At 49.8% G+C, this 48,933-nt stretch carries 46 protein-coding genes and 2 pseudogenes; 44 read left to right on the forward strand and 4 right to left on the reverse strand.

The window, feature by feature from the left end; all coding sequences use genetic code 11:
• A pseudogene (locus tag HMPREF0980_RS19935) lies at positions 1-159 on the forward strand (UDP-glucose--hexose-1-phosphate uridylyltransferase); the annotation flags it as partial.
• A 620-nt stretch (positions 160-779) separates the two neighbouring features.
• Here HMPREF0980_RS19935 and HMPREF0980_RS11110 read toward each other — a convergent pair.
• Entirely contained in the window at positions 780-1,640 is an 861-nt protein-coding gene (locus HMPREF0980_RS11110; RefSeq protein WP_049729105.1) for an Rpn family recombination-promoting nuclease/putative transposase, read from the reverse strand.
• A gap of 444 nt (positions 1,641-2,084) precedes the next feature.
• Between HMPREF0980_RS11110 and HMPREF0980_RS11115 the strand changes: the two genes are divergently transcribed.
• The 20 genes from HMPREF0980_RS11115 (at position 2,085) to HMPREF0980_RS11205 (ending at position 23,219) form a co-directional block, all read left to right on the forward strand.
• Complete coding sequence (locus tag HMPREF0980_RS11115) at positions 2,085-3,167, forward strand: MGDG synthase family glycosyltransferase (RefSeq protein WP_049729106.1); 1,083 nt, start codon at positions 2,085-2,087, stop codon at positions 3,165-3,167.
• Entirely contained in the window at positions 3,167-3,850 is a 684-nt protein-coding gene (locus HMPREF0980_RS11120) for a polysaccharide deacetylase family protein (protein ID WP_049729107.1), read from the forward strand. Before HMPREF0980_RS11115 ends, HMPREF0980_RS11120 begins: the two co-directional genes overlap by 1 nt.
• A 4-nt stretch (positions 3,851-3,854) precedes the next feature.
• On the forward strand, positions 3,855-4,877 hold the full coding sequence (locus tag HMPREF0980_RS11125) for a lysylphosphatidylglycerol synthase transmembrane domain-containing protein (RefSeq protein WP_242847384.1): 1,023 nt from the start codon (positions 3,855-3,857) through the stop codon (positions 4,875-4,877).
• A 410-nt stretch (positions 4,878-5,287) separates the two neighbouring features.
• Positions 5,288-6,409, forward strand: a complete 1,122-nt coding sequence (locus HMPREF0980_RS11130; RefSeq protein ID WP_049729109.1) for a DUF362 domain-containing protein — start codon at positions 5,288-5,290, stop codon at positions 6,407-6,409.
• Positions 6,410-6,533: 124 nt separating this feature from the next.
• On the forward strand, positions 6,534-7,946 hold the full coding sequence (locus HMPREF0980_RS11135) for an amidophosphoribosyltransferase (protein ID WP_049729110.1): 1,413 nt from the start codon (positions 6,534-6,536) through the stop codon (positions 7,944-7,946).
• A gap of 334 nt (positions 7,947-8,280) precedes the next feature.
• Entirely contained in the window at positions 8,281-8,622 is a 342-nt protein-coding gene (locus tag HMPREF0980_RS11140) for a sporulation initiation factor Spo0A C-terminal domain-containing protein (RefSeq protein ID WP_049729111.1), read from the forward strand.
• A gap of 114 nt (positions 8,623-8,736) precedes the next feature.
• Positions 8,737-9,735, forward strand: coding sequence for an ABC transporter ATP-binding protein (locus HMPREF0980_RS11145; RefSeq protein ID WP_198146232.1), 999 nt, complete (start codon positions 8,737-8,739; stop codon positions 9,733-9,735).
• Positions 9,719-10,585, forward strand: a complete 867-nt coding sequence (locus tag HMPREF0980_RS11150; protein WP_049729112.1) for an ABC transporter permease subunit — start codon at positions 9,719-9,721, stop codon at positions 10,583-10,585. Before HMPREF0980_RS11145 ends, HMPREF0980_RS11150 begins: the two co-directional genes overlap by 17 nt.
• Positions 10,586-10,594: 9 nt before the next feature.
• Complete coding sequence (locus tag HMPREF0980_RS11155; RefSeq protein WP_049729113.1) at positions 10,595-11,989, forward strand: GldG family protein; 1,395 nt, start codon at positions 10,595-10,597, stop codon at positions 11,987-11,989.
• 11 nt (positions 11,990-12,000) lie between these two features.
• Positions 12,001-12,909, forward strand: coding sequence for a DUF4340 domain-containing protein (locus HMPREF0980_RS11160; protein ID WP_049729114.1), 909 nt, complete (start codon positions 12,001-12,003; stop codon positions 12,907-12,909).
• 93 nt (positions 12,910-13,002) lie between these two features.
• On the forward strand, positions 13,003-14,565 hold the full coding sequence (locus HMPREF0980_RS11165; RefSeq protein WP_049729115.1) for a ClC family H(+)/Cl(-) exchange transporter: 1,563 nt from the start codon (positions 13,003-13,005) through the stop codon (positions 14,563-14,565).
• 77 nt (positions 14,566-14,642) lie between these two features.
• Positions 14,643-14,945 carry a type II toxin-antitoxin system RelB/DinJ family antitoxin gene (locus tag HMPREF0980_RS11170; RefSeq protein WP_049729116.1) on the forward strand — a complete coding sequence of 101 codons (303 nt, stop codon included), beginning with the start codon at positions 14,643-14,645 and terminating at the stop codon, positions 14,943-14,945.
• Between the two features lie 46 nt (positions 14,946-14,991).
• The gene (locus HMPREF0980_RS11175; RefSeq protein WP_242847385.1) at positions 14,992-15,261 is read left to right on the forward strand and encodes a type II toxin-antitoxin system RelE/ParE family toxin; all 270 of its coding nucleotides are present in this window, start codon (positions 14,992-14,994) and stop codon (positions 15,259-15,261) included.
• A gap of 366 nt (positions 15,262-15,627) precedes the next feature.
• A complete protein-coding gene (gene aspS, locus HMPREF0980_RS11180) occupies positions 15,628-16,959 on the forward strand; it encodes an aspartate--tRNA(Asn) ligase (protein WP_049729208.1) in 1,332 nt (443 codons plus the stop codon).
• A 30-nt stretch (positions 16,960-16,989) separates the two neighbouring features.
• Positions 16,990-18,099 carry a hypothetical protein gene (locus HMPREF0980_RS11185; protein WP_049729117.1) on the forward strand — a complete coding sequence of 370 codons (1,110 nt, stop codon included), beginning with the start codon at positions 16,990-16,992 and terminating at the stop codon, positions 18,097-18,099.
• Between the two features lie 11 nt (positions 18,100-18,110).
• Entirely contained in the window at positions 18,111-18,404 is a 294-nt protein-coding gene (gene gatC, locus HMPREF0980_RS11190; protein ID WP_049729118.1) for an Asp-tRNA(Asn)/Glu-tRNA(Gln) amidotransferase subunit GatC, read from the forward strand.
• 15 nt (positions 18,405-18,419) lie between these two features.
• A complete protein-coding gene (gatA, locus tag HMPREF0980_RS11195; RefSeq protein WP_049729209.1) occupies positions 18,420-19,919 on the forward strand; it encodes an Asp-tRNA(Asn)/Glu-tRNA(Gln) amidotransferase subunit GatA in 1,500 nt (499 codons plus the stop codon).
• A 2-nt stretch (positions 19,920-19,921) separates the two neighbouring features.
• Positions 19,922-21,352 (forward strand): Asp-tRNA(Asn)/Glu-tRNA(Gln) amidotransferase subunit GatB, encoded by a 1,431-nt coding sequence (gene gatB / locus HMPREF0980_RS11200; protein WP_049729119.1) that lies wholly within the window; start codon positions 19,922-19,924, stop codon positions 21,350-21,352.
• Between the two features lie 32 nt (positions 21,353-21,384).
• Positions 21,385-21,825: a hypothetical protein gene (locus tag HMPREF0980_RS19485; protein ID WP_242847386.1), complete on the forward strand. Its 441-nt coding sequence runs from the start codon at positions 21,385-21,387 to the stop codon at positions 21,823-21,825.
• 20 nt (positions 21,826-21,845) lie between these two features.
• Entirely contained in the window at positions 21,846-23,219 is a 1,374-nt protein-coding gene (locus tag HMPREF0980_RS11205) for a DUF975 family protein (RefSeq protein WP_242847387.1), read from the forward strand.
• Positions 23,220-23,270: 51 nt separating this feature from the next.
• Here the strand turns inward: HMPREF0980_RS11205 and HMPREF0980_RS11210 are convergent, their stop codons facing one another.
• Positions 23,271-23,927 carry a GntR family transcriptional regulator gene (locus HMPREF0980_RS11210; RefSeq protein ID WP_049729120.1) on the reverse strand — a complete coding sequence of 219 codons (657 nt, stop codon included), beginning with the start codon at positions 23,925-23,927 and terminating at the stop codon, positions 23,271-23,273.
• A gap of 288 nt (positions 23,928-24,215) precedes the next feature.
• Between HMPREF0980_RS11210 and HMPREF0980_RS11215 the strand changes: the two genes are divergently transcribed.
• The 18 genes from HMPREF0980_RS11215 to HMPREF0980_RS11300 all read left to right on the forward strand — a co-directional run bounded on the left by HMPREF0980_RS11215 (position 24,216) and on the right by HMPREF0980_RS11300 (position 44,311).
• Positions 24,216-25,052, forward strand: a complete 837-nt coding sequence (locus tag HMPREF0980_RS11215) for a sugar phosphate isomerase/epimerase family protein (RefSeq protein WP_049729121.1) — start codon at positions 24,216-24,218, stop codon at positions 25,050-25,052.
• 12 nt (positions 25,053-25,064) lie between these two features.
• Entirely contained in the window at positions 25,065-26,129 is a 1,065-nt protein-coding gene (locus HMPREF0980_RS11220; protein WP_049729122.1) for a transaldolase family protein, read from the forward strand.
• Positions 26,130-26,151: 22 nt separating this feature from the next.
• Entirely contained in the window at positions 26,152-27,270 is a 1,119-nt protein-coding gene (iolN, locus tag HMPREF0980_RS11225) for a 3-dehydro-scyllo-inosose hydrolase (RefSeq protein ID WP_049729123.1), read from the forward strand.
• Between the two features lie 23 nt (positions 27,271-27,293).
• On the forward strand, positions 27,294-28,088 hold the full coding sequence (locus HMPREF0980_RS11230) for an enoyl-CoA hydratase-related protein (RefSeq protein WP_049729124.1): 795 nt from the start codon (positions 27,294-27,296) through the stop codon (positions 28,086-28,088).
• Positions 28,089-28,111: 23 nt separating this feature from the next.
• Positions 28,112-29,326 carry a CaiB/BaiF CoA transferase family protein gene (locus HMPREF0980_RS11235; RefSeq protein WP_049729210.1) on the forward strand — a complete coding sequence of 405 codons (1,215 nt, stop codon included), beginning with the start codon at positions 28,112-28,114 and terminating at the stop codon, positions 29,324-29,326.
• Positions 29,327-29,345: 19 nt separating this feature from the next.
• Positions 29,346-30,494 carry an acryloyl-CoA reductase gene (acrC, locus tag HMPREF0980_RS11240; protein WP_049729125.1) on the forward strand — a complete coding sequence of 383 codons (1,149 nt, stop codon included), beginning with the start codon at positions 29,346-29,348 and terminating at the stop codon, positions 30,492-30,494.
• Between the two features lie 12 nt (positions 30,495-30,506).
• Positions 30,507-31,298 carry an electron transfer flavoprotein subunit beta/FixA family protein gene (locus HMPREF0980_RS11245; protein WP_049729126.1) on the forward strand — a complete coding sequence of 264 codons (792 nt, stop codon included), beginning with the start codon at positions 30,507-30,509 and terminating at the stop codon, positions 31,296-31,298.
• 13 nt (positions 31,299-31,311) lie between these two features.
• Complete coding sequence (locus HMPREF0980_RS11250) at positions 31,312-32,352, forward strand: electron transfer flavoprotein subunit alpha/FixB family protein (RefSeq protein ID WP_049729127.1); 1,041 nt, start codon at positions 31,312-31,314, stop codon at positions 32,350-32,352.
• Between the two features lie 74 nt (positions 32,353-32,426).
• Positions 32,427-33,290 carry an NAD(P)-dependent oxidoreductase gene (locus HMPREF0980_RS11255; RefSeq protein ID WP_049729128.1) on the forward strand — a complete coding sequence of 288 codons (864 nt, stop codon included), beginning with the start codon at positions 32,427-32,429 and terminating at the stop codon, positions 33,288-33,290.
• An 82-nt stretch (positions 33,291-33,372) separates the two neighbouring features.
• The gene (locus tag HMPREF0980_RS11260) at positions 33,373-34,425 is read left to right on the forward strand and encodes a sugar ABC transporter substrate-binding protein (protein WP_198146234.1); all 1,053 of its coding nucleotides are present in this window, start codon (positions 33,373-33,375) and stop codon (positions 34,423-34,425) included.
• 101 nt (positions 34,426-34,526) lie between these two features.
• A complete protein-coding gene (locus HMPREF0980_RS11265; protein ID WP_049729129.1) occupies positions 34,527-36,098 on the forward strand; it encodes a sugar ABC transporter ATP-binding protein in 1,572 nt (523 codons plus the stop codon).
• Entirely contained in the window at positions 36,095-37,240 is a 1,146-nt protein-coding gene (locus tag HMPREF0980_RS11270) for a sugar ABC transporter permease (RefSeq protein ID WP_049729130.1), read from the forward strand. Before HMPREF0980_RS11265 ends, HMPREF0980_RS11270 begins: the two co-directional genes overlap by 4 nt.
• 25 nt (positions 37,241-37,265) lie before the next feature.
• Positions 37,266-37,742: a VOC family protein gene (locus HMPREF0980_RS11275; RefSeq protein ID WP_049729131.1), complete on the forward strand. Its 477-nt coding sequence runs from the start codon at positions 37,266-37,268 to the stop codon at positions 37,740-37,742.
• 5 nt (positions 37,743-37,747) lie between these two features.
• Positions 37,748-38,791 carry an inositol 2-dehydrogenase gene (gene iolG / locus HMPREF0980_RS11280; RefSeq protein WP_198146235.1) on the forward strand — a complete coding sequence of 348 codons (1,044 nt, stop codon included), beginning with the start codon at positions 37,748-37,750 and terminating at the stop codon, positions 38,789-38,791.
• Positions 38,792-38,820: 29 nt separating this feature from the next.
• A complete protein-coding gene (locus tag HMPREF0980_RS11285; RefSeq protein WP_049729132.1) occupies positions 38,821-40,806 on the forward strand; it encodes an oxidoreductase in 1,986 nt (661 codons plus the stop codon).
• A gap of 57 nt (positions 40,807-40,863) precedes the next feature.
• A complete protein-coding gene (locus HMPREF0980_RS11290) occupies positions 40,864-42,045 on the forward strand; it encodes an alcohol dehydrogenase catalytic domain-containing protein (RefSeq protein ID WP_049729133.1) in 1,182 nt (393 codons plus the stop codon).
• A gap of 5 nt (positions 42,046-42,050) precedes the next feature.
• On the forward strand, positions 42,051-43,232 hold the full coding sequence (locus tag HMPREF0980_RS11295) for an MFS transporter (RefSeq protein ID WP_198146236.1): 1,182 nt from the start codon (positions 42,051-42,053) through the stop codon (positions 43,230-43,232).
• Positions 43,233-43,252: 20 nt separating this feature from the next.
• Complete coding sequence (locus tag HMPREF0980_RS11300) at positions 43,253-44,311, forward strand: zinc-dependent alcohol dehydrogenase (protein ID WP_049729135.1); 1,059 nt, start codon at positions 43,253-43,255, stop codon at positions 44,309-44,311.
• A gap of 27 nt (positions 44,312-44,338) precedes the next feature.
• Here HMPREF0980_RS11300 and HMPREF0980_RS11305 read toward each other — a convergent pair whose 3' ends face one another.
• Entirely contained in the window at positions 44,339-44,995 is a 657-nt protein-coding gene (locus tag HMPREF0980_RS11305; RefSeq protein ID WP_207643609.1) for a GntR family transcriptional regulator, read from the reverse strand.
• 195 nt (positions 44,996-45,190) lie between these two features.
• The gene (locus HMPREF0980_RS11310) at positions 45,191-46,069 is read right to left on the reverse strand and encodes a helix-turn-helix transcriptional regulator (protein ID WP_049729137.1); all 879 of its coding nucleotides are present in this window, start codon (positions 46,067-46,069) and stop codon (positions 45,191-45,193) included.
• Positions 46,070-46,220: 151 nt separating this feature from the next.
• On the opposite strand from HMPREF0980_RS11310, the gene HMPREF0980_RS11315 reads away from it, so the two are divergent.
• The 5 genes and pseudogenes from HMPREF0980_RS11315 to HMPREF0980_RS19250 all read left to right on the forward strand — a co-directional run.
• A complete protein-coding gene (locus tag HMPREF0980_RS11315; protein WP_049729138.1) occupies positions 46,221-46,796 on the forward strand; it encodes a TlpA family protein disulfide reductase in 576 nt (191 codons plus the stop codon).
• Positions 46,797-46,798: 2 nt separating this feature from the next.
• On the forward strand, positions 46,799-46,945 hold the full coding sequence (locus HMPREF0980_RS19160; RefSeq protein WP_198146242.1) for a CD1871A family CXXC motif-containing protein: 147 nt from the start codon (positions 46,799-46,801) through the stop codon (positions 46,943-46,945).
• A 1-nt stretch (position 46,946) separates the two neighbouring features.
• Positions 46,947-47,822 (forward strand): 4Fe-4S binding protein, encoded by an 876-nt coding sequence (locus tag HMPREF0980_RS11320; RefSeq protein WP_049729139.1) that lies wholly within the window; start codon positions 46,947-46,949, stop codon positions 47,820-47,822.
• A 188-nt stretch (positions 47,823-48,010) separates the two neighbouring features.
• Entirely contained in the window at positions 48,011-48,433 is a 423-nt protein-coding gene (locus tag HMPREF0980_RS11325; RefSeq protein WP_049729212.1) for an RrF2 family transcriptional regulator, read from the forward strand.
• Between the two features lie 257 nt (positions 48,434-48,690).
• Positions 48,691-48,933 (forward strand): annotated as a pseudogene (locus HMPREF0980_RS19250) (IS4 family transposase); the annotation flags it as partial.

Genomic DNA, 48,933 nt, shown 5'->3' on the forward strand with positions numbered 1-48,933 from the left:
TCCTTTAAAGGCAGGTACCAGATTACGAAAGAGAATGTGATGGATGTTTTAAAAGAAGAAGTTGGGATAACCTTCACTAAGGTATTGGAAGATGCAGGAGTATATAAATGTACGGAAGAAGGGAGAAAAGCCTTCCTCAGATTTATCCAGGCTTTATAAATGGGGGGTTAGGTAAAGTGGGCGGCGTGCGGGGAGCCGGGTGGCAGATGCTTCGATGCGTCCGAGGCTCCGACTATTTCACGTATCCCTAACCCTGCGGAATGCGCGCCGATAGCGGCTTGCATCCCGCAGGATAAGGGCTACGGAAAGGATTCTCCGCCTCTCCCGCTTATACCTGCGCATCTCCCACCCGGCTCCCCGCCCGCTATCTACTTCACTTAACAAGGGCGAGAGCGGTCGTATAACGTTACTGGACAGCGGATGACCGATGGCTGCGTCAGTTAGATGGAAAATGATAGCAAGCTTAATGTATACAGCACATACAGTTTAGAACGTTGACTATTATCGCAGTCAAACTCTTGCAGCGAGGCGTGTACGCCGTTGCTGCAAGAAGAGCCGGGATCAGGCGGGAATGTTATCTCACATAACAGACCTGTACCTGATACCGGCTCTTCCTCATTATAATTATAATTCCATTTCGCCGAAGGTTTTCACTCGCTCAGCCTTTTTATTTATATACCGGCACAGATAAATTCCTTCCGACCGCCAGTAACGTTACACAGCCCCCCCGCCCGTGCCAGTAAAGTAGATGCCCCCTGCCTCCCCAGCGGCGCCCTAATTTACTTAACCCCCATTCCCTTGATCAGCTCCTGAATGACTTCTTCGGTTTCTTCCAGGGCATCGGCGATTTCTTCAACAGATTTCCCTTTTTCAAGCTTCTTTTTGACTAGGTCTTTTAACTTATTCCGGGCACCTTCAGTGCGCCCTTCCTGCATTCCTTCTTTTCTTGCCTCTTCTTTCTCGTAATATTTCTCTTCCCATGCCTGCATATACTTCACCCCGACTTCTTCACTGTTCCGTACCTTCCGGACCCGGTCGTGGATACGGCGGATGCGTTCGCTCCCGGCATGCTCCGCCGCCTCGTCCGTCGTATGCTCCACGTAGTGCAGGAATTCCGCCAGCTCCTGTGAGACCTCATCGTCATTCGTTCCACGGGTGTTCAGGAAAATCCGGGTTGCCCCATCTTCGAGGATGCATCCCGGCGCTTCCTCACACACGGCCCGGAAGGTGTACCGGTACTTCCCGCGGCCGAACAGGTCGAAAGGCGTGATCATGATGAGGTACGACTCGTTCAGCTGGCTGTAGTCCGGAATCCCGGGCTCCAGCAGGGAGATGTCCACGAGCGACTGGTAATAGCGGCTCCGCCTGGACAGGTCTGCCCTGCGCTGCTTCTGCATCTCCGTATTATAGACGGCCCTGTCCTCGTCCATGGAGAAGATGTCCAGACGGATAGAGCGTGCCTCCGGCGAGATCCGAAGCTCCTTCTCCGCCTCGTTCTGCGTAAGGAGCGGAACATCCCTGCCTAAGATGATTCCGAGCGCCTCCTGGTGGGCCAGCGGATCCTCCATCACTTCCTCGAATAGGAAACGGTCCGTAAGGTTCAGTTTGTTTAATGGTATCAGCTTTTGTCTTCTGTTCATATGGTTCTCCTTCATTTTATCATATCTTATCCACGGTTAACAGACGGAAAACAAAAGAACGGCCCCCATAGGCATCCCTCCTTGCATGAAAGATTTGTTACAAACATCGGATAGGTACGGCGATCTGCCGTAGATGAACTAGATAAATCAGAATGTTTGATTTGTGCTCATATGATATCACACATCGCCGTTTTGTTCAATGGGGGTTTAGTAAACTGGGACGCCACTGGGGAGGCAGGGGGCATCTGCTCCGATGCGTCCGGGAACTGCGACGCTCACACAGATTCCTAAGCTTGTGGAATGTTGGCCGATTGCGGCTCCCTGTCCGCAGCTCCTATACTTAAGGAAAACTACATCCATTCTTTCCTTTATATTTAGAAATCTATTTAGGAGTTCTTTAGATTTGCAGATTAAGATATAAGTAATCGGAAAGGGGATGGAGATATGAACGTATTGATATTAAGCAGCCAGTTTGGGATGGGTCATCAGATGGCGGCGAGGGCAATCGGTGAAGAGATTAAGAAGCAGGATAAGGAGGCCAGGGTTACGGAACTGGATCTGCTCACATACTTTTATCCACGGGCAAGCCGATATATTTTTAAATTATTCCAAATGCTCGTTGAGCACTGTTATGGGATATATAACATGGTATACAAATTTTCGGGAAAGTTGAAGGTTGACATCAAGCCGACAGGAATCACAGCCTACAAGAAGCTGCAGAGATTGATAGATGAGCATGAACCGGACATGATTGTATGTACGCTTCCGCTTTGTGCCAAGTCGATTGCTTCTTATATCGAGAAGACGGGATGCCACATTCCGCTTGTCACCTGTATCACTGACATCAGCATACATCCGGAGTGGATTACTGCACAGACAGACGTCTATCTTGTGCCGACGCAGGAGGTGAAGGATAATCTCGTACAGAGAGGTACAGGACCTGACAATATATTTGTGACAGGAATACCAGTCAGACAGCAGTTTCTAAGAGCGACAGAAAACAAGAGCGATAAGGTGAAGAAGGTGCTGATTATGGGAGGCGGACTCGGCATCATTCCGAATCTGGGTGAGCTTATCGATATGCTGCATCGCGCCCCGGGCGTATCAGCGACAATCATAACAGGAAAGAACCATAAGGCATATGAAGAGTGGCACGGAAGATACGAAGACATAGAGGTGCTCGGATATACGGAACATATCAGCACCTATGTAAAAGCGGCAGACCTGGTTATCACGAAAGCTGGAGGGATTACATTATTTGAGCTTATCCACTGTGAAGTACCGCTATTTGTCATCCACCCGTTTCTGGAGCAGGAAGTGAACAATGCAAAATACGCAGAGGAGCATGGAATTGCCAGGGTCATCTGGGATAAGTCTGCGGATTTTACAAATGTATTGAAAGAGTTCCTCTCTGACAGCTGGCAGTGGCAACAGATGAAAGGCAATATGCACATGGTAAAGCAGGAAATTATGAAGTGCAGCGTGGAAGAAGCGATGCAGACTGTAAAAGAAAGGATGATAGCGTGATGTGGATACTGGCGGCAGCAGCCTTGCTCATCGTTCTCTGTTACAGCGTGGTTCCATCGTTTGCACTTAGATATCTGCAGACGGCAAAGAGGAAAAAGGCAGGGAGAGAGAAGGTCCTTTATCTGACTTTTGATGACGGGCCGGGCGGCAAAGACACAGAAGACCTTCTGGACCTTCTGAAGGAATATGGCATCAAGGCTTCTTTCTTCACAGTAGCCGCGTTTGCAAAGCAATATCCCGAACTTATCGTGCGGATGAAGGAAGAAGGGCATCTTATAGGAATACATTCGGTGCACCATAATAATGCATTGTTTCGGGGAAATAAGTTTACGTATTCGGATATGGCAGAATCAATGTTCACATTAAAAAAGCTCGGCTGCGATGTGGCATATTACCGTCCGCCGTGGGGACATCTCAACCTGTTTACGATCGGCTGGATAAAAAGGCTGAACCTTCACCTTCTTTTCTGGGATGTCATGGCCCGGGACTGGTCGGATAAGGAGACGCCGGACACAATCTGTTCCAAACTTATGCACAGGGTATTTCCGGGGGCGGTCATCTGCCTGCATGACGGAAGGGGGGCTGCAGGGGCTCCCGCCAGGACGGTTGAGGCGCTGAAGATGACGATACCGATGCTGATGGAAAAAGGATATCGATTTAAGAGGGTGGACGAGGATGAATAATACGATGACAATTCAAAAAACGGGAAAGCAGATACTGGTATTTCTTTTGTTTCTCTTCCTTCTCTTTTTCTGCCTGATGAAAGGAAAGGATGTCGGACAGATAGTAGAGATAGCCGTGTCAGCTTCCTTCCCATCTATTGTACTGGGGCTTTTGATGGCCGGAACCTTCCACGTTTCCGAGGGGCTGAATCTGAGGATACTGCTTCGGGCGATGGGACACCCTGTGTCTTTAGCCCAGGGGATGAAGTACGCTTATACCGGCTTCTTTTTCAGTTCGATTACACCATCCTCCACGGGAGGGCAGCCGATGCAGCTGTATATGATGAAGAAGGATAACATTGAACTGTCCCACGGTTCACTTGCGCTGCTTATGGAACTGGCAGGGTTCCAGGCGGTCGTGTTTATATTTGAAATACTGGCGGCCATACTTGTTCCCGCCATGGGAATCGAGATGCCGTTATCGGTAAAGGTTCTCGCCGTCGCCGGCTTCCTGATGAACGCAGTTTTTGTTCTGTTCCTCCTTACGGTCATATTTTCTGAGAAGATGGGGAAGAAACTGTCAGGGCTGGCGGAGCGGCTCATACCGAAGATTCCTTTCATAAAGGAAGAGAAAAAGCAGGAATGGATTGTAAAGACGGAAGCAGGCTTTGAAGAGTTCCATGCATGCGCCCACATGATGAAACGGCATAAAAAGGACATCGTAAAGATGCTTATGATCAGCACGGTTCAGATTGTGTGCTGGTTTGGTGTCCCGTATATGGTATATCTGGCGCTTGGATACCATGGCGTCCCGTTCCTCCACCTCTTTCTCCTGCAGGTGCTCGTCTATATGGCTGGAGCATTGCTGCCGCTTCCGGGAGCGATGGGGATAAGCGAGTTTGCTTTCATTCAGCTCTTCGGAGGCATATACAGCGGCAGCTCGATGACAGCAGCCGTGCTGCTGAGCCGTGGCATCAGCTTCTACTTCCTGCTTGCATGGAGCGGGCTGATGCTCATACTAATCTACGCGGTGAAAAAGAGAAGATGATACGATAAAGCAAGACCTTCCGGTTTTCTTAAGAAAATTTATAAACATTTCCACCTTTCGACACATTCGATTCACAATCCTCTGGTATAATAAATACATCAAATAAAGAAGACGGCGGTTGTACTGATGAAGCAGTATGGCTGCCGGACTTCGCCTAACAATAATATCAAGTTCATAATATCTTTTTACATAAAACGGGGAAAGGCTCATGTGTAGATGAGCGTTCCCCGTTATTTTCCGGTTGTTTAATTCATTCATTACGGTGAGAGAGTCAGCTGGAAGATAACAAGGCTGTCCATAGAGACTTGAAATGGGGAAAGCGGCACTTCTTTACATCTAATTCAGATTCATGTAAAATGGAAATATCAGACAGGAACGACAGTCCAGATGGGATATCGAAGGAGGAAAAAATGGAAAAATCAAAAGTATTTTATACGGACTTTAAGGCCACGGCTAATGAAAACCTGCTCCAGAAGCTGAGGCGTCTTTGTATTACCGCAGGAATGAAAGAGATAGATTTTGAGGATAAGTACGCGGCAATCAAGATACACTTCGGAGAATATGGCAATCTCGCATTCCTGCGTCCGAACTATGCAAAAGTGGTGGCAGATATCGTTAAGGAACAGGGGGGCAAGCCATTTCTGACCGACTGCAATACGCTCTATGTCGGCAGCAGAAAGAATGCCCTGGACCACATAGATACGGCATATGCCAACGGATTTTCACCGTTTTCCACCGGATGCCATGTTCTGATCGCTGATGGGCTGAAAGGCACCGACGAGGCACTCGTGCCGATAGACGGGGAATATGTCAGGGAGGCGAAGATTGGGCAGGCAGTTATGGATGCGGACATCTTTATCACGCTGACCCATTTCAAGGGCCATGAGAGTACCGGGTTTGGGGGAGCACTGAAGAACATAGGCATGGGCTGCGGCTCACGTGCGGGGAAGATGGAGATGCACAATCAGGGCAAGCCTGCCGTGGATCAGGAGCGCTGCATCGGCTGCAGGGCCTGCCAGAAGATCTGCGCCCACGACGCGCCGGTTATCACGGAAGGCAAAGCATACATAGATATGGACAAGTGTGTCGGGTGCGGACGCTGCATCGGTGCCTGCCCAAAGGATGCCGTACATCCTACCGAGAGCAATTCCAATGATGTTCTGAACTGCAAGATAGCAGAGTACAGCAAGGCAGTCTGTCAGGGCAGGCCATGTTTCCACATCTCACTTATCTGCGATGTGTCGCCAAACTGCGACTGCCACTCGGAGAATGATGTGCCTATTATCCCAAACGTGGGGATGCTGGCCTCTTATGATCCGGTGGCGCTTGATGTGGCCTGTGCCGACTTGTGCAACAGCCAGCCTGTGCTCCAGAACGGCAGCGTGCTTCATGAGAACTGCAAAGGATGCCGGGAGGAAGGCCACCAGGATCATTTCCATATGACACACCCTGATACGAACTGGAAGACGGGAGTGGCCCATGCCGTAAAGATTGGGCTTGGCCGGGAAGAATACGAATTGATAGAGATATAAGCTCCCAGTGAATTTGAAATCATAGAAAGCCGAAAGGCAGTTGCTATTTTTTTAGTGTTCATGCTACACTATAGAAGGTTGAACAGGAGTATTTATTTCGTTTAGAGAAAAGGAGAATTATATAATGGGTGGTTTTTTTGGCGTGGCATCCAAGACTGATTGTACATTGGAGCTTTTTTATGGTGTAGATTACCATTCCCATCTCGGTACGAGAAGAGGCGGGATGGCGACATATGGGGAGAGCGGATTCAACCGTGCGATACATAACATAGAGAATTCCCCGTTCCGTACGAAGTTTGAACGGGATGTGGATGAGATGGAAGGAAACCTTGGAATCGGCTGTATCTCCGATTTTGAGCCTCAGCCGCTCTTGATACAGTCTCATCTGGGCAGTTTTGCGATTACAACGGTAGGTAAGATCAACAATCTGGACAGGCTTCTTAAGCTGGTGTACGAGGACGGGCATACGCATTTCCAGGAGATGAGCGGAGGCAAGGTCAATGCTACAGAGCTGATAGCATCGCTGATCTGCAAGAAATCTTCCATCGTGGAGGGCATCCGGTATGTGCAGGAGATTATAGACGGGTCCATGACGCTGCTCCTGATGACAAAGGACGGCCTGTATGCCGCCAGGGACCGGTTTGGAAGGACGCCTCTTGTAGTAGGTCATAAGACGGACGCGTTCTGCGTATCATTTGAAAGCTTCGCGTATATCAACCTGGGCTATACAGATTATAAAGAACTGGGACCGGCGGAAATCGTATTCATTACTCCGGAGGGGGTGGAGACGGTAGGGGCACCCCAGGAGGAGATGAAGATCTGTTCCTTCCTCTGGGTATACTACGGATATCCGACTTCGGCTTACGAAGGGGTAAATGTCGAGGAAATGCGTTATAAATGCGGCAGCATGCTAGCTAAGCGTGACGGCGGGTCGGTTCACCCGGATGTGGTGGCGGGTGTGCCGGACTCAGGCATCGCGCATGCAATCGGTTATGCCAATGAATCTGGAATACCGTATGCCAGACCATTTATCAAATATACGCCTACGTGGCCGAGGTCTTTCATGCCGCAGAATCAGAGCCAGCGCAATCTGATTGCGAGGATGAAGCTCATACCGGTTCAGGCTTTGATTGAGAACAAGAAGCTGCTCCTCATCGATGATTCGATAGTGAGAGGAACGCAGCTGCGGGAAACGACGGAGTTCCTGTACCACAGCGGAGCCAGGGAAGTACATGTCCGTCCTGCATGCCCTCCGCTGCTATACGGCTGCAAGTATCTGAACTTTTCACGTTCAAAGACAGAGATGGAGCTGATTACAAGAAGAGTAATCAAGGAGAGGGAAGGAGAAGACTGCCCGCAGGATGTGCTGGATGAATACGCCAATCCATGCAGCTGCAGATATGCAGAGATGGTAGAGGCCATCCGCAGGCAGCAGAACTTTACCACGCTGCGCTACCACAGGCTTGACGACCTGACGGCTTCTATCGGCATAGAGCCTTGCAAGCTGTGTACTTACTGCTTTGACGGAAAGGAGTAGCCGGGTTCTGAGAATGACAAGCTGTTTAGAGTCACCATTTATGAATTTGCAGACAGACTGTTGAAAAAAGAATACCTTTTATTTAAAATGATTGTGATGTCAAATATTGAGGGACGTTTCCTTGAAAGAAGGTAGCATTATTGAAGGGGCACAGACAGGAAAATAATAAATATTTTCCTGTCTTTTTTTTGGATTTTCGAATATAGGTACATAAATACAAAGTAACTTATTCGTTTGCCCGGATATTACAATTTGTGACAAATTTTGTCGTGTCAATTTTCTTGATGGGTATATTTACCAGTGATAATATTAGGAAGTAAAGGTGGTGTAGTAAATGGTGCAGTTGCAGGAAAAAATCAAGTACATTTTATATCAGTTGGGGGTGAACAGTACATATTTAGGATATTATTATCTGACACTGGCTATCGCGATAGCAATTGAGGAAGAGGAAAATCTATTATACATATCTAAGAACATCTACCCCAGAATAGCGGAACAATATCATACGTCTATATCCTGTGTGGAACGTAATATACGGACAGCCGCTGATGTTATGTTCAGGCACGGGAGCCCGGAGCTTCTCGCCGAGATATTTATCGACAACAAGAACAGGCCGAAGAACTCCAGGCTCATATCATGTCTGGCATTGTATGTAAAAAAACAGTTATCCGAGTAAGTATGACAGTACCGGTATGTCGGCGGAGCGCCACATGTGCTCCTATGATATACCGGTATTGTTTTTTCACAGAAAAACCATATATTCTCCACAGAGATTTCAAGAAGATACTTTATGATAGAGAAAAATTTATTGCCGGGAGGGAAGACATTGATAGAAGTAAAAAATCTTGTGAAGAGATACGGGAGCCATCTGGCGGTAGACGGCCTGAGCTTCCGTGTGGAGAAGGGACAGATATACGGGTTCCTTGGGCCGAACGGGGCCGGTAAATCGACCACTATGAATATCATGACAGGTTACATCGGTGCCACAGAAGGTGAGGTGCTGATTGATGGACATGATATCCTCAAAGAGCCCGAGGAGGCGAAGAAGCATATCGGCTATCTGCCGGAGCAGCCCCCCCTTTATATGGAGATGACCGTCAGAGAATATCTCTGCTTTGCAGGAGAGCTAAAGAAGATACCGAAGGATAAGCTGGAGGAGCAGATTGCGGAAGCAGCAGGGCTTACTAAGCTCAAAGAGGTAGAAAACAGGCTTATCCACAACTTGTCCAAAGGATACAGGCAGAGAGTGGGGCTTGCGCAGGCGATACTTGGTTTCCCCGAGATTATCATACTGGATGAGCCGACGGTAGGCCTCGACCCGAAGCAGATTATTGAGATTAGAGAACTGATCCGCAGCCTTGCCAAAAGACATACGGTAATCCTGAGTTCCCACATACTGGCTGAAATCCGTGAGGTTTGCGATTATATCATGATTATTTCCAAAGGGCGGCTCGTAGCCAGCGATACGCCGGCTCACCTGGAAAATCTGATGAATAAGACCGCGTATATCCAGATTCAGGCACGGGAACCGCAAGACAGGATAAAGAATATTCTTGGAAGCCTGGAGTGTATTGAGACTGCAGAATACAGCGTAAAAGACGAGGGTGCTACCACTGTACGCATCCAGGGCAGGGATAAGGAAGATATCAGGGAAAAGCTGTTTCTTGCATTTGCAGAAGAAAAGGTCCCTCTTCAGGAACTGAGCCTCGTCAAGTCTACACTTGAAGAAGTATTCCTTGAACTGACGGAGGAAGGAAAGGAGGCTGAGACCGATGAAGGCAATATATAGAAGAGAGCTGCAGTCCTATTTCCACACGATGGTCGGCTATGTGTTCATAGCATTTTTGGTTGCGTTTACGGGTGTCTATTTCATGGCATTCAACCTGAATTACGGATATCCGTATTTCTCTTATGTGCTGTCCAGCATTCATTTCGTATTCATGATTGCGGTTCCGATACTGACGATGAGAAGCTTTGCGGAAGATAAGAAGAATAAGACGGACCAGATGCTGCTCACTGCTCCTGTCAGCCTGTGGAAGATTGTGATTGGAAAATATCTGGCTATGGTATCTATCTTTGCGGTGCCGTGCGTGATATATCTTATATTCCCTCTGATTATCATGACCCAGGGCACAGCGTATCTCATGGCGGATTATCTGTCTATCCTTGTATTTTTCCTCATAGGATGCGTATACATCGCAGTCGGGATGTTCCTTTCATCGTTGACGGAAAGCCCGATTATCGCGGCAATATCTACCTTCGGCGTACTGCTGCTTTCCTACCTGTGGAGCGGTATCATAGATTTCCTGCCAGGTGGCGCGGCGGGCAATGCAGCGGGCTTTATCCTCCTGGCTACCGTCCTTACGCTCGGCATCTATAAGATGACAAAGAACTGGCTGATTGCTGCGGTGTTTGAGGCAGCCACGATCATTACGTGCGTTGTTATCGGGATTGTGAAGGCCTCCATCCTTGAAGGGGCGCTCTCCAATCTGCTCGGCAGATTTTCGCTGACGGATGCGCTGGCAGATATCGCGTCAAACAGCCTTCTGGATGTAGGCAGCCTGATTTTTGACGTGTCACTTGCGGGCCTTTTTATATTTTTGACGATGCAGATGATACAGAAAAGACGCTGGAGTTAGGAGGAGCATATGCAAGACAGAATGAAGAGATTATTTCAGAGCGCAGCGTCCCGTAATGGAAGTTACAGCGTCGGAGCCATCGTGCTTGTAGTCGCCATAGTAATCGTAGTGAACCTTGTTGCCGGACAGCTGCCTGAGAAAGTGAAACGTATAGATATCAGTGACAACAGAATATATGAAATATCTGATAAAAGTAAGAAAATACTGAAGAAGCTTGATACGGAACTCACAGTTCAAGTATTCGCGGAGAAAGATAAAGCAGATGACAGAATCAAGACATTCATCAGCAAATATGCATCCCTCTCCGATAAGATTACCGTAGAATGGATAGACCCTGTGCTCCATCCGTCCGAACTGTCCGCCAACAATGTGGAGTCAGACACGGTCCTTATATCGTGCAAAGATACGCAGAAGAGCACGTCGGTGGCATTCAGCGATATCATCGTGTCAGACGAGTCTGCCTACTATATGACCGGAAGTGCTTCTGAAACCCAGTTCGACGGAGAAGGGCAGTTTACGTCTGCGGTCAATTATGTAACTAACGATGCGGACAGAAAAGTCTATTATACGGCAGGACATGGGGAAAATACCTTTTCTTCTTCTGTCTCAGACGTGCTTGACAAGAACAATATGGAGGAAGAAGAGCTGAATCTTATCATGACGAATAAGATTCCGGATGACTGCAGCCTGCTCATGCTGAACGGCCCTGTATCAGACATAACGGAGGAGGAAAAAGAGACGATAGCGGCCTATCTTGCCTCTGGCGGAAACGTGTTCCTGCTGCTCGGCGACTCCCAGGAAGATACGCCGAATCTGGACGGACTTATGAAAGACTATGGCATGGAACGTGAAGACGGTTATATTGCAGATATGCAGCGCAGCTATCAGGGGAACTATTATTATATATTCCCGGAGCTGGACGATTCCTCCGGATTGACGGACGGAATGTCCTCCGACATGGTGATGCTTGTCAATGCACACGGCTTGAATATGACAGACCCGGCACGTGATACGATAACCACATCTCCGTTCATGACTACGTCCTCAGATGGATATGCAGTGACGCAGGATGACCAGAAGCAGGGCACGTACACGCTCGGAGCGGTTGCCACAGAGACGGTGAATGATGAGGAGGCTCGGTTTACCGTTATATCTGCAGACACGCTTATAGATGCTCAGGTGACAGACGCCTTCTCGACGCTGGAGAATCTGACGCTATTCTCCAATGCAGTGGCTGCTAATTACGATGATATGGAAAATGTGGCGATAGAGCCAAAGAGCCTGGAAGTGACGTACAATACAACGCAGCATGCGGGCGTGATAAGCATTGCCGTCATATTCGGCATCCCGCTCGTTATACTCATATACGGCTTCCTGCGCTGGATAAAAAGACGGAAGGCTTAGGGAGGTGGAAGATGAAGCAGAAAAAGTCAATACTTGTACTGGCCGGTATTCTTGCAGTGCTTTGTATGCTGTATGCAGGACTTCATCTATACAATGAGAGCATGGAGAAGAAAGAAGCAGAAGAGGCTGAGAAGGCAAAGGTTTATGTCACTGACGAAGAGGATGTGTCAGAAATTTCTTATACAGGGGCGTCAGGGGATGGAACGATGGAGTTTGTTAAGGATGGTGAAGAATGGTACTATGTGCCGGACAGGGAGATACCATTGAACGAGAGCACTGTACAGAACATGGCGGATACACTTGCGGCGTGCCAGGCCGTAAGGGAACTTGAAGAGCCGGACGACTGGTCTGATTATGGTCTGGACAATCCGCAATACACGATAATGCTCACGAATCAAGAAGGAGCAGAGACAACGCTCTATATCGGCCAGACGGCAGGAGAAGATTATTATGCCGCTGCCAAAGGGAGCGAAAAGGTATATACGGTAGACAGCTCGATTGTGTCCTCCCTTTCCTTCGATCTCTCACAGTATGTACAGACGGATACGGTGCCGGCAATCAGCAGCGGGAATCTGAAGAAGGTGGAAGTGTCGGAAGGCGGGAATACCATCACTTATGATTCAGAGGATGATATCGCAGAGCTGGCTGGCGGATTTGGAGCACTGTCTCTTACGACATGCGCCGATTACCACGCAGAAGGCAGGAAGCTTAAGGAGTATGGCCTTGATGAAGAGACCCGCATCGCGGTGACAGCAGTCTATGAAGATTCCGCTTCAGGGGAGGAAAAAGAGTATACCATCTACATCGGCAATATGGATGATACAGGGTCCGGCAGGTACGTCGGGACGGACGGGTCGGACATCGTATATCTCGTATCCGCGGACACGGTGAATAATACGTATACGCCGGCTGAACAATAAAAGATTGCCGTTGATTGGAAAAAAATAATGAGCCTCCGGATAACTTGGTGTATAATAGGGGAAGATGAAAACACCATTTTCGGAGGAAGCATTATGAAAAAAGATACGACATCTATGATAAAGCGTGCGGAGCGTTTTCAGATAATACTTATTGGAGAAGGTATACTTGTCGGAGGAATCGCAGGTCTTGTCGTTCTCCTGTACCGTATGTGCCTGGAAGGCGCAGGCAAAGGGCTGGACGTCATGCTTGCATACGCCAGCCAGTCTCCGCTGCGTATGGCCGGCTGGTTTCTCATACTCATGCTGATGGCAGTCCTTACGGCAAAGCTCTTGACATATGAACCGATGATATCGGGGAGCGGCATCCCTCAATTGGAGGGAGAGATGGTGGGCAAGCTGGAACAGAGATGGTGGAGGGTACTGCCTGCGAAATTTGCGGGCGGTTTCTTATGTATGCTGGGAGGGCTGGCGCTTGGGAGGGAAGGCCCGTCCATCCAGATAGGAGCCATGGCGGGAAAAGGCGTATCGAAGGGGCTGGACCGGGGCAAGACGGAAGAGAAGTTCTTGCTGACCTGCGGCGCGAGTGCAGGGCTGGCAGCGGCATTCCACGCACCTCTTGCCGGGGTCATGTTTTCTCTGGAAGAGGTGCACAAGAACTTTTCCGTATCAGTCCTCCTGTCGGTCATGACAGCATCCCTCACTGCAGATTTCCTGAGTTCGAGCGTACTTGGAGTTGACTCCGTATTCCAGTTCGATATCGTGCACGCGCTGCCACAGGAGTATTATGGCCTCATTCTGCTGCTCGGTGCCGTGCTCGGCGTCATGGGAGCATTCTACAACTGGTTTACGTTGAAAGTGCAGGCGCTTTATGGCAAAGCAAAGCACCTCAATACGACAGGAAAAGTGATGGTTCCGTTTCTCTGTGCAGGAATACTCGGCTTTACCGCGCCGGAGCTGCTGGGGAGCGGTCATTCTCTTATCGAATATCTGACCCACGAAGATGTCATGCTCGGGGCGCTTCTTCTCATCCTCGCCGGAAGGTTTATCTTCTCGGCAGTCAGCTTCGGTTCAGGCGCTCCGGGAGGGATCTTCTTTCCGCTGCTCGTATTGGGCGGCTATATCGGGGGAGCATTTGCGACGGCAGGCGTACAGTTCTTTGGACTGGAGCCGATGTATATCAATAATTTCGTGCTGCTTGCGATGGCCGGCTACTTTGCCGCTATCGTGCGAGCCCCCCTGACAGGAATCATATTGATTTTTGAGATGACAGGATCATTGAGCCAGATGATGTCGCTTTCCATGGTCTCGATTGTAGCCTATATCACAGCCACTTTACTTCGGTCAAAACCTATCTATGAAAGTCTGCTTGAGAACCTCCTCAGAAGGCAGGGGGAGAAGGTGCCTGCAGATAAAGGACATAAGATACTCGTGAACTATGTGGTAAGACAGGGATCCAGGCTGGAGGATGCTCTGATCAGCGAAATCAGCTGGCCGGAGAACTGTCTGCTTGTCTCAATACAGAGAGGGACGCAGGAGATTATTCCAAAGGGAAGGACAATGCTTCTTACAGGCGACACGATTGTGACAATGACCGATGAAAGAGACAGGGCCGTCGTCCATGACAAGATGGAACGGCTGTGCAGCGATATGTTTTGAACAAAAGGATGGAAATTATTAGAGTTTGATTTGTAACGATAAAAGCGTTACAATATAAGAAATAAGGAGGTGTTATCATGGAAAAAACAGCAACATTGAACTTAAGAGTAAATCCAATTGTCAAGGAACGTGCAGAGAAAGTATTGTCTCAGTTAGGCGTTCCTATGTCAACAGCGATTGATATGTACTTGAATCAGATTTCATTAACAGGAGGGATTCCATTTTCTGTTTCTTTACCAAAAGCACCAGTATCAATCCATGCGGATGTTATGGCAACGGAAGAAATCCACCAGAAACTGGAAAAAGGATATCATGATATAGCGGCAGGAAGAGTACAAAACGCAGCGGAGGCATTTGCAAAATTCAGGGAGAACCATTGATATGAAACGATATACGGTTGAGATTACAAATTAAGCGTTGGCTGATATGGAGCAGTTATACAATCATATTGCTTATGTACTTCAGGCACCGGAAAACGCAATGAATCAATATAACCGGATTGCGGATGTCATTTTGACACTGGATACGCTGGCCGAGCGAAACCATATTATGGAATCAGAACCGGAACGACGTAGAGAGATGAGAAGGTTGCTAGTGGATAATTATTCTGTCTTTTACGTCATAAGGGGAGATAAAGTGATTGTAACAGATGTATTGTATAATGCATCAGATATTGAGAGCCAATTAAGAAAATAATTCATTATTTCTTGCAAAACGGCAATACTTATGGTAGTATAATTAACAATTTAGTAATGAAAAGCGATGATAGAGACTCTGTTCTCTGGAACTTGACAGAAATGCGGCGTCACCGGCTGAGAGCGCTGCTTGAGGAATGAGGACAATAGGGAACGCTCTGGAGCAGACCGCCTGAACCTAAGTAGGACGGTACGTGGGCACGCGTTATGTGCAGTTGAGTGGAATCCTGCCGTGTGACAAAGGCGTCGGACGGAGAAGGGCTCAATGCGGGTGGTACCGCGGATTGATTATATCCGCCCCGGAATATATTGCATATTCCGGGGCGTTTTTTTCGTCCCGCAGACAGACAAGAAGGAGGTATTGCATATGGAATTTTTAACAGGTATGAAACAGAAGGATACGCTGGAACTGAGCAGTCTTCTCAGGGCTTGCGCGGGGGAGTTCGTAAAAGCAAATGGCGCGGTTCATACGATAAGGAAGATGGGTACGGTAGCTTTCGTCATTCTCAGGAAAAGAGAAGGGCTTCTGCAGGGCGTATATGAAGAGGGGACGGCACAATTTGACTTGAAGGACTTGAAGGAAGCAGATACAATTGAGATAGAAGGAATACTGGAGAGAAATGGCAAAGCGCCAGGAGGTATAGAGATCAAGATGACAGGCCTCAGGGTGCTGAGCCGGTCCGCGCAAGAGATGATGCCCCTTGCCATATCAAAATGGAAGCTGGATACTTCTCTGGAAGCGAAGCTCAACTACCGTTCCATATCTTTAAGGAATATCAGGGAGCGGGCGAAGTTCCGCCTCCAGGAAGGGCTTACAAGGGCGTTCAGGGATTTTCTGTACGGCCAGGGGTTTACGGAGATTCATACGCCGAAGATTGGCGCAAAAAGCGCAGAAGGGGGCGCCAACCTTTTCCGCCTGGAATATTTCCACAGGCCGGCGGTTCTCCAGCAGAGCCCGCAGCTCTATAAGCAGATGATGGTCGGAGTGTTTGACCGGGTGTTTGAGACAGCTCCTGTGTTCCGTGCTGAAAAGCACAATACGAAGCGCCATCTCAACGAATACACGAGCCTTGACTTTGAGATGGGATATATCGATGGTTTTGAAGATATCATGGCTATGGAGACAGGGTATCTCCAGTATGCAATGGCTCTGCTCGCGGAAGCATATGCTGCGGAGCTAGAGCTGCTGGATATCAGGCTTCCGGATGCTGCAAAGATTCCGGCAGTCCGATTTGATGTGATCAAGGAAAAGACGGCGGAAAAATACGGCCACAAGATAAAGAACCTGTACGACCTGGAACCGGAGGAAGAACAGCTTATCGGACGGTACGCGAGGGAAGAATGGGGCAGTGATTTTGTGTTCGTCACACACTACCCATCGAGGAAAAGGCCGTTCTATGCCATGGACGATCCAGAGGATCCAAGATATACGTTGAGCTTCGATCTGCTGTTTGGCGGTATGGAGATAACGACGGGCGGACAGCGTATCCATGATTACAGGATGCTGAAGGATAAGCTTGCATCCAGAGGAATGACGGAAGACGGGCTGGAGCAGTATCTCGGTACGTTCAGACATGGCATGCCGCCTCATGGAGGTATAGGAATCGGCCTTGAACGTTTTACGATGATGCTTACAGGAGAAGACAATGTGAGGGAAACGACTCTGTTTCCTAGAGATTTGAGCAGGCTGGAACCATAGGAACAAGTCTGAGAGGTGAAGGAGGACCATATGTTTGGAAGAAAATGTACATTATGTGGGGGCAAGCTGGACAGCAGGGGAATATGTGAAGAATGTGGACTGGACAGCAGCAAGTCGGAAAAGAGATATAAAATCAATCAGAGCAGCTGTGACGGGGAACCGTTGACCCATGTCCACAGAGCGGACTATCACGTCCCGGAACAGAAAGAACAGAAGCAGAAAAAAGAGCAGAATACGAGGGACAGACAGGGGCCGGAAAAGGGACAGCCGGAGTACAGGTATCACGATGATACTGCGCAGAGGAGAATGAGCAAAAGAGAATGGGAGAAAGACCGGAAGAAGTCTGTGGCGGGAAGAGTTGTAGCAGTCATCACCATCGTACTGACCGTAGCCGGCATCGTAGTATCTGTGATAGAAGATCATGGCCCGGAAATCAGCAGCTGGGTGGATACTGAATTCGGGGAAGGTGAGGGCGCCGCCGTGTCAGAAGAGTATCAATATGATCCCTATGAGTATGTGGAAACATCGATTCCAAAGACAGGGGAATCTGCAGAGTATGTACTTTCAACCGGACATTATATCGTGGGTACCCATATACCGGAAGGTAATTATGCCGCTGAGACGCAAGATACTTTTGACACCGTGCAGGTGCATGACAATGTAAATGGGATATATCTGTTTGAGTATGAGGACAAAGAGGAGAATTGTCTGGATGACCTTCGTATGTATCAGGGCGCAATTGTAACAGTTGGATGCGAGGATACGGTGACGTTAAAGACGGACAATGGGCAGACCGGACTTATGGAGCAGGGAATTCCGAATCCCCTTACCGAGACCGTTGCGATTGGCTCCGGGGAGGAAAAGACGGCAGGGATAGATTTTGAACCGGGAATCTATGACATTGTAGCTTCGGGTGAGATTGGTATAGTAGATATTACTGTCTATGATGAAGTGGGGGAAAAGATAAAGACTTTCAGCGTATATCTTGGTGAGGATAGCGGTAATGGCAAGGAGTACAAATATATGGTGCTTCCGGAGAAGACGACAATTGCCTGCAATGATGGAGTGGCACTGTCCCTTACGCCGGCTGAGACGATAGCATCCGAAGATTATCTCGGGTTTTACGAGAACTTATATTAAAGGAGGAGCATATGGCAGACAGAATATCGGATGAGACAATCGAATATATAGGAATTCTCTCCAAGCTGGAACTCGATGGCTCGGAGAAGGAAGCTGCAAAAGCAGATATGGAAAAGATGATTGCATATATTGACAGGCTGAATGAACTGGACACGGAAGGGATTGAACCGATGCCCCATGTATTTCCCATCTATAATGCGTTCCGGAGCGACGAAGTGGAGAACGGTGACGAAAGCGTTCGTACGCTTGCCAATGCTCCTGTTCAGAAGGAAGGCAGCTTTGTAGTACCGAAAACGATAGGATAGGAGGCATAAATCATGATGGACATCATGGATATGACAGCGGTTGAACTGGGAAAGAAGATAAAGGCACGGGAACTGTCGGCGGTCGAGGCGGTCGAAGCAGCACTTGCGAGGATCGAAGAAAAAGAGCGGGAGATACACAGCTTTCTGTCCATAGACGGAGAAGGCGCCCTGAAGCGTGCAGGAGAAGTACAGAAGCGGATAGAGGACGGCACGCTCACAGAACCTCTTGCAGGGGTTCCGGCAGGTATCAAAGATAATATATGCACGCGTGGGATGAAGACGACATGCGCATCAAAGATACTGGAACACTATATTCCGTCCTATACGGCGGAAGCGGTGCAGAAGCTGGAAAAAAGCGGGGCTGTCGTAATAGGGAAGACGAATATGGATGAGTTTGCGATGGGAAGTACGACAGAGACTTCGTACTTTGGAGTGACACGCAATCCATGGAATCTGGACCATGTACCAGGCGGGTCCTCCGGCGGCTCCTGCGCGGCGGTAGCTGCAGGAGAATGTAGCTTTGCCCTTGGATCTGACACTGGCGGCTCTATCCGCCAGCCCAGTTCTTACTGCGGCGTGACAGGAATCAAGCCGACCTACGGGACCGTCTCACGTTATGGCCTGATTGCCTATGGCTCATCGCTGGACCAGATTGGTCCGGTGGCCAAGGATGTGACAGACTGTGCGGCTATCCTTGATGCCATCGCGGGATATGACAGAAAGGACAGCACCTCTGTGGCAAGAGGCAGTTATGATTTTACCGGTGCCTTGATTGATGATGTCAAGGATATGAAGATAGGCATACCGAGAGATTACTTTGGCAGCGGCCTGGGCCCAGAGGTGAAGGATGCGATAATGAGGGCGGTAAAGGTACTGGAAGAGAAGGGGGCGTATGTGGAGGAATTTGACCTGGGACTGGTAGACTATGCAATTCCGGCATATTATGTCATCGCTTCGGCGGAAGCGAGTTCAAACCTTTCTCGTTTTGACGGCGTGAAGTACGGATACCGGGCAGAAGATTATGACGGCCTTCACGGCATGTACAAGAAGACACGTACGGAAGGATTCGGGGCGGAGGTAAAGCGCAGGATTATGCTCGGTTCTTTCGTCCTCAGTTCCGGATATTATGATGCATATTATCTCAAGGCTTTGAAGGTGAAGGCGTTAATCAAGCAGGCTTTTGACAGGGCATTTGAGCGGTATGATCTCATCCTGGGCCCGGTGGCACCTGCTACTGCCCCAAAGCTTTCAAGCAGCCTGGACAATCCCATGAACATGTATCTTGGCGATATCTATACGATATCCGTAAACCTTGCAGGGCTTCCAGGCATGAGCGTGCCTGCCGGCTATGACAGCAGGGGGCTGCCGATAGGTATGCAGCTTATCGGGGGATGCTACAAAGAGAAAGACATCCTCCGTGCTGCATATGCGTTTGAATGTGCGACAGATAAAATGTATGTAAAGACTGCGCCGCCTGACAGGGGGACTGCAGATGAGGGAGAGGAGGGAAGATAGAGATGGCAAAACAGTACGAGACGGTTATCGGGCTGGAAGTGCATGTAGAACTTGCGACAAAGACGAAAATCTTCTGTTCCTGCAGCACGGCATTTGGTGGTGCGCCTAATTCACATACGTGTCCGGTCTGCACGGGGATGCCGGGGGCACTTCCGGTTTTAAATAAACAGGTGGTCGAGTATGCCGTGGCTATCGGTCTGGCGATAAACTGTACGATTGCCCGGGAAAGCAAGTTTGACAGAAAGAATTACTTCTACCCGGATAATCCGCAGAACTACCAGATATCTCAGCTTTATCTCCCCATCGCGAGGGACGGCTATGTGGAGATAGAGACGGGTGGAAGGAGAAAGAAAATACGGATTCATGAGATGCACATGGAAGAGGATGCAGGGAAGCTGGTGCACGATGAATGGGACGACACGTCCCTTGTCGACTACAACAGAAGCGGTGTGCCTCTCGTTGAGATTGTATCTGAGCCTGATATGCGCTCCGCAGAAGAAGTCATCGCCTATCTGGAGACGCTGCGGACAATCATACAGTATCTCGGAGCTTCGGACTGCAAACTTCAGGAAGGCTCGATGCGCGCGGATGTGAATCTGTCAGTGCGGGAGGCCGGAACGGATAAGTTTGGAACGAGGACAGAGATGAAAAACCTGAATTCGTTCAAAGCAATCACAAGGGCAATTGAAGCAGAACGTCTGCGCCAGATAGAATTGCTGGAAGAAGGAAAGCTGGTCATTCAGGAGACGCGGCGCTGGGATGATAACAAAGAAACGTCCCGCGCCATGCGTTCAAAGGAAGATGCCAGGGATTACCGGTATTTTCCAGATCCTGACCTCGTGCCGGTTGTGATTGATGACGTATGGCTGGAAAGGATCAAGGCAGACCAGCCGGAATTCAGAAGTGAGAAGCTTGCGCGTTATAAAGAGGAGTTCGATATCCCGATGTCTGATGCTGAAATCATTACATCGTCCAAACGGATGGCAGATATATTTGAGGAGACGGCCGGCCTGTGCGGCAATCCGAAGAAGGCCGCCAACTGGCTCATGGTTGAGACGATGCGTCTGCTGAAAGAGCATGACATGGAACCGGAGGACATCGCATTTTCCCCTGCCGGCCTGGCGAAGCTTATCGGTCTGGCCGATGCGGGAATAATCAACAGTTCGGTTGCTAAGGATGTGTTTGAAAAGGTATTTACAGAAGATATCGACCCGGAACAGTATGTCGAAGAGAGAGGCCTGAGGACAGTCAGCGATGAGGATGCACTACGCCGGGTTATTGCCAAAGTTATAGAGGATACCCCCCATGCGGTTTCTGACTACAGGGGCGGGAAGGAAAAAGCACTTGGCGCGCTGATAGGCCGTACGATGAAGGCGATGGAAGGGAAAGCGGATCCCGCCCTCGTTGGCAAGATACTGAAAGATATGCTGTAAGGCGTAGAATCAACCAAGGAAGGTATGTACGAATGATGACAAGAAAAGAGATGAAAAAAGCGGCAAAAAGAAACTTAAAGAGACATTATATTCTGCTGGTTGCAGTATGCCTCATTGCCGCTTTTCTCAATTCCGAGTTTTCCGGTTCCCTTAACTCGCTGGAGGTAAATGTACAGGAATCCTCCGTCGGCAGCCCGGCGGATACAGGCAAAGTTGCCGGGCAGCAGGCGGGGGCGATGGATGTAGCCAGGAATCTGCTGGAAGGACGGGAAAAGGAAGGAAAGGAACTATCCAGGAATATTGAAAAGCAGCAGATCGAGCAGTCGAAAAGGGAGAGCCCTGTACTTGGAAGAAGCAGGGGAGTGCTGGCCCAGGCGGTGAATGCTGTCACGTCCGGATCGGTGTTTGTGACAGTCATCGCTGCCGTCAATTCCATGGTCAAGTCCCATGAGATTACGCTGTTTATCTTATAATATTAGGAATGCTTTTCCTCATGGCGTTCTGGTTTTTTGTGAAAAATATGTATATTGTCATATCCAGACGTATCTTCATGGAAGGACGCTGCTACGACGCAGTACCGATTCAGCGTTTTCTCTTCCTGCTGCGGCTGAAGAAATGGACGAGGACGGCGTGGATCATGTTTGTGGAATTCATGTATAAGTTTTTCTGGATGCTTACAATCGTAGGAGGCATCGTAAAGACATTTTCTTATTTTCTTGTTCCTTATATCGTGGCAGAGAATCCAGATATGACCGCACGGGAAGCTATCACTCTGTCAAGGAGGATGATGAAAGGTCATAAATGGGAATGTTTTTTGTTCCATCTGTCCTTTGCCGGCTGGTATATCCTTGGCATATTGACATTTGGGCTCACTTCCGTGTTCTATTCCAATCCGTATGAGATTGCTTCGTTTACGGAGTATTATATCCAGCTCCGCAGACTTGCCAAAGAGAAGGGAATTACGGGAGCAGATATGCTCTGTGACACCTATCTTTTTGAGAAGGCGGGAGAAGTTGAGATACGGGCGGCTTATGCAGACGCGATAGCTGTTCTCGAAAAACCGGCAGAAGAGATGAAGGAACTGAGCGGGATCCGCAGATTTTTTGCGGAATATCTTGGAATCCTTTTCTTTCCGAGCGAAGAAGAACGGGCATATGAGGAAGACCAGGCCGAACGTATCAGGATATATACTCTACGGGGAGCTGTGGAACGGAAATGTTATCCGGGGCGTCTGTCACCGGTACCGGAAGTCGATAAGCGCCAAAAAGTAGAGACGATACACTACATGCGCCATTATTCTGTCTGGTCCCTGGTCATGATGTTCTTTGTGTTTTCCTTCATCGGATGGCTCTGGGAAGTGAGCCTTCACCTTGTCGAGGACGGGACGTTTGTCAACCGGGGCGTGCTGCATGGGCCATGGCTTCCTATCTACGGGAGCGGCGGGGTGCTCATTCTCATACTGCTCAAGAAGCTAAGAGCCAGGCCGGTGGCAGAATTTACAGGAATCGTTATTCTGTGTGGAATGGTGGAATATTTTACTTCCTATTATCTTGAACTGACACATAACGGCCAGAAGTGGTGGGATTACAGCGGATACTTTCTGAACCTTCACGGAAGAATATGTGCGGAAGGGCTGCTCGTATTTGGTGTGGGGGGCATGGTATTTGCATATGTGCTGGCGCCCCTGCTCGACAATCTGATTCGAAGGATACGGATGAAGCTGCTCATACCGGTCTGTCTGCTGCTCCTCTGTGTGTATGCGGCGGATACCGTATATTCTTCGGGACATCCGAACACCGGAAAGGGCATTACGGACTATGAGAGCAGAGAGAGGATTCCTATACACAGAGATATCTCTGTAACATAAAACATAAGACAGCAATCCATAGTACAGGGGTGGAATGAAAACGTTCAGTTTTTATTCCACCCCTAAATAATACCTGTTAAAATGATACCGCTTTGAATTGGCTATGTGCTGGCGCATGATATTTTCCGCCTTATTTTCATTTAAAGATTCGATTGCATCGTAGAGCTGCTGATGTTCCCTGATTGATCTGGTGGCGACGGCGCGGTCAGCTTTGACGAACGCCCGGCTGCTTAACTCGACCAATGTGTTGACCGTATTCTTGAGTCTGTTGTTTCTGGAGGCAGATATGATGCATTGGTGAAATTTCATATCATAGACCATTGCTTTTGGTATATCTTCTCTGTCAAAATTTTCAATACATTTTTCCATCAGATAATGAAGTTCCGACAATGTACTTTCTGAGGCGCGCATGGTACAGAGCTTTGCAGCCATACCTTCAAGTGCCTCTCTCATCTCGTAAATCTGGAGCAGGTCCTCCAGCCCCATGTCTGCAATAAAGAATCCTTTGTCTTTTTGGAATGTGACAAATCCCTCGCTTCTGAGACGCTGCAGGGCTTCCCGCACCGGGGTGCGGCTTAAATCATATTTGCCGCAGAGCATATGCTCGGTTAAAACTGTATCAGAAGTCAGTTCATTATTGATGATTGCATCTTTTATGCTGAGATAGGCATATTCTTTTTTGGATAATTTCCCGCTAGAGAGTTCCAAATTCTAATTCCCCCTTTATACTATCTGTCTAAAGAATATCACATAAATATATATTGTGCAATAATTAAATACTTAATGTATACAATAATTTGATATTTAAGAAGAAAAATATACAATATAAGAATTCATATATTGTGAAAATATTACAATAATCAAATGAGTAGATAAAAACAACAATGCAATGTATTGACAAAATGAAAATGCAAAAGTATACTTATTGCATACATATTAAATACAATAATAAAATAAGAAGATACGAAATGTATACAATTGAGAGGAGGGAGATATATGAAAACAGGACGGCAATTCTGCCTAAGCGTGGCCAGCGCTGTCAGACCGGGAGAAAAAGAGCCGGTATTGCTGACGGAAGATTTCGTGGAGAACATCAAGGAGGCGGCAGCGATGGGATATGAAGGTATTGAAATCCACGTACAGGACCCTGAAGCTGTAGATATCGAACAGATACGGCTTGCGTGCCAAGAGAATCATATTGACATATCGGGCATTGCTACCGGCCTCGCTTATGCAAATGAGGGCCTGTGTCTTATCCACGAGGATGAGAGGATTAGAAAGAAAGCGGTCGAACGCCTGAAGAGGTTCGTCGACATGGCCGCGTGTCTCAGGACTGTGCTTCTCATCGGAAGGCTGAAAGGGGATATCCCTCATATGGAGAATTATACATATTATGAGCAGATGCTGGCCGGAGGGCTTTCGGAGGCTGCACGGTACGCGTCCTCCAAAGGAGTCTGTATCATGCTGGAGGCAATCAACCGTTATGAGAGCAATTATATGAACCGGGCGGGTGAGATAGCAGACTTTATCAGGCGGTATCAGATCCCTTCGGTAAAAGTGCTCATGGATGTCTTCCACATGAATATCGAGGAAGTGTCTGTCACAGAGAGCATCCGTGAGAACTTTGCAGCGCTTGGCTACTTTCATATCGCAGACAGCAACAGGATGTATCCGGGGGCAGGTCATGCTCCTCTGGAGGAAGTCCTCAGGGCGCTTCTGGAACTAGGATATTGTGGTTATGTGAGTCTTGAATGTATGAGAATTCCGGACGGCAGGACTGCCGCCCTGGAAGGGATAAAGTATGTAACTGATAAGATACAAGCATTAAATTAAGGAGGACGTATCATGGAGAAAACACGGATGCAGCAGACTGCTGAGACGGGAATGACGGATGTGTGGAACGATTCCTGTTCCCTGTCGGAGCTTGAATATGCCATTGCCAATGGAGCGGTGGGGGCTACGACCAATCCGGTCATCGTACTGAATGTGCTGAAAAAGGAAATGAATCTCTGGGAAGAACGAATCTGTCAGATGGTGGAGGAGATGCAGGAGGCGACAGAGGACGATATTGCGTGGAAACTGATTGAGGAGATGGGCCTGAGAGGAGCAGAAAAGCTGATGCTCGTTTTTGAGCGGGAAAAGGGCATGAAGGGACGCCTGTCCATGCAGACGAATGCCAAGTACTACCGCAGCTGCGACAGCATCGTCAGACAGGCAGTACACTTTGCGGGTCTGGCACCGAATATCCAGGTAAAGATACCGGTCACAAAGGCGGGAATTCAGGCGATTGAAGAAGCAACCTACAGAGGGGTCAATATAAACGCCACCGTTAGCTTTACGGTTCCACAGGCAATCGCCGTGGCTGAGGCAGTGGAGCGCGGTCTTAGAAGGCGGGAGACGGAAGGGATGGATACGAAGCAGATGACGCCGGTGTGTACGATTATGGTCGGACGTACCGATGACTGGATCAAAGAGGCGGGGAAGGAAGCAGGTTTCCTCATTGATCCCGAGTGCTATGAGTGGGCCGGGGTCGCCGTGGCGAAGAAGGCTTACCGGCTGTACCGGGAAAGAAAGTACCGCACGCGGCTACTGTTCGGAGCTCTGCGGAATCATTACCACTGGAGCGAACTTACAGGCGGTGATGTGGTACTGACCATTCCCCACGGCTGGCAGGTGAGAATCAATGAAAGTGATATCGAAGTGAAAGAGCGTATGGAGGATCCTGTGAATGAAAGGTACATAAAGACGCTGCTGGAGAAGATTCCGGACTTTGGCAAGGCATATGACGAAGACGGGATGGGCATTGATGAGTTCGACGGCTACGGCGCCACGAAGAAGACGCTGCGTTCTTTCCTGGAAGGCTATGCAGAGCTTGTCAGCGTCATCCGTGGATTCATGATAAAAAAATAAAATTCAAGAAAGAAGGGAAATTATGATGCAGGAGACAAAATGGTACACCGTCAAAGAGACAACTTCTATCGTATTCGAGGATACGAAAGTAGGAAGAATGAAAAAGGAACTATGGGAAGCAAGTGAGGAAGAGATTGACGCGATTCTGGAAGAATATGAGATTCCGTCACCGTCAGAGCTTGGCAAGCCAGGCTGCTATATCCAGACGACGCCAAGGTGCCAGCAGGTGGAGAAGCGCAGGAAGAATGACATCGTGCTCGTCCCTATCGGTTCGACTGAGAATCACGGGATGCATCTCAACACAGGACTTGATACGTTCAATGCCAGTCAGATTATCGAGGGAGTCAGAAGATACACTGCAAAAAAAGGGTGTGAAGTGAATCTGGCGTTCAGCCCGTTGAACTACGGCGGCCATCCGTACCATCACATCGGTATGCCGGGAACAGTCATCATGCCGGACGATGTCGTAAAAGAAAGTATCGTCGCAATGATGGCCGGACTCTGGAACGACGGCTACCGCAAGATTATTCTTGTCAACAACCACGGGCAGACATGGAATCTGGAGGGTGCAATCCAGGAATTCTGCAAGCGGTACCAGCTTCCAGGCATATACCAGCTCGTGGAATGGCACAGGGCAGTGAGGGAATTCTTTATTCCGGTACATAAAAAGGACAGTATGGAGACACATTTTGTCCATGCTGACGAGGCGGAGACTTCCTGTGGGCTGCTGATGTTCAAAGATATGATTGATATGAATGCGGTAAAAGATGCATGGGGAGAGCCGATGCTTCCGGATGGATGGATTGACAAGTCGTGCGATACGCTGCGGCGCGGAGCGACTTGGGCCCAGAGCCAGGGGCATAACGCTATCGAGTGGAAAGCGACTCCGGGCGGAGTAATCGGAACTCCTTCCATCTCTACCCCGGAGAAGGGTAAGCGTCCGATTGCGGCAATCTTAAGATATCTCACCTTGTTGTGTGAAGAGATTATCGAAGCCTACCCGGCAGGGACGGTGCCGCCGGCAGAAAAGGTGACGATGCGTTCCAAAGAAGAGCTGGCACCGTGTCTGAGGGAACCAGGAAGCGAAGGATGGCAGCCCATTGATGCACTGAAGCGGACAGGCTTTTACGAGCATCTATAGACATTGAAGGATGAGGGTGGAATATGGATGGCAGAGTGGATAGATTGGAAAATATAGCGTTACAAGTGGAAGATACGGTGGCGACCGTTACGCTGAACCGTCCGGATGCATTAAATGCGCTGGACAGTGGTACACTCCGTGAGCTGGAGCAGGTATTTGCGTACATCCGGGACGATAAGGACATACACGGTGTCATTGTCACCGGTTCAGGCAAAGCGTTCGCAGCAGGAGCAGATATCGCGCAGATGCAGGATTACAAAACCTTTGAAGGCAGGTCATATGCGGGGCGAGCCCAGGATGTATTTGGCCGGATCGAGAGTCTGGAAAAGCCTGTCATCGCCGCCGTGAACGGCTATGCCCTCGGCGGCGGATGCGAGCTTGCATTAAGCTGTGATATCCGTATCGCCTCCGAAAAAGCTGTCTTTGGACAGCCGGAGGCGGCTCTTGGGGTGATACCGTGCTTTGGAGGTACCCAGAGGCTGACCCGCCTCATAGGCCAGGGAAAGGCCAAGGAGCTTATATTTACAGGTAGAAAAGCAGGAGCCTTGGAGGCGCTGGAGATAGGACTAGTCAATAAAGTCGTGCCACCTGAGCGGCTCATGGAAGAGGCCGTGGACATGATGCGTATCATAACGGCGAACGCCCCCATAGCCGTTCGCCTTGCAAAGACGGCGATAAACTATGGAATGGACGTGGACTTAAGGAGCGGTCTGGAACTGGAGAAGAATCTGGCGGCCATTACATTCGGTACAGAAGACAAGCAGGAAGGGATGAATGCCTTTCTTGGGAAGCGGGACGCAAGCTTTGCAGGCTGTTAGAGATGGAAAGAGGAGAAGGAGATATGAAGGAACCGTTAGAAGGCGTAAAGGTCATAGACCTTACCTATTTTGTCGCAGGTCCGGGAACAGCCAGGATACTTGCCGACTGGGGCGCGGACGTCATTAAAGTAGAGCCGGCATTTGGAGATCCGGGCAGACATACAGGAGCCGGGATGACCTGTCCGGACAGTGATTGGAACAACCCATTCTACACGACTTACAATGCCGGCAAGCGGGGACTGTCAGTCAATCTGAAGACACCGGAAGGTAAAGAGATTATGGGAAGGCTGCTACAGACAGCCCAGGTGCTTGTCACAAGCTACCGGACCCAGGCGCTCAAAAGACTTGGACTTGACTACGAATCGCTGCGGGAAAGCTGCCCTCATCTCATATGGGCTCAGGTGAATGGATTTGGAGACCATGGGCCGGCAAAGGATAATCCGGGATTTGACACGGTCGCTTACTGGGCCAGAAGCGGCGCCATGATGGATATCGCAGAGAAGGACACGAATCCGATCAACCCGCCCATCGCATTCGGAGACAGCGTGACGAGCTGCAGCCTTGCAGGCGGCATCTGCGCTGCCCTGTACAGACAGCAGAAGACCGGCTTGGGAGGAAAGGTGGAAGTATCGCTGTTCGGCCAGGCCATATGGAATGTAGGGGCGCTCATCGCTTCCACACAGCATGAAGATGTATATCCGAAGTCGAGAAAGGAAGCTATCTCGCCGGTAATCAATTCGTATCAGTGTAAGGACGGCAGGTGGATCTTCTTGAGCATCCTGGAGCACGAGAGGTATTTTGGCACTTTGTGCACGGAAGTGCTCGGGTGTGAAGATCTGGCGGAAGACGAAAGATTTGCCAGGACGCTGGAAGCGAAGAGACATGCTGCCGAGCTGATTCAGATTCTGGACAGGGAATTCGCCCGTTACACGCAGGACGAGATTGTGGAAAGGCTGACGAAAGCGGACATCGCGCATGAGAGGATCCAGCACGTGAAGGATGTGCTGGAAGATGAGCAGGCGTTTGCCAATCAATATCTTATCAGCCGGGAGAACCGGGACAAAAGCCGCAGCCTGTATGCGTCCACACCGGTTCACTTTGATGAGGCAGACATACGTACGCAGTGCGACGCCCCTCTGATAGGGCAGGATTCAAGAGAGATACTGGGAGAACTTGGATATAAAAGGGAAGAGATCGAGGCATGGATAGGGCAGGGGATTGTCGCTGCACCTGTATGACCGGGCACAGGAGGAGATTATGGATTTCAAGTTGACAGACGGACAGGAGATGCTGAAGCGGGTGGTAAGGCAGTTTACAGAAGAAGAGATAGAGCCGCTGGCTGCAGAGATTGACAAGACGGGGCGGTTCCCTGCAGAGACATTTGAAAAGATGACGAAGCTTGGCCTGACCGGCATCGGCATCCCGGAAGAATATGGCGGGAGCGGCGGTACAGATATCGAGAAAGTCATTGCCGTATCTGAGATTGCCAGGAAATGTGCCGCTTCGGCCGCAATCTTGTCGATACATTCGATTTTTCCGCAGGTACTTTTACAGTATGGGAAAGAGGAACAGAAGAAAAAGTATATCCCGCCTGCCACAAGCGGCGGCATGGTCGGGGCGTTTGCCCTGACAGAACCGGATGCAGGTTCGGACGCCGGCGCCGCGAAAACGACGGCAGTGCTTGATGAGAGTACCAATGAATATATACTCAATGGCACGAAGTGCTTCATCTCCGGCGGCAGCCAGGCAGGAGCGGTGCTCGTATTCGCCCTGACGGAGCCCGAGAAGGGTACGAAAGGCATGAGCTGCATCCTCGTGGAAAAAGGCACGCCTGGATTTACCAGCGGGAAGGTAGAGGAGAAGATGGGTATCCACGCATCTGAGACAGCGGAACTTATCTTCGACAACTGCAGGGTGCCAAAAGAAAATCTTGTCGGCCAGGAAGGAAAGGGATTCCGTATCGCCATGTCCGCACTGGACGGGGCCAGAATCGGTGTGGGTGCACAGGCGCTCGGTATCGCCGACGGCGCTCTTGAGGAGGCTATACATTACGCGAAAGAGAGAGTGCAGTTTGGAAAGCCAATCAGCAGGCTGCAGGGCATCCAGTGGTATATCGCAGACATGGCGACAAAGACAGAGGCAGCCAGATGGCTCGTATACGAAAGTGCATGGCTGCGGGCAGAAGGCAGGCCTCATACGATGGAAGCAGCCATGGCGAAGCTGAATGCCTCTGAAAACGCCAGATACGTGACGAATCTTGCGCTGCAGATACACGGAGGCTATGGATATATGAAGGACTATCCGCTGGAGCGGATGTACCGAGATGCCAAGATTACCGAGATATATGAAGGAACCTCGGAGATACATAAGGTCGTCATATCAAGGGCACTTCTGGGCCGGCAATAATAGGAGGAAGAGATGAAGATAGCGGTATTCGTAAAACAAGTTCCTGATACGAACGAAGTGCGTATCAATCAGGAGACGGGAACCTTAATCAGAGACGGGGTTCCAAGCATCATCAATCCCGATGATAAGAACGCCCTGGAGGCGGCCCTCAGATTAAAAGAGACCTGTGGCGGAACCGTCACCGTCATCAGCATGGGACCGCCGCAGGCAGCTGGTGCATTAAAAGAGGCTCTGGCAATGGGGGCAGAGGAAGCATATCTTGTATCTGACCGGGCGTTCGGCGGCTCTGATACGTGGGCAACAGCTACGATACTTGCGGCAGCAGCCGAGAAGACGGGGCCATACGATGTCATTATGTGCGGGAGACAGGCGATAGACGGCGATACGGCCCAGGTAGGACCTGAGATTGCAGAGTTCCTCGACATTCCACAGGTAACTTATGTCAAAGAGATCCGTCCGGCTGAGGATGGATTTGAAGTCATTCGTTATACAGAGACGGGTGATTACAGTTTTAACGTAGCTCCTCCTGTGCTTTTTACTGCGGTGAAGGAGCTGAATAACCCGCGCTACCCGGGTGTCAAGGACATTCTACGCTGTTTCGATGGAGAAGAAGTGATAAGAATCCTTACGCTCCAAGACCTGCCTGTAGATATCACTCAGATTGGAATCAAAGGTTCTCCCACCAATGTATACAGATCCTTTGTTCCGGTGAAGGAAAAGAAGACGCAGATGCTGGCGGGAACGGACGTAAAGGCAACCGCCGCACAACTGGCAGACAGGCTTCACGAACAGAAGCTGCTATAGGAGGAAGACACACATGGCTAGAGCAAAAGTGAATCAGAACAAGAATCTGGAAACATACCGGGATATCTGGATTATTGTGGAACAGCGGGAAGGTAAGATACATCCTGTGACGACAGAGCTCATCGGAGAAGGAAGGCGGCTGGCAGATCTGTCCGGCAAGAAGCTATATGCGGTGGCGGCGGGATATGGAATTGAAGAAGAACTGGAAAAGCTGCTCCGGTATGAAATCGACCAGATACTATATATCCGGCATCCGCTCCTTGAGACCTTTTCAACGGACGGTTATGTAAAAGCGATTGCAGGACTCATTGAGAAGCTGAAGCCAGAGATTGTCCTCTCAGGCGCAACAAGTATCGGGCGGGATATTACACCGAGGATTGCAGCCCGTGTCGGTACAGGGCTGACGGCCGACTGCACGAAGCTTGATATTGATGAGACAGACGGAAAGCTGCTCATGACACGCCCTGCCTTTGGCGGCAATCTGATGGCTACCATCGTCTGTCCGAATAACAGACCGCAGATGTCGACCGTACGGCCAGGAGTGATGGAGAGGGCGCGCGTCAGAGAACATGCTTATGGAAAGCTGGTGGAAGTGAATCCGGACCTTTGTGCGGATGACATACGCGTCCGGTTCAGAGAGACGATAAGACGGGAGAAGAAAGCGGTCAATCTTACGGAGGCGAAGGTAATCGTATCCGGAGGCCGGGGCGTGAAGGGCGAAGAAGGCTTTCGGCTCATTCGTTCACTGGCAGATGCTTTAAGGGGAGAGGTAGGGGCATCCCGTGCTGCCGTAGAGGCAGGCTTCATCGACTCGGGACACCAGGTCGGGCAGACCGGGACGACCGTAAGGCCGGAACTCTATGTTGCCTGTGGAATCTCAGGGGCGATTCAGCACCTTGCAGGCATGGAAGAATCCAAGTGCATCGTGGCAATCAACAAAGATCCCAATGCACCGATTTTTAAAGCGTGCGATTATGGCATCGTCGGGGATCTGAATGAAGTGATACCGGCCCTGATTGAAGAGATAAAGAGCAGAGAGGCCGACGGCGTCTGATATGCGGCAACTGGAAGAAACTGGAAATATCGTGTGATACGTACAAAGATATAATGGAGATAGGGAGGAGACAGATGAAGAATATTGCGTTTATAGGTGCCGGCATCATGGGAAGATGCATGATTCGCAACCTTATGAAGGCCGGATATGAACTTACGGTATACGATATCAACAAGGATGCCGTAAAAGAGCTTGCCGCAGAAGGTGCAAAGCCCTGTGATGAAGTGTCTGCGTGTGTGAAAGGGCAGGATATCGTCATCACGATGGTCACTTCTCCTGCAGTGGTAGAGAGCCTGTATTTTGGGGATGCGGGCATCCTGAACCACGCGGATGCAGGTACATATCTGGTCGACATGACGACGTCAAGGCCGAGCCTGGCAAAGAAGATATACGAGGCAGCCAAAGAGAAAGGCCTGCATGCCATGGACGCGCCGGTGACAGGCGGGGAATACGGGGCAAGAGAAGGAGTGCTTTCTATACTGGCGGGAGGAGAGGAAGCAGACTTTGAGGCGTGCCGAGATGTACTCTCGGCTATGGGGACAAATCTGACCTATGAAGGTGAGGCGGGGTCAGGACAGCATACAAAGATGGGCAACCAGATCATACTGGCAGGGACTCTCTCAGGCATAGCCCAGGCGGTGGCTTATGCGAAGGCAGAAGGGCTTGACGGGGAAAGGTTTGTCAAGTCGGTCTCCACAGGGGCGGCTGCAAGCACCCAGCTGAGCCAGCAGGGCATGCATATGTTTGATGGCAATTATGAGGCTGGTTTTTATATCAGACATTTTGTCAAAGATATGAAAATAGCAGTACAAGAGGCCCAGGAAGCAGGGCTCTGCCTTGAGGAGCTGGAGAGCATTCTTAAGAAATATGAGTCGCTTATGGAGGCCGGAATGGAGTTTTCCGGCATGCAGGCGATTGTGAAGTATTATACGAAATAGAGAAACTGCACCTAATTCTAATAAAGGAGGTAAATAAAATATGAACAGGTGCCCAGATAAACATAATAAAGGAGGAAAACATATGAAAAAGCAGATTAAACAGGCGGCGGCCGTGCTTCTGGCGGCATGTCTCATTCTGGCAGGGTGTTCCACCGCATCATCTGATGAGAAAAAAGGGGATGGGAAGAAAGACGGGGAAAAACCGTTGATTGGCGTCTTGTTCCGTACGCTGGCAGAGGAAAAGTGGACGAAGGAAAAGGACATGATGATTGAGCTGGCGGAAAAAGAAGGGTATGAGGTCGTGTTCCAGTCTGCCAACGACGATGTGAGCAAGCAGCTCAGCCAGTGCGAGAATCTTCTGGCACAGGGAGTGGATGCGCTCATTGTCCTGCCGGTAGACGACGGGTCTTCAGAGCCGATTGTAGAAAAGGCTCATGCAGAAGATGTCCCGGTCATCTCCTATGACCAGATTGTCCTGAATGCGGATCTCGATTATAACGTAACCTTCGATTCCACAGAGGTAGGGAAGAAGATGGCTGCCTACGCGGTTGAAAAAGCTCCGAAAGGAAAATATGTCCTTCTGTGCGGAGGACAGGCGTCAAACAATGCCACGCTTATTAAAAACGGCTGGCATGAGATATTGGATCCATATATCAAGTCCGGGGACATCGAGGTCGTATACGAACAGTATTGCGAGAACTGGTCACCTGAGATCGCGCTCCAGTATGCGGAAGATGCGCTGACGGCCAACAATGACGACATACAGGCGATTCTATGTGCCAACGATAACATGGCAAACGGGGCGATTCAGGCTCTGACGAACAAGAACCTCCAGGGGAAAGTCGTAGTGACGGGACAGGACGCAGATCTGCTCGGCTGTCAGAACATCGTCAACGGGTACCAGTCACTGACCGTGTACAAACCAAGCAGCGCGCTGTCACAGGCAAGCATGGAAGCTGCATTTGCCCTTATCAAAGGAGAGGACGTAAAGACGAACTCAACGATGGACAACGGATATAAAGAAGTTCCTACGGTTGCCCTGGACAGCTTTGTCGTAGATAAAGACAACATTGACGACACGATTATTAAGGATGGCTATCAGAGCAAAGAAGAAGTATACGGCGATAAGAAATAAGAAAGCGGTCTGACGACAGTGTCCCGGAAGCCGGCCTGGCTGCTCCCGGGATGCTCTGTTGGGCCGCTTTCTTCCGAAGACATGTATGAAGGAGAATGTATATGGGAGAAAGCAGGGAGAAGAATATCCTGGAGATGAATCATATTACGAAGACATTTCCCGGAGTCAGGGCTTTGAGCGATGTCTGCCTGGAGGTAAGATACGGGGAAGTCCATGCTGTCTGTGGCGAGAATGGAGCCGGGAAGTCTACCCTGATCAAGATTTTGAGCGGTATCTATCCGAGAGGAAGCTTTGACGGTGAACTGATTGTGGAAGGTGTAAAAAAGCAGTTTTCCAATGTGAGAGATTCGGAGGATGCAGGCATAGCCACGATATATCAGGAGATTGAACTCATACAGGAGCTTTCCGTCGCAGAGAATATATTTCTCGGCAGGCAGCCGAATAAGTACTGTGTCATCGACTGGATGAAGGTACGGGCCGAGGCGCAGAAAGCATTGGAAGAAGTGGGAATCGACATCGACGCCATGACGAAGGTCCGGGAGCTCGGTGTCGGTCAGCAGCAGCTTGTAGAGATAGCAAAGGCGCTGCAGCAGAACGCCAGAGTGCTCGTGCTGGATGAGCCGACCGCGTCTCTCTCGGAAGGGGAGGTGGATATCCTGTTCCGTATTGTCCGCCGCCTGAGGAAACGGAATGTGGCGTGCATCTATATCTCACACCGTCTGGACGAAGTATTCGAACTGGCAGACAGAGTGTCTGTGCTGCGGGACGGCCAGTATATCGGAACAAAGGACGTGTCCTGTATCACGAAGGATGAGCTGATTCAGATGATGGTCGGACGTGAGCTGAAGACGCTGTTTCCAAAAGAAGTGTTCCAGAAAGGCAGCCCCGGCTTTGAGGTGAGGCATCTTACGGTGTATGACGGGGCGGACAAAAGCAGGAAGATTGTAGATGATGTAAGCTTTCAGGCCAGTTACGGAGAGATTCTCGGCATCGCGGGGCTCGTCGGGGCAGGCAGGACTGAGATGATTCAGGGGCTCATTGGGGCACTGCCTGGAAAGGTCACGGGAGAAGTCATCATAGATGGAGAACGTGTCAAGATTCACAGCCCTATCGACGCTGTCAGGTACGGCATCGGATACGTGCCTGAAGACAGAAAGGGTGCAGGCGCGGTGCTGGGGATGAGCGTCAGAGAGAATATTACGCTGGCAAGCCTGAAGAAGATATTCCGTACGTTTATCAATGGAAGCAGAGAGACGAGCGAGGCCGACAAGTATGTGTCCTATCTCCAGATAAAGACACCCTCCATCGAGCAGAAGGTTGAAAACTTAAGCGGCGGCAACCAGCAGAAGGTAGTCATCGGCAAGTGGCTGCTCACAGATTCCAGAGTCCTTATCCTCGATGAGCCTTCCAGGGGGATAGATATTGCCGTGAAGGCGGAAATCTATAAGATTATGAACGAACTCGTTAAGAAAGGTGTAATTGTCATCATGATATCCTCTGAGCTGCCCGAGATACTCGGGATGAGCGACAGAATCATCGTGATGAGGGAGGGCAGAATCGCCGTCTGCGCCGGACGGGACGAGATGAATCAGGAGATTATCATGAAATATGCAACCGGTTCGGCAGAAGAACCGGCATATACGCCACAGGAAGACAGGAGTGAACATAAATGACGAAAGAAAAACAGAAAAGAAGAAACCTGAATCAGATGAGGTCATTTACAATGATCCTAGTGTTCATTGTACTGGCGTTCTTTTTACATATTCTGACAAAGGGATTATTCATAACCGAACGTAACATGTCCAATCTCGTGAGACAGATGGCGACGACCAGCATACTGGCGGCAGGTGTCTTCTTTCCCATCGTAACAAAGAATATTGACATGTCGGTCGGTTCCATGATGGGGCTGCTCGGCGGAATCTGTGCGCTGTCACAGTTGAAATGGGGGCTTGGCGCCGCAGGGTCTGTACTGCTAGTCCTTGTAATCGGAATCCTGCTTGGGACGTTCCAGGGGGCGCTGATTGCATACGCCGAGATTCCCGCTTTCATCGTCACCTTAGGAGGTTATCTCGCGTGGAGGGGCGTGCTCTATCTCATTACGGGAAGCAAGGCGGTAGCGGTTACGAATGAGGTGTTTACGAATATAGGACGGGCCAACCTGACACCGGCAGCCGGATGGATCCTTGCAGCCATCGTATCGGCAGTATTCATACTCAGCGCCTTCTATAAACAGAAAGCCAGAAAACGGAATGGGCTGAAACCGATGCCACAGTGGAAGGTTATCGCCACGATAGCTGTCTCTCTTGTCGTTCCGTTTGGTGTTACGTGGTATCTGAATCTGTATGAGGGCCTTCCCTTCCCGTTTCTTATTATGCTGGCAGTGGTAGCCATATTTACCCTCGTTGCGGAAAAGACGACGTATGGCAGGAGCGTATATGCCATAGGCGGCAGCATTGAGGCAGCCAGATATTCCGGCATTCCGGCCAGGCGCAACGTAATGTTCGCCTTCTCTATCAGTGGCGGCCTTGCGGCAGTCGCGTCGGTCGTGCTTACGGCGCGGATTAATTCTGCAACCCCGTCTGCGGGCGTCATGGGAGAGATGGATGCGATAGCGGCAGCCGTCATTGGAGGGGCCAGCCTTTCCGGCGGAGTAGGCAAAGTTCCGGGTGTTATTATCGGCGCCCTCATCATGTCCAGTATAGACAACGGCATGAGTCTGATGAACGTAGACTCATCCTGGCAATACGTCATCAAGGGAATCGTGCTCGTAGGCGCTGTATTTATCGATGTCATTGGCAACAAGAAGTCATCATAGACAAAGGAGAGAAGGAGGGAGAAGTATGTTTGATGCGCAGAGAGTAGTACAGATTGGTGTCGTAGTGAAGAATCTGGACGAAGCGATGCAGTATTATGCAGAGAACTTTGGTATGGGGCCGTTTGCACTTATGGATTCAGATGTGGCGGCAGCCAATTACTACGGACAGAGGAGACCTCAGCACAACCGGATAGCGCTGTGCAGGCTTGGGCCTGTCGTGTTTGAGCTCATCGAGTGCCTGTCCGGCGACTGTGTCCATGCAGATTATCTGAAGGAACACGGCGAGGGCGTAGACCATATCTGCTTTCAGGTAGACAATCTTGAGGAAGAAATTAAGGCGTTTGAGGCCAGGGGATTCCGTTATATAGAAGGAGACGAAAGAGAAGGCTTCGCCTATATCGACGGCGACAAGGTCGGAGGTATGAAGATAGAGATGGTAGATTATGACATGATGGCATTTTATGAAAAGCTGCTGGAGGAACAGAACGAAGGAAAGGAGTAGATACCATGGAGATGACGGACAGAAAGAGGACGGTAAAGCTCGGCATGATCGGCGCCGGACGGATGGGCCGGGTTCTGGCAGAAAGCGTTGGACGGTTCAGCGGCAACGTCTGCATCAAGACGATTGCCGACATATATATCGACAATGTGAGAGAGTGGGCTGGAAAGCTCGGCGTGGAGAACCTTACTGCGGATTACAAGGATGTCTTGAGTGACGGGGAGATAGAAGGTGTCATCATAACGACGACGACGGATCTGCATGCAAAGTTCATACGGGAAGCCGCAGAAGCGGGAAAACATATCTTCTGTGAGAAACCAATCGACTATGATGTGGAACGGATTGCAGAGGCGCTCAGAACCGTGAAGAAGCACAACGTAAAGCTTCAGGTCGGGTTCAATAAGAGGTTTGATGACGACCACAGGAAGGTGAGGCAGCTTGTGGAAGAGGGAGCGGTCGGCGACCTTCATATCATAAAGAGCACGAACAGAGATCCGGCGCTTCCCACCCTCGATTATCTGAAGCGTTCCGGCGGCTTTTATCTCGACACTTCGATTCATGACTACGATCTCATAAGATATCTGTCAGGCAGCGAAGTGAAGGAAGTGTACGCGATGGGGGAGGCAAACTTTTTCCCGGAGCTGAAGGAGCTGGGGGATGTGGACACGCTCGTCATCATGATGAAGCTGGAAAATGGTGCAATTGCTGTTATCGACAACAGCCGCCAGGCCGTCTATGGATTCGACCAGCGGATTGAAGTCTTTGGTTCAAAGGGATGTGCAAGGACGGAGAACAAAGTGCCCACCACGACGATGCTCTATACGGCGGACACTGTAGAGAGTGAAAAGCCGTTATATTTCTTCCCGGAGCGGTATGAGAAGACATACGCAGAAGAGATCTCCCAATTTGCCAGTGCGATTGCGGAGGATACAGATACGCCTGTCACGGGCGTGGACGGGCTCAGGCCGATGCTGATCGGGCTGGCGGTGAAGGAATCACTTCTGGAAGGAATACCTGTAAAGGTGAAGAGCCCGGATGAATTAAACATATAAAATATAAGCAAGAGAAGAGAGGGATATATATGAGCAGCATCAAAGATCCTATCCGTATAGGAAACATGGTTGTCAAGAACAGGATGGTACTTCCGCCGATGAATTCCAATTATTCCAACGAACTCGGCGGAGTGACGCCTCAGATGATAGAATTTTACGCCGACCGCGCCAGAAACGGGGTGGGACTTCTCGTCATGGAAGCCTTGTCTGTCGTGCCGGAGCCGAAGAATCATGGCGTCCAGCCAATGATATATGATGAGAAATTCGTACCCGGATGGTTCAATCTGACAGACCGGGTACACAGCTACGGGGCGAAGATATCTGCGGAGCTGGCCCACTACGGTTCTGAGGGGGCAATCGGACAGAAAGTATCTGCTTCTGATGTAAGCCACTATGTGGGAGAGCCGGTACATGCAATGACGATAGAAGAGATAAAGGAGTGTGAAGATCAGTTTGCTGAGGCGGCTTACTGGTCTCAGGTGGCCGGATTCGACGCAGTTACACTTCATGCGACCCACGGCTATCTGATGTCACAGTTCCTGTCTCCGATTTATAATAAGCGAAATGACGAATATGGGGGTACGCTGACGAACCGGATGCGGTTTATCAAACATGTGATTGAGAAGACGAAAGCAAGACTTGGGTCGAGATATCCGGTCATGGTGCGTATCTCATCCGATGAGTTTTTTGCCGGCGGGATAGAGATAGACGAGGCAGTTCAGATTGCAGTCCGTCTGGAAGAATACGGGGCGGATGCCATCGATGTGTCGACGGGAATGACTGCATCGTACCTATTTAATATCCGGCCATACAGCCTGATGCCGCTGGAGGGGTATAACATCGAGAATGTAAGAAAAATCAAAAGTGCGGTAAAAGTTCCGGTCATCTATGCATGCGGCATCCGCGAGCCGGAGATGGCGGAGAAGATAGTATCGGATCACGCGGCTGACATGGTCTGCTTTGGACGCCAGCTTCTGGCAGATGAAAGATACTGCATGAAGATTCTTAGGGAAGATGGGGATCCGATAAGGTACTGTCTTTCCTGCCAGGAATGCCTTACGAAGATGACGATGGGAAGAAGCCTGCGCTGTACCGTTAATCCACGGACAGGAAGGGAATGGCTCTGGCCGCAGGAGATGACAGAGGCCGGAGAGAAAAAAAGAGTGGCCGTGGCAGGTGCGGGACCGGCGGGGATGGAGGCGGCCCTCACGGCGGCGCGAAGAGGCCATGACGTCACCCTGTATGAAAAGAAGGACCGTATCGGAGGCACATTGACAGCCGCAGCTATTCCCCCGGGAAAGCACCGCATTGCAGATCTGATTCGCTACTATGAGTATATGCTGAAAAAGGCGAGGGTAAAGATTGTGACGAATACAGAGTATACATCTGCGACAGCAGAGGAAGAAAAGCCGGATGTAGTCATATTTGGCGGCGGAGCCCGATTCATGCGTGTGATAAAGGGAAGCGAAGGCGGCAACGTGCTTACTGCCGTGGAGGCACTGGAGCATCCTGAGAAGGTAGGCCGGAATGTGGTTATCATCGGAGGCGGCGTGTCAGGCTGTGAGACGGCTGAATATTTCTGTGATGAAGCGGTGGAGATTGAATACAAAAGAATGAAAAACTTTCGGGAAGACATCGAATACCGCGCGCGGCTCAGGGAAGGAGCTCACCCGAAGAATATCGCTGTTGTAGAGATGATGGACAGGCTCTGTGCGGATATGGACGAATACAACCGCGCGACGATGATGATTAAGCTGAAGGAAAACGGCGTGAGCCAGTATGTCAATACACGGGTGGAAGAGATTGCAAATGATAAGGTGATGCTCTGCGATACCGATACGGGAAAGGTATTTGCCCTGGAAGCAGATACGATTATACTGGCGGCGGGCCTGAAGCCGCAAAACGCGGAAGAAAGCTACGGAGGCGCCAAAGTATACTATGCAGGTGACAGCGGGCAGATAGGTAAGATCATTGACGCAGTGTACAGCGGGAGATGTATCGGCCTGCATATCTGACACGGTATATACAGGCTGATGACGTAAGTGAAAAGAATAAGCGAGGAGGCATCGGATATGAAGATGAAAGCATTGGTAGTTCACGCGGTCAGGGCGCCAAAGCCGGGCTATGAATTTGACGAGTTTGAAAAGCGTACCGGTATCGTGCGCAACGGGGCGATGGTATGGAAGGACGCCGTATACGGTATCGAGGAAGTTGAAGTTCCGCAGGTTGGAGATGATGACGTGCTCATCAAGGTGGCGGCATGCGGCGTATGTGGATCTGACGGGCACGTACATGAAAAAGATAAAGATGGGTATATCAATTTTGCCTGGCTGACCCGGTTCCCGCTCATACCGGGACATGAGTTCTGCGGCGAAATTGTGGAAAAGGGAAAGAATGTAGAGACATTCCAGGTAGGCGATTATGTAACGGCAGAAGAGATGCAGTATTGCGGACACTGTGAAGAATGCCGTACATATCATTTCAACCAGTGCAGTAACCTGCTGGAACCCGGCTCTACCATCCCGGGCGGAATGGCGGAGTATATCAAAGTGAACAAGAAGTTTGTGTGGAGCATCAATGATATCGTGGAGGCATACGGTGTGGATGACGGGCTGGAGCTCGGAGCGCTCGTTGAGCCGACCGGAATCGCATATAACGGGACGATTATCAAATCAGGAGGTATCCATCCCGGAACATATGGCGCGGTATACGGTGCGGGGGCAATCGGCCTTGGCTGTATTGCCCTTATGCGACAGGCTGGTATGGCGAAGATATTCGCCTTCGAGGTTAATGAAGAGCGGCAGCGTATGGCGAAAGAGTTCGGGGCAGATTTTGTATTCAATCCGGTGGTGCTGTCCAAGCAGGACCTGACTTCCAGAGAAGTCATTATGGAACATACGAATGGGTGGGGATGTGACCTGCAGATAGAAGCGGCCGGCAAGCCGGACATCCTGTATCCTCAAATGTCCTTGAGTGTCGCGGCCGGAGGTTCGATTGTGAATATAGCACACAGTCCGAAAAACGACGCGGCTCCAGTCAATGTGGCTCAGATGATTTGGAGAAACGGACGGGTCACGGGAAGCAACGGTCATGCAGGCGACGCCATATTCAAGAATGTTATCGGCCTCATCGCTGCAAAGCGCTTTGACTACCGGAAGCTGATTACGGGGCGGTATGCTCTCGATGATGCCGAGCAGGCCATTATCGATACGCAGAAGGCATCCGGCGGCAAGAATCTCATTAAGATGAGATGACAGCTATGAGAGACGGCAGAAACATACTGGCAGTACCGTTGTATGCCCTTATGCTCGTATATGCATTCTCCGTAACAGCTATCGGGCCTTTGCTGCCCGCCCTCATCGCTGAATATGACATACCGCTCCGGGAGGCGGGGTACTTCTCCTTATTACAGGGATTGGGCGGTATCGCGGGACTTTTACTGGGTATCTTTTTCTCCTCTTACCTCAGGTTCGATTACATGGTTAAGATGACGGCCGGAATGTATGGGCTCTCTCTGCTGGCAATGGGAACGATGCCCGGATTTGCACTGGCTCTGCTGCTTTTCTTTCTTATCGGAGGCAGCACAAAGCTTCTCGACTCTACGTTGAATGCTTATGTAAGTGAACTGTACCAGGAAGCGAGTCCGAGATATCTCAGCATACTTCATGCATGCTTCGGGATGGGGGCGCTTACAGCGCCGATGATTATTACTGCCTTATCGGCCAGACAGCTGTATATTAAAGATGCCTTTTACGTGCTTGGCGGAATCTGTATCGCTGTACAGATAATATATTACCTGGCACAGAAACGGTATGGCAGACCTGCCGCCGCTGAGTCGGTAAAGGCCGGGTGGGTCATAGGGCTTCTAAAAGACAGGCACACGATTTGTCTCTGTCTCGCCGTGATGGGATACACCGGCTTTTCCTGTGGCTGCTCCATGTGGCTGCCCTCTTATATGGCAGGTCCTATGGGGGTGACCGGGGGCGCGGTAAACTATCCTGTATATGCCATGTGGGGAGGCATTATCGCGGGGCGGCTGTACTGCGCCGCTCGTTCGGGAAGGTACAATCTGTACCGCTATACGGCGGTATGCAGCTTGGCCGGTGGAGGCGTCATGCTTCTGGCGACGCTCGCTGACCGTCTGTGGATATATATCGTATCATACGTGGCAGCAGGCTTTGCAACCGGCGGTGTCGTCCCACTCGTGGTGTCGATTGCAAACAGACACCGTCCGGAACACAAAGCTTCTGTGACAGCGGTGGTGATGTTTGCCGCAGCAGCAGGATTCATGGTATTCCCTGCGCTGGCAGGGGCTGTGGCGGAGATAAAATTCTCGTATGGAATTCTGCTGCTGAACTGCTTTCCGTTTCTCATCGCTGTCAGCATGTATCTGGCAATAAGGTGTGTACGGTTAGAAAATGAAAATAATATCAGAATGTAAGTTGGAAGGAGAACGAAATTATGAAATGTAGACAGGCGTTTATGTATGGACCAGAGGACCTTAGAATCGAAGAAGTGGAGCTTCCGGAATTGAAGCCGGACCAGATTTTGATAAAGCTCGGGGCATGCGGTATCTGCGGATCGGACGTAGAGTGCTTTGAAGGTAAGTCAGCGGAGGGAAGGTATGACATCGCTCCGTACGTGCCGGGGCATGAATGGGCAGGTCGGGCTGTAGAAGTAGGGAGCGCGGTGACATCTGTCGTGCCGGGGAATAAGGTGGTCGGAGAGTGTGCCCTTGCATGCTTTAACTGTGCCAACTGCAAAGACGGAAAGCTTCCTTCCGCCTGCCTCAATATGAGAGAAGTAGGCTTTCGCCCGGATTCTCCGGGGGGCATGGGGGAATATATGATTCTCGAAGAGGCATATACCCATGTGATACCAGATGACTGGTCTTACGAGCTGGGCGCATGGGTGGAGACGTTCAACGTCGGCTACGGCGGCGTATGGTATAACGGGTGCTGTCCGGATGCTTCCGATACAGTGGCCATTATCGGCGGTGGCCCGATAGGTCTCTGTGCAAGCATGGTCTCGGCGGAATCCGGAGCCACGGTCATCGTCATAGATCCTCTCGAGGCGAGAAGGGAGAATGCCTTGAAATTCGGTGCAGATATCGTGGTGGATCCGACAGCCGCTCCTGTGGAGGAGCAGATAAAGGAGCTGACGAACGGACGCGGTGCAGATGTGGTAATCGAATGTTCTGGCAATGATATCGGAATCGCATCCCTGTTCGACATAGCTGGAAACAGCGCAAGGGTAGGTGTCATCGGTCATTCCGTCGGACGCAAGGTTCCAGTGGAGATTGGCAAGACGATATGGAAGACGTTGCACATCGCAGGTGTCGCAGGACCGGAACGATGGTTCCCGAGGACGATTCGCTTCATGTCCAAGATTAAAGATAAGTATGATTTTGCAGCCCTGAACACGCACCATTTTGATTTTGAAGATATTCACGCCGCATTTGATATGGCTGTGAACCATAAGGACATCGCCCGGAAAGTAATGCTCACTTTCAAGGATTAGGAGGACGATACCGGGAAAAACGATAGCTTAAATGTCCATCGGCTCATCAAGGTAATAGTGTGAAAAGTGATATTTTTTCGAGGTAGCTACATGACGGCGCATGATGGCCTCTGAACCGTCTTTATCAGAGGCCTTTATCGCCTGTAGCAGTTCTTCGTGCTGCTTAAGCGACAGTTCCACAATCTCATGATTGGCTTTGAACGTAAGGCGGCTGCTCAGTTCGATTAAGTTATTCAGTGATTGTTCCATCCGTGTGTTTTTAGAAGCGCGCATGACACAGCGGTGAAAATCCATGTCCTTTACCATCGACTGTTTCAGGTCTCCTTTTTCATAGGCATCCCGACTTGCGGCAAGAAGATTCTCTAACTGACCGAGCTCGGCTTCTGATATCCGGATGGAACAGAGCCTTGCGGCCATCCCTTCGAGAGCCTCTCTCATCTCATATATCTGCAAGCAGTCCTCCAACCCTATCTGGGCGATAGAAAATCCCTTGTCCTGCGTAAAGTTGACAAAGCCTTCGCTTGTAAGCTGCTGGAGGGCTTCCCTGACAGGGGTACGGCTTAACTCATATTTGTTGCAGAGGAAGGCCTCAGTAAGAAGCGTGTCGGAAGTAAATTCATTATTTATGATAGCTTGTTTGATTTGCGTATATGCGATTTCTTTTTTTGATAATTTCATTTCCATCATGATTCACCATATTCCAATCTATATATATTATAATGCATCGTTCTAAAAGCTATTATAAGATATGGAACAGAATCATACAATAAAGAAATTTCGATATGCATCTGTTAATACTATGAGCATCGAAACGCCCCTCCCTTTATCAGGAAAGGGTGGGGCATTTCCGTATCACGTCCGTTATTTTACCCCGTCTTCTTATTTCAGTCTGACGGGCAGCATTTCGATATATCCCCTCGTGCCAATCGGCTCCAGCTGTATACGAGGATTCTCCGAATCCCATTCATAGCCAGCCGGTGACGGGTCGTATTTAGCAACGGCGTCCCGTATCTCTTCAATGGCCTGGCAGTAATCCTCTTCCTCAAATGGCTCACCCTTGAACATGAGATAAGCGGCCTCCGGGAGCAATATGACATCAAAGCCTTCCGGGACAGGACCGTCGTAATTCACATCCACCTCCACGCCTTGTACGTACACGGACGTGCCGGGAGTCCGGTAAGCATCGGGAAGCCACAGGCATACCGGTTCTCCTTCCAGAGCTTTGATGCTCATCAGAAGCCCCCACACATCACAGCCTACTTCCTCGCAGTATGGGAAGTAATCATCCGCTTCGATTCCTCTTTTTATGATTACCTTGCGTGCAGGCTTTGTGACGGCCTGTACAAATACATTCTTTACATTTTCCATTGTCTGATTTTCCTTTCTTATTTCTCTGTATATGACGCCATACGGAGTAAACAGGTACAAAGGAACCGGATTTTCCATATATTCCTTTGGATTACATCCGAATTCTTTATAAAATGCTCTCTGATAGCCATCTACGCTTCCGAATCCCATATCGAATGCAATGTCAGTTATCCGGCATCCTTCGTCCCGCAGACGCAGCGCAGATGCGGACAGCCGCATCCTGCGGACATATTCTGCCGGGGTCAGGTTTGTCCATTTTTTGAACAGCCGGTATGAGTGCCATGGGGAAAACAGAGATTCCCTGGAGAGCTCTGCCAGAGTTATCCGTTCAAACAGATGGCCTGCTATATAATTCTGCATTCTCTGGACTGCTTCTATCTGTTCCTTCATTCTGCTACCTCCTTGCTTTTAGTATAAAGAAAAAATTAAGAAATCTCTCGACTTTTTTTGCTTCTTTCACCATTGACAAACACAACTGTAACAAGTATAATTACAATATAAACTGAAAATTAAAATGTTACAGATTAAAAAGGAGACGATGATGAAGAGAAAAAGAGCTAAAGCAATAACGATTTTAACGCTGAGCCTGGCATTGCTGCTCACCGCCTGCAGCACCGGGAAGGAAGAAAAGAAGGCCGATTCCGGGAGCTCCGACAGCCCCAAGGCCTCATCTGCTGCCTCAGACAAAGTATTCGGAGCTTTTGAATCTGAGACGCTGGAAGGAGAAGCGGTTTCCGATGAGATATTTTCCAAAGCCGACCTTACGATGGTTAATATATGGGGCACGTTCTGCGGGCCTTGTATCCGCGAGATGCCAGATCTTGGAGAGCTGAGCCGTGAGTATGCAGATAAAGGGGTGCAGATTGTTGGCCTTGTCAGCGATGTGGGGGAAGCAAAAGATGAGAAGGCAGAAGAGATTGTCTCCACAACGAAGGCAGATTATACGCATATGATTGCGTCACAGGATTTGATGTCAGGAATATTAGGCTCTGTAAATGTCGTACCGACAACTATCTTCGTGGATAAAGAGGGAAACCAGGTTGGAGAGGTATACTCAGGCGCCCGTGACAAAGCAGAGTGGGCAGGCATCATAGATAAGCTGCTTGGAGAGATATAGTTATGTGCAGGAGGAAAGTCAGATGGATTCAGGCCGCGCTGCTTTCGACGGCGGCGTTGTTCATCTATATCGGTATGACACGCGGTGAGGCAGTGACCGTGCTGACAAAAGCCGTAAATATTTGTTTGGAGTGTATAGGAATTGGCTAAGATGATAAATGCGATAAAAAACCGGATGCGGCTGTGCGTACAGGTTGCCTTTACAGCGGTAACGAACGGTTACCTTTTCGGATTCCTCACAGGGAAGATATATACAGGTCCCACCAAAGCAGCGTGTGTGCCCGGGCTCAACTGTTATTCCTGTCCGGGAGCGCTCGGGTCGTGTCCGATAGGTTCTCTTCAGGCGGTGCTCGGGAGCAGAGATTTTAAGTTTTCGTTCTACGTTGTTGGGTTCCTGATATTCTTTGGTTCGTTATTTGGCAGGTTTATATGCGGCTGGCTCTGTCCGTTCGGGCTGATTCAGGATTTGCTGTACAAGATACCGTTTTTTAGGAAGAGAAAGAATCTTCCGGGCCATAAGGTGCTCAAATGGCTGAAATATGTCATACTCGTGCTGTTCGTCCTATTGCTTCCGCTGCTTGTGGTCGATATCATCGGACAGGGAAGCCCGTGGTTCTGCCAGTACATATGTCCAAGCGGTACCCTGACCGCCGGCGTTCCGCTTGTGCTGCTCAATGAATCGCTGCAAAATGCAGTGGGCGGACTGTTTATATGGAAGGTATCGTTACTGGCGGCTATCATAATACTGTCATTATGGGTATACCGCCCTTTCTGCAAATACCTCTGTCCTCTCGGCGCGGTCTACAGTTTCTTTAACCCGGTCGCGTTATACCGATATAGGATAGAAGAAAGCGACTGTATCAAGTGCGGGAAGTGCCAAAGGACGTGTAAGATGGATATCAAGGTGTGGGAACAGCCCAACAGCCTGGAATGTATCCGCTGTGGCGACTGTATCAAGGCGTGCCCGACGAACGCCATCAGGAAAGGGAAAGGAGGCTGCCATGAAAAGACACATGAAAAGAATTAGCTTTGTACTGCTCGGCGCGGCGCTTGGATTTGCGTACTATGTATTCATCGGCTGCAACAGCGGGGGATGAGCGGTAACTGCCAGCCCCGTCGGGGCTGTCGTTATGGGAACGCTGATTGGAATAGTGCTCGCCTATGGTTTTGGAGATACAAAGGATGAGGACGAGAGCAAAAGGAGTGGGAAATAAGATGACAAGCGAATTTACAATTGCAGTACATGCCCTGGTATATCTGCATCATAAAGACACGGTGCTGTCCAGCGAGGAGCTGGCTGAAAATATCTGCACGAATCCGGCGCGGGTAAGGAAAGTGATGGCAAAGCTGAAAAAAAAGAATCTCGTGGAGACAAAAGAGGGAATCAAAGGCGGCTATCATATGGTAGCAGATGCACGGAATGTAACCCTCCGTCATATATGCGACGCTCTGGAGGATGAAATCGTGAAAGCTTCATGGAAGTCAGGGAACTTTGACATGGATTGTATGATTGCGTCCGGCATGGCAGGAATGATGGATAGTATATACGGTGATATGAATGAACTTTGCAAAAAGCATCTTGAGACGATAACGATAGAAGATGTAGAGAAAAAAGTAACCGGGTGTCCGAAAAAATAGGAGTTTACGTAAATTAGGACGCCGCTGGGGAGGCAGGGGGCATCTGCTGCGATGCGTCCGGGACTGCGACTCTCACACAGATTCCTAAGCCTGTGGAATCAATGTCATTAAGTTAAGAAAACAGAAGAAAGATGTAGAATACTTTAAAATATATATTCTGCATCTTTCTTCTGTTTTTTTATAAAAAAAGGTTGACAATTCTTTAGAAATTTGTGGCGAAGCCAATTAATTATATATTTCTTAAGGAGGTTCCACCTATGCATTTTCCACAGATTCTAAAGAAGAAGCTACTCACACTCATCTCTAAGATGGCCGCCAATCCGGCCCCCTTCGTCCGAAGGCCGGGGCACGATTTTGTCAGGATCCGCAAGCTTGGCTTCGAGCAGATGCTCCGTATCCTTATCACAATGGGAAAAAAGAGCCTGAACCAGGAGCTCCTCCGTGCATTCCATTGCTCCTGCCACACCCCTTCTGCTTCAGCTTTTGTCCAGCAACGCGAG

The organism is Dorea sp. D27 (assembly GCF_001185345.1).
In the GTDB taxonomy this organism is placed as follows: Bacteria; Bacillota; Clostridia; order Lachnospirales; family Lachnospiraceae; genus Extibacter.

What these genes read in the sequence shown, in the direction of transcription:
- HMPREF0980_RS11110 (WP_049729105.1), bottom strand. Translation starts at nt 1,640, where the DNA reads ATGAACAGAAGACAAAAGCTGATACCATTAAACAAACTGAACCTTACG.
- HMPREF0980_RS11115 (WP_049729106.1), top strand. Translation starts at nt 2,085, where the DNA reads ATGAACGTATTGATATTAAGCAGCCAGTTTGGGATGGGTCATCAGATG.
- HMPREF0980_RS11120 (WP_049729107.1), top strand. Translation starts at nt 3,167, where the DNA reads ATGTGGATACTGGCGGCAGCAGCCTTGCTCATCGTTCTCTGTTACAGC.
- HMPREF0980_RS11125 (WP_242847384.1), top strand. Translation starts at nt 3,855, where the DNA reads ATGACAATTCAAAAAACGGGAAAGCAGATACTGGTATTTCTTTTGTTT.
- HMPREF0980_RS11130 (WP_049729109.1), top strand. Translation starts at nt 5,288, where the DNA reads ATGGAAAAATCAAAAGTATTTTATACGGACTTTAAGGCCACGGCTAAT.
- HMPREF0980_RS11135 (WP_049729110.1), top strand. Translation starts at nt 6,534, where the DNA reads ATGGGTGGTTTTTTTGGCGTGGCATCCAAGACTGATTGTACATTGGAG.
- HMPREF0980_RS11140 (WP_049729111.1), top strand. Translation starts at nt 8,281, where the DNA reads ATGGTGCAGTTGCAGGAAAAAATCAAGTACATTTTATATCAGTTGGGG.
- HMPREF0980_RS11145 (WP_198146232.1), top strand. Translation starts at nt 8,737, where the DNA reads ATGATAGAGAAAAATTTATTGCCGGGAGGGAAGACATTGATAGAAGTA.
- HMPREF0980_RS11150 (WP_049729112.1), top strand. Translation starts at nt 9,719, where the DNA reads ATGAAGGCAATATATAGAAGAGAGCTGCAGTCCTATTTCCACACGATG.
- HMPREF0980_RS11155 (WP_049729113.1), top strand. Translation starts at nt 10,595, where the DNA reads ATGCAAGACAGAATGAAGAGATTATTTCAGAGCGCAGCGTCCCGTAAT.
- HMPREF0980_RS11160 (WP_049729114.1), top strand. Translation starts at nt 12,001, where the DNA reads ATGAAGCAGAAAAAGTCAATACTTGTACTGGCCGGTATTCTTGCAGTG.
- HMPREF0980_RS11165 (WP_049729115.1), top strand. Translation starts at nt 13,003, where the DNA reads ATGAAAAAAGATACGACATCTATGATAAAGCGTGCGGAGCGTTTTCAG.
- HMPREF0980_RS11170 (WP_049729116.1), top strand. Translation starts at nt 14,643, where the DNA reads ATGGAAAAAACAGCAACATTGAACTTAAGAGTAAATCCAATTGTCAAG.
- HMPREF0980_RS11175 (WP_242847385.1), top strand. Translation starts at nt 14,992, where the DNA reads ATGGAGCAGTTATACAATCATATTGCTTATGTACTTCAGGCACCGGAA.
- aspS (WP_049729208.1), top strand. Translation starts at nt 15,628, where the DNA reads ATGGAATTTTTAACAGGTATGAAACAGAAGGATACGCTGGAACTGAGC.
- HMPREF0980_RS11185 (WP_049729117.1), top strand. Translation starts at nt 16,990, where the DNA reads ATGTTTGGAAGAAAATGTACATTATGTGGGGGCAAGCTGGACAGCAGG.
- gatC (WP_049729118.1), top strand. Translation starts at nt 18,111, where the DNA reads ATGGCAGACAGAATATCGGATGAGACAATCGAATATATAGGAATTCTC.
- gatA (WP_049729209.1), top strand. Translation starts at nt 18,420, where the DNA reads ATGGACATCATGGATATGACAGCGGTTGAACTGGGAAAGAAGATAAAG.
- gatB (WP_049729119.1), top strand. Translation starts at nt 19,922, where the DNA reads ATGGCAAAACAGTACGAGACGGTTATCGGGCTGGAAGTGCATGTAGAA.
- HMPREF0980_RS19485 (WP_242847386.1), top strand. Translation starts at nt 21,385, where the DNA reads ATGATGACAAGAAAAGAGATGAAAAAAGCGGCAAAAAGAAACTTAAAG.
- HMPREF0980_RS11205 (WP_242847387.1), top strand. Translation starts at nt 21,846, where the DNA reads ATGGCGTTCTGGTTTTTTGTGAAAAATATGTATATTGTCATATCCAGA.
- HMPREF0980_RS11215 (WP_049729121.1), top strand. Translation starts at nt 24,216, where the DNA reads ATGAAAACAGGACGGCAATTCTGCCTAAGCGTGGCCAGCGCTGTCAGA.
- HMPREF0980_RS11220 (WP_049729122.1), top strand. Translation starts at nt 25,065, where the DNA reads ATGGAGAAAACACGGATGCAGCAGACTGCTGAGACGGGAATGACGGAT.
- iolN (WP_049729123.1), top strand. Translation starts at nt 26,152, where the DNA reads ATGATGCAGGAGACAAAATGGTACACCGTCAAAGAGACAACTTCTATC.
- HMPREF0980_RS11230 (WP_049729124.1), top strand. Translation starts at nt 27,294, where the DNA reads ATGGATGGCAGAGTGGATAGATTGGAAAATATAGCGTTACAAGTGGAA.
- HMPREF0980_RS11235 (WP_049729210.1), top strand. Translation starts at nt 28,112, where the DNA reads ATGAAGGAACCGTTAGAAGGCGTAAAGGTCATAGACCTTACCTATTTT.
- acrC (WP_049729125.1), top strand. Translation starts at nt 29,346, where the DNA reads ATGGATTTCAAGTTGACAGACGGACAGGAGATGCTGAAGCGGGTGGTA.
- HMPREF0980_RS11245 (WP_049729126.1), top strand. Translation starts at nt 30,507, where the DNA reads ATGAAGATAGCGGTATTCGTAAAACAAGTTCCTGATACGAACGAAGTG.
- HMPREF0980_RS11250 (WP_049729127.1), top strand. Translation starts at nt 31,312, where the DNA reads ATGGCTAGAGCAAAAGTGAATCAGAACAAGAATCTGGAAACATACCGG.
- HMPREF0980_RS11255 (WP_049729128.1), top strand. Translation starts at nt 32,427, where the DNA reads ATGAAGAATATTGCGTTTATAGGTGCCGGCATCATGGGAAGATGCATG.
- HMPREF0980_RS11260 (WP_198146234.1), top strand. Translation starts at nt 33,373, where the DNA reads ATGAAAAAGCAGATTAAACAGGCGGCGGCCGTGCTTCTGGCGGCATGT.
- HMPREF0980_RS11265 (WP_049729129.1), top strand. Translation starts at nt 34,527, where the DNA reads ATGGGAGAAAGCAGGGAGAAGAATATCCTGGAGATGAATCATATTACG.
- HMPREF0980_RS11270 (WP_049729130.1), top strand. Translation starts at nt 36,095, where the DNA reads ATGACGAAAGAAAAACAGAAAAGAAGAAACCTGAATCAGATGAGGTCA.
- HMPREF0980_RS11275 (WP_049729131.1), top strand. Translation starts at nt 37,266, where the DNA reads ATGTTTGATGCGCAGAGAGTAGTACAGATTGGTGTCGTAGTGAAGAAT.
- iolG (WP_198146235.1), top strand. Translation starts at nt 37,748, where the DNA reads ATGGAGATGACGGACAGAAAGAGGACGGTAAAGCTCGGCATGATCGGC.
- HMPREF0980_RS11285 (WP_049729132.1), top strand. Translation starts at nt 38,821, where the DNA reads ATGAGCAGCATCAAAGATCCTATCCGTATAGGAAACATGGTTGTCAAG.
- HMPREF0980_RS11290 (WP_049729133.1), top strand. Translation starts at nt 40,864, where the DNA reads ATGAAGATGAAAGCATTGGTAGTTCACGCGGTCAGGGCGCCAAAGCCG.
- HMPREF0980_RS11295 (WP_198146236.1), top strand. Translation starts at nt 42,051, where the DNA reads ATGAGAGACGGCAGAAACATACTGGCAGTACCGTTGTATGCCCTTATG.
- HMPREF0980_RS11300 (WP_049729135.1), top strand. Translation starts at nt 43,253, where the DNA reads ATGAAATGTAGACAGGCGTTTATGTATGGACCAGAGGACCTTAGAATC.
- HMPREF0980_RS11305 (WP_207643609.1), bottom strand. Translation starts at nt 44,995, where the DNA reads ATGGAAATGAAATTATCAAAAAAAGAAATCGCATATACGCAAATCAAA.
- HMPREF0980_RS11310 (WP_049729137.1), bottom strand. Translation starts at nt 46,069, where the DNA reads ATGAAGGAACAGATAGAAGCAGTCCAGAGAATGCAGAATTATATAGCA.
- HMPREF0980_RS11315 (WP_049729138.1), top strand. Translation starts at nt 46,221, where the DNA reads ATGAAGAGAAAAAGAGCTAAAGCAATAACGATTTTAACGCTGAGCCTG.
- HMPREF0980_RS19160 (WP_198146242.1), top strand. Translation starts at nt 46,799, where the DNA reads ATGTGCAGGAGGAAAGTCAGATGGATTCAGGCCGCGCTGCTTTCGACG.
- HMPREF0980_RS11320 (WP_049729139.1), top strand. Translation starts at nt 46,947, where the DNA reads ATGATAAATGCGATAAAAAACCGGATGCGGCTGTGCGTACAGGTTGCC.
- HMPREF0980_RS11325 (WP_049729212.1), top strand. Translation starts at nt 48,011, where the DNA reads ATGACAAGCGAATTTACAATTGCAGTACATGCCCTGGTATATCTGCAT.